The sequence below is a fragment of the Halorubrum shenae genome (genome assembly GCF_051194165.1).
Taxonomy (GTDB): Archaea; Halobacteriota; Halobacteria; order Halobacteriales; family Haloferacaceae; genus Halorubrum.
In genome coordinates, this window is sequence record NZ_JBLZNI010000007.1 from 57672 (window position 1) to 115035 (window position 57364).

50 protein-coding genes, 1 tRNA gene and 1 pseudogene (2 of these 52 only partly in view) are annotated in these 57364 nt (G+C 65.2%); 22 read left to right on the plus strand and 30 right to left on the minus strand.

The window, feature by feature from the left end:
* Both ACNS88_RS10030 and ACNS88_RS10035 read left to right on the plus strand, forming a co-directional pair.
* Positions 1-112, plus strand: partial view of a nitrous oxide reductase accessory protein NosL gene (locus ACNS88_RS10030; protein WP_435096717.1) — the end only. 560 nt of this gene lie to the left of the window's left edge; only the last 112 of its 672 coding nucleotides appear in the window; its start codon lies beyond the left edge, outside the window; it ends in the stop codon at positions 110-112.
* Between the two features lie 569 nt (positions 113-681).
* Positions 682-1194, plus strand: coding sequence for a halocyanin domain-containing protein (locus ACNS88_RS10035; protein ID WP_435096720.1), 513 nt, complete (start codon positions 682-684; stop codon positions 1192-1194).
* A 295-nt stretch (positions 1195-1489) separates the two neighbouring features.
* On the opposite strand, the gene nirK is transcribed toward ACNS88_RS10035, so the two are convergent.
* The 3 genes from nirK to ACNS88_RS10050 all read right to left on the minus strand — a co-directional run bounded on the left by nirK (position 1490) and on the right by ACNS88_RS10050 (position 4125).
* Positions 1490-2584 carry a copper-containing nitrite reductase gene (nirK, locus tag ACNS88_RS10040; protein WP_435096723.1) on the minus strand — a complete coding sequence of 365 codons (1095 nt, stop codon included), beginning with the start codon at positions 2582-2584 and terminating at the stop codon, positions 1490-1492.
* A 387-nt stretch (positions 2585-2971) separates the two neighbouring features.
* A complete protein-coding gene (locus ACNS88_RS10045; RefSeq protein WP_435096726.1) occupies positions 2972-3313 on the minus strand; it encodes a CGCGG family putative rSAM-modified RiPP protein in 342 nt (113 codons plus the stop codon).
* A gap of 140 nt (positions 3314-3453) precedes the next feature.
* Complete coding sequence (locus ACNS88_RS10050) at positions 3454-4125, minus strand: helix-turn-helix domain-containing protein (RefSeq protein ID WP_435096729.1); 672 nt, start codon at positions 4123-4125, stop codon at positions 3454-3456.
* 545 nt (positions 4126-4670) lie between these two features.
* Between ACNS88_RS10050 and ACNS88_RS10055 the strand changes: the two genes are divergently transcribed.
* Positions 4671-5888 carry a hypothetical protein gene (locus ACNS88_RS10055; protein WP_435096732.1) on the plus strand — a complete coding sequence of 406 codons (1218 nt, stop codon included), beginning with the start codon at positions 4671-4673 and terminating at the stop codon, positions 5886-5888.
* 171 nt (positions 5889-6059) lie between these two features.
* On the opposite strand, the gene ACNS88_RS10060 is transcribed toward ACNS88_RS10055, so the two are convergent.
* From ACNS88_RS10060 to ACNS88_RS10095, 8 genes and pseudogenes are all read right to left on the minus strand, one after another.
* Positions 6060-6257, minus strand: coding sequence for a hypothetical protein (locus ACNS88_RS10060; protein WP_435096735.1), 198 nt, complete (start codon positions 6255-6257; stop codon positions 6060-6062).
* A 49-nt stretch (positions 6258-6306) separates the two neighbouring features.
* On the minus strand, positions 6307-6522 hold the full coding sequence (locus tag ACNS88_RS10065; protein WP_435096738.1) for a cupin domain-containing protein: 216 nt from the start codon (positions 6520-6522) through the stop codon (positions 6307-6309).
* A 140-nt stretch (positions 6523-6662) separates the two neighbouring features.
* Positions 6663-7043: a cupin domain-containing protein gene (locus ACNS88_RS10070; protein WP_435096741.1), complete on the minus strand. Its 381-nt coding sequence runs from the start codon at positions 7041-7043 to the stop codon at positions 6663-6665.
* A gap of 186 nt (positions 7044-7229) precedes the next feature.
* On the minus strand, positions 7230-9065 hold the full coding sequence (locus tag ACNS88_RS10075) for a multicopper oxidase family protein (protein ID WP_435096744.1): 1836 nt from the start codon (positions 9063-9065) through the stop codon (positions 7230-7232).
* Positions 9066-9276: 211 nt separating this feature from the next.
* A pseudogene (locus tag ACNS88_RS10080) lies at positions 9277-9750 on the minus strand (cupredoxin domain-containing protein); the annotation flags it as partial.
* A gap of 19 nt (positions 9751-9769) precedes the next feature.
* A complete protein-coding gene (locus ACNS88_RS10085) occupies positions 9770-10123 on the minus strand; it encodes a glutamyl-tRNA reductase (protein WP_435096747.1) in 354 nt (117 codons plus the stop codon).
* 91 nt (positions 10124-10214) lie between these two features.
* Positions 10215-10448 carry a DUF2249 domain-containing protein gene (locus ACNS88_RS10090; RefSeq protein ID WP_435096750.1) on the minus strand — a complete coding sequence of 78 codons (234 nt, stop codon included), beginning with the start codon at positions 10446-10448 and terminating at the stop codon, positions 10215-10217.
* A gap of 70 nt (positions 10449-10518) precedes the next feature.
* The gene (locus ACNS88_RS10095) at positions 10519-11001 is read right to left on the minus strand and encodes a metal-dependent transcriptional regulator (RefSeq protein ID WP_435096753.1); all 483 of its coding nucleotides are present in this window, start codon (positions 10999-11001) and stop codon (positions 10519-10521) included.
* 88 nt (positions 11002-11089) lie between these two features.
* Between ACNS88_RS10095 and ACNS88_RS10100 the strand changes: the two genes are divergently transcribed.
* From ACNS88_RS10100 to ACNS88_RS10115, 4 genes are all read left to right on the plus strand, one after another.
* Positions 11090-12451, plus strand: a complete 1362-nt coding sequence (locus ACNS88_RS10100; RefSeq protein ID WP_435096756.1) for a heme o synthase — start codon at positions 11090-11092, stop codon at positions 12449-12451.
* Between the two features lie 280 nt (positions 12452-12731).
* Positions 12732-13274 (plus strand): cupredoxin domain-containing protein, encoded by a 543-nt coding sequence (locus ACNS88_RS10105; protein WP_435096759.1) that lies wholly within the window; start codon positions 12732-12734, stop codon positions 13272-13274.
* A 1-nt stretch (position 13275) separates the two neighbouring features.
* Positions 13276-15000, plus strand: coding sequence for a cytochrome c oxidase subunit I (locus ACNS88_RS10110; RefSeq protein WP_435096762.1), 1725 nt, complete (start codon positions 13276-13278; stop codon positions 14998-15000).
* Between the two features lie 202 nt (positions 15001-15202).
* Positions 15203-15739: a hypothetical protein gene (locus ACNS88_RS10115; RefSeq protein ID WP_435096765.1), complete on the plus strand. Its 537-nt coding sequence runs from the start codon at positions 15203-15205 to the stop codon at positions 15737-15739.
* Between the two features lie 83 nt (positions 15740-15822).
* On the opposite strand, the gene ACNS88_RS10120 is transcribed toward ACNS88_RS10115, so the two are convergent.
* Complete coding sequence (locus tag ACNS88_RS10120; RefSeq protein ID WP_435096768.1) at positions 15823-18324, minus strand: heavy metal translocating P-type ATPase; 2502 nt, start codon at positions 18322-18324, stop codon at positions 15823-15825.
* A 135-nt stretch (positions 18325-18459) separates the two neighbouring features.
* On the opposite strand from ACNS88_RS10120, the gene ACNS88_RS10125 reads away from it, so the two are divergent.
* Positions 18460-18648 (plus strand): hypothetical protein, encoded by a 189-nt coding sequence (locus ACNS88_RS10125; protein ID WP_435096771.1) that lies wholly within the window; start codon positions 18460-18462, stop codon positions 18646-18648.
* Positions 18649-18925: 277 nt separating this feature from the next.
* Here the strand turns inward: ACNS88_RS10125 and ACNS88_RS10130 are convergent, their stop codons facing one another.
* Positions 18926-20008: a DUF2249 domain-containing protein gene (locus ACNS88_RS10130; RefSeq protein ID WP_435096773.1), complete on the minus strand. Its 1083-nt coding sequence runs from the start codon at positions 20006-20008 to the stop codon at positions 18926-18928.
* A gap of 320 nt (positions 20009-20328) precedes the next feature.
* Positions 20329-20482 (minus strand) — tRNA-Met (locus ACNS88_RS10135).
* Positions 20483-20663: 181 nt separating this feature from the next.
* Here ACNS88_RS10135 and ACNS88_RS10140 point away from each other — a divergent pair.
* Positions 20664-22004, plus strand: a complete 1341-nt coding sequence (locus tag ACNS88_RS10140) for a DUF7115 domain-containing protein (RefSeq protein ID WP_435096776.1) — start codon at positions 20664-20666, stop codon at positions 22002-22004.
* Positions 22005-22127: 123 nt separating this feature from the next.
* The gene (locus tag ACNS88_RS10145; RefSeq protein ID WP_435097077.1) at positions 22128-23339 is read left to right on the plus strand and encodes a mechanosensitive ion channel family protein; all 1212 of its coding nucleotides are present in this window, start codon (positions 22128-22130) and stop codon (positions 23337-23339) included.
* On the opposite strand, the gene ACNS88_RS10150 is transcribed toward ACNS88_RS10145, so the two are convergent.
* The 3 genes from ACNS88_RS10150 to mutS all read right to left on the minus strand — a co-directional run bounded on the left by ACNS88_RS10150 (position 23332) and on the right by mutS (position 29685).
* Complete coding sequence (locus ACNS88_RS10150; RefSeq protein WP_435096779.1) at positions 23332-24930, minus strand: right-handed parallel beta-helix repeat-containing protein; 1599 nt, start codon at positions 24928-24930, stop codon at positions 23332-23334. The genes ACNS88_RS10145 and ACNS88_RS10150 overlap by 8 nt on opposite strands.
* 278 nt (positions 24931-25208) lie before the next feature.
* A complete protein-coding gene (gene mutL / locus ACNS88_RS10155; protein ID WP_435096782.1) occupies positions 25209-26942 on the minus strand; it encodes a DNA mismatch repair endonuclease MutL in 1734 nt (577 codons plus the stop codon).
* Entirely contained in the window at positions 26932-29685 is a 2754-nt protein-coding gene (mutS, locus tag ACNS88_RS10160) for a DNA mismatch repair protein MutS (RefSeq protein ID WP_435096785.1), read from the minus strand. The genes mutL and mutS overlap by 11 nt, the downstream gene beginning before the upstream one ends.
* A gap of 155 nt (positions 29686-29840) precedes the next feature.
* On the opposite strand from mutS, the gene ACNS88_RS10165 reads away from it, so the two are divergent.
* Complete coding sequence (locus ACNS88_RS10165; protein ID WP_435096788.1) at positions 29841-30362, plus strand: J domain-containing protein; 522 nt, start codon at positions 29841-29843, stop codon at positions 30360-30362.
* Positions 30363-30389: 27 nt separating this feature from the next.
* Here the strand turns inward: ACNS88_RS10165 and mobA are convergent, their stop codons facing one another.
* Entirely contained in the window at positions 30390-31079 is a 690-nt protein-coding gene (gene mobA, locus ACNS88_RS10170) for a molybdenum cofactor guanylyltransferase (protein ID WP_435096791.1), read from the minus strand.
* A 144-nt stretch (positions 31080-31223) separates the two neighbouring features.
* Here mobA and pdxS point away from each other — a divergent pair, with 144 nt between their 5' ends.
* The gene (gene pdxS / locus ACNS88_RS10175) at positions 31224-32132 is read left to right on the plus strand and encodes a pyridoxal 5'-phosphate synthase lyase subunit PdxS (protein ID WP_435096794.1); all 909 of its coding nucleotides are present in this window, start codon (positions 31224-31226) and stop codon (positions 32130-32132) included.
* A gap of 973 nt (positions 32133-33105) precedes the next feature.
* Here the strand turns inward: pdxS and ACNS88_RS10180 are convergent.
* The 9 genes from ACNS88_RS10180 to ACNS88_RS10220 all read right to left on the minus strand — a co-directional run bounded on the left by ACNS88_RS10180 (position 33106) and on the right by ACNS88_RS10220 (position 44354).
* Complete coding sequence (locus ACNS88_RS10180) at positions 33106-33882, minus strand: IclR family transcriptional regulator (protein ID WP_435096797.1); 777 nt, start codon at positions 33880-33882, stop codon at positions 33106-33108.
* 71 nt (positions 33883-33953) lie between these two features.
* Positions 33954-35378: an MmgE/PrpD family protein gene (locus ACNS88_RS10185; protein WP_435096800.1), complete on the minus strand. Its 1425-nt coding sequence runs from the start codon at positions 35376-35378 to the stop codon at positions 33954-33956.
* Between the two features lie 101 nt (positions 35379-35479).
* Positions 35480-36808 carry an MmgE/PrpD family protein gene (locus ACNS88_RS10190; protein ID WP_435096803.1) on the minus strand — a complete coding sequence of 443 codons (1329 nt, stop codon included), beginning with the start codon at positions 36806-36808 and terminating at the stop codon, positions 35480-35482.
* Complete coding sequence (locus tag ACNS88_RS10195) at positions 36798-37877, minus strand: branched-chain amino acid ABC transporter permease (protein WP_435096806.1); 1080 nt, start codon at positions 37875-37877, stop codon at positions 36798-36800. The genes ACNS88_RS10190 and ACNS88_RS10195 overlap by 11 nt, the downstream gene beginning before the upstream one ends.
* Positions 37870-38886, minus strand: coding sequence for a branched-chain amino acid ABC transporter permease (locus ACNS88_RS10200; protein WP_435096809.1), 1017 nt, complete (start codon positions 38884-38886; stop codon positions 37870-37872). Before ACNS88_RS10200 ends, ACNS88_RS10195 begins: the two co-directional genes overlap by 8 nt.
* 5 nt (positions 38887-38891) lie before the next feature.
* A complete protein-coding gene (locus tag ACNS88_RS10205) occupies positions 38892-40214 on the minus strand; it encodes a substrate-binding domain-containing protein (protein WP_435096812.1) in 1323 nt (440 codons plus the stop codon).
* Positions 40215-40330: 116 nt separating this feature from the next.
* The gene (locus ACNS88_RS10210; RefSeq protein WP_435096815.1) at positions 40331-41986 is read right to left on the minus strand and encodes an ATP-binding cassette domain-containing protein; all 1656 of its coding nucleotides are present in this window, start codon (positions 41984-41986) and stop codon (positions 40331-40333) included.
* Between the two features lie 144 nt (positions 41987-42130).
* The gene (locus ACNS88_RS10215) at positions 42131-42904 is read right to left on the minus strand and encodes an SDR family NAD(P)-dependent oxidoreductase (RefSeq protein ID WP_435097080.1); all 774 of its coding nucleotides are present in this window, start codon (positions 42902-42904) and stop codon (positions 42131-42133) included.
* A 1-nt stretch (position 42905) separates the two neighbouring features.
* Positions 42906-44354 carry an FAD-dependent oxidoreductase gene (locus ACNS88_RS10220; RefSeq protein ID WP_435096818.1) on the minus strand — a complete coding sequence of 483 codons (1449 nt, stop codon included), beginning with the start codon at positions 44352-44354 and terminating at the stop codon, positions 42906-42908.
* Between the two features lie 179 nt (positions 44355-44533).
* Here ACNS88_RS10220 and ACNS88_RS10225 point away from each other — a divergent pair, with 179 nt between their 5' ends.
* The 10 genes from ACNS88_RS10225 (at position 44534) to ACNS88_RS10270 (ending at position 53963) form a co-directional block, all read left to right on the plus strand.
* Complete coding sequence (locus tag ACNS88_RS10225; protein WP_435096821.1) at positions 44534-44911, plus strand: nuclear transport factor 2 family protein; 378 nt, start codon at positions 44534-44536, stop codon at positions 44909-44911.
* On the plus strand, positions 44908-45927 hold the full coding sequence (locus ACNS88_RS10230) for an LLM class flavin-dependent oxidoreductase (RefSeq protein WP_435096824.1): 1020 nt from the start codon (positions 44908-44910) through the stop codon (positions 45925-45927). The genes ACNS88_RS10225 and ACNS88_RS10230 overlap by 4 nt, the downstream gene beginning before the upstream one ends.
* 109 nt (positions 45928-46036) lie before the next feature.
* A complete protein-coding gene (locus tag ACNS88_RS10235; RefSeq protein WP_435096827.1) occupies positions 46037-46702 on the plus strand; it encodes an isochorismatase family protein in 666 nt (221 codons plus the stop codon).
* On the plus strand, positions 46699-48096 hold the full coding sequence (locus ACNS88_RS10240) for a dihydroorotase (protein WP_435096830.1): 1398 nt from the start codon (positions 46699-46701) through the stop codon (positions 48094-48096). The genes ACNS88_RS10235 and ACNS88_RS10240 overlap by 4 nt, the downstream gene beginning before the upstream one ends.
* Before the next feature lie 159 nt (positions 48097-48255).
* Positions 48256-49497, plus strand: a complete 1242-nt coding sequence (locus ACNS88_RS10245) for a CaiB/BaiF CoA transferase family protein (protein ID WP_435096833.1) — start codon at positions 48256-48258, stop codon at positions 49495-49497.
* On the plus strand, positions 49494-50438 hold the full coding sequence (locus tag ACNS88_RS10250; protein ID WP_435096836.1) for a hydroxymethylglutaryl-CoA lyase: 945 nt from the start codon (positions 49494-49496) through the stop codon (positions 50436-50438). The genes ACNS88_RS10245 and ACNS88_RS10250 overlap by 4 nt, the downstream gene beginning before the upstream one ends.
* Positions 50435-51748 carry a 3-isopropylmalate dehydratase large subunit gene (locus tag ACNS88_RS10255; RefSeq protein ID WP_435096839.1) on the plus strand — a complete coding sequence of 438 codons (1314 nt, stop codon included), beginning with the start codon at positions 50435-50437 and terminating at the stop codon, positions 51746-51748. Before ACNS88_RS10250 ends, ACNS88_RS10255 begins: the two co-directional genes overlap by 4 nt.
* Positions 51745-52272 carry a 3-isopropylmalate dehydratase small subunit gene (locus tag ACNS88_RS10260; RefSeq protein ID WP_435096842.1) on the plus strand — a complete coding sequence of 176 codons (528 nt, stop codon included), beginning with the start codon at positions 51745-51747 and terminating at the stop codon, positions 52270-52272. The genes ACNS88_RS10255 and ACNS88_RS10260 overlap by 4 nt, the downstream gene beginning before the upstream one ends.
* 613 nt (positions 52273-52885) lie before the next feature.
* Positions 52886-53479: a DJ-1/PfpI family protein gene (locus ACNS88_RS10265; RefSeq protein WP_435096845.1), complete on the plus strand. Its 594-nt coding sequence runs from the start codon at positions 52886-52888 to the stop codon at positions 53477-53479.
* A 76-nt stretch (positions 53480-53555) separates the two neighbouring features.
* The gene (locus tag ACNS88_RS10270; protein WP_435096848.1) at positions 53556-53963 is read left to right on the plus strand and encodes a DoxX family protein; all 408 of its coding nucleotides are present in this window, start codon (positions 53556-53558) and stop codon (positions 53961-53963) included.
* 396 nt (positions 53964-54359) lie between these two features.
* Here the strand turns inward: ACNS88_RS10270 and ACNS88_RS10275 are convergent, their stop codons facing one another.
* From ACNS88_RS10275 to ACNS88_RS10285, 3 genes are all read right to left on the minus strand, one after another.
* Complete coding sequence (locus ACNS88_RS10275) at positions 54360-55436, minus strand: CNNM domain-containing protein (protein WP_435096851.1); 1077 nt, start codon at positions 55434-55436, stop codon at positions 54360-54362.
* Positions 55437-55520: 84 nt separating this feature from the next.
* The gene (gene hisS, locus ACNS88_RS10280) at positions 55521-56843 is read right to left on the minus strand and encodes a histidine--tRNA ligase (protein WP_435096854.1); all 1323 of its coding nucleotides are present in this window, start codon (positions 56841-56843) and stop codon (positions 55521-55523) included.
* 123 nt (positions 56844-56966) lie between these two features.
* Positions 56967-57364 carry the 3' portion of a ferritin-like domain-containing protein gene (locus ACNS88_RS10285; RefSeq protein ID WP_435096857.1) on the minus strand. It continues 58 nt past the right edge of the window, so only the last 398 of its 456 coding nucleotides appear in the window; its start codon lies off the right edge, out of view; it ends in the stop codon at positions 56967-56969.

Sequence of the window (57364 nt, forward strand, 5' to 3'; positions counted from 1 at the left end):
GGACGTACTCCCCTTCGCCGACAGTGCGGCCGCTGAATCGTTCGTCGAGACCGAGGGCGGACGTGTCGTTGAGCCGGACGCAGTGACGGTCGACCTCGTCTCATCGCTGTAGCGGGCTCTGCGACCTCAGTCCGCGTTTCTCCATTGCTGGTCCGTCCCTTCCGGGATCCCGTCCATCGACTCAAGATGGTCTGATCGAGCGGCTGCGCACCGCCGTACCGAGTATCAGTCGCTGTCGGGTTATCAGCGACGACTGCACCGCAGATAGCGACGGTCCGAAGTATGCAGCCGCCCCGACTTGGGAAGTCCCCGACCCCTACGACGCGGGGGAGCGCGATCCTCCCGATGTCAACGAGGAACGCCCGCGCGGCGAGGAGTTCTTGAAGCAGGTATCGAACTCGTTCGGGACAGGTAACGGGCGTGAGGGGCGCTGATCCCCGGCAATGGCGCGGAAAGTGTCGATCCTCGGAGAGACGGCAGCACCGACTGACCGACCGAAACGCTCGACGTCGACGATCTCGGTCCGCCGGAGCCGCTTCGGCAGACACTCGAACTGCTCGCGGATCTATTGGAGGAGACCGTCCTCATCGCTTATAACCCCCACCGAATAATTCGGGGTACTCTCCCACCGTTTAAGAATTCCCGCCGAAGATATTCCCTCCAATCCCCTACTTGAAGTGTATGAATCGACGCACACTTGACCGGCGAACGTTCGTTCGAACGACTGCGGCGCTCGGTGCGACCACCGCGCTCGCCGGCTGTAGCGGCGGCGGCGACGGCGGTGACGGGAGCGACGGCGGTGACGGGAGCGACGGCGGTGATGGCGACAGCGGAGGCCAGGAGTTCCTCTCTGAAGAACCGGACTACGGAGGCTTCCTCGACGATGCCAACAACTACGAGCAGACGGTCGACATGACCGGCTCCGACTCGGTGATGGTCGGCGTCGGCGCCGGTGAGGGACTCGCGTTCGGTCCGGCAGCGGTCGCCGTATCGCCCGGGACGACAGTTACCTGGGAGTGGACGGGCGAGGGCGGCCAGCACAATGTGTCCGGATCCGACGGGAACTTCGAGAGCGACACTATCGGCGAAGAGGGTCATACCTTCGAGCATACCTTCGAGGAATCCGGCATCCATACGTACGTTTGTACGCCGCATGAGGCTGTTGGCATGAAGGGTGCAGTTTACGTAGATTAACGCCTCGCTAAGGCGCTCAGAGTGAACAGGGTTTGAGTCGGCTCAGCGGTATCCTTCCTGAGGCATCCTATGTTAATTGGATAACCAGTCGACGTGTCGTGGCAATTAAAATCCAACGGCTCTTTTGAAATACTCTACTGGAGAGACAGTCCAGCGGTTATGCCAAATACAGCGTGAATATCGGCCACGAATTCCGACAAAATTCGTTCAGTGTACTGCTTCGATCAATCGGAGTGGAGGCGAGCGCATAGCGACAATACACGTGTGAACAAAGAGAGTCGCGCAGGGGAGGATGTCAAGCGTCTGATTGATCAGGGTTCGGATCGAAGATTGCGGGGTCTTCGTCGCCCTGTACATCGATCACTGCCATCAGGCCTTTACGTGCCACTCGTGAGAGCGAGTGGTCAACCAGCTTGATTGGTCCGGGAACCGGGGAATGCAAGGTCGCGATGGTTGTACTCCCAGGTTGGACGGGTGTTGTTTGTACGCTCCGATGTGGGTCAGACGCGATAGAGCCTTGCGGCCAGACTTCATCCCACACGGACCCGATGGGATGGAAGCTGCTGGTAAGGTTCGGACCGCCAACAGCGTAGAACACACGCACGGTTTCGTCGGTCCCAATTTGCATGTCGTTGTATCCGTCCGGTCCGATTGCGTACTTTTCACCGTTGATGAGCGTGTACGTCGGCTCTTCGCTTTTCATCGCGTCGAAATCGAAGTCGTGATGCCCTTCTTCGCCGGCATCACCCTTGGTGTACAGCTCGTGCTGTCCGAGATAGAACTCGTGATCGACGCTCGGCAACCCTTCTTTGGGTTCCACTAAGATCCCGCCGAACATACCGGCAGAGATGTGATAGTCCAGCTGTGGGACTGCACAGTGGTAGATGAACAGCCCGGGGTACGTTGCTTTGAAGTTGAACGTGGCTGTTTCACCTGGCGCTACCATCGAGGCTTCAGCGCCCCCTCCAGGCCCCCGAACAGCGTGCAGGTCAATGTTGTGCGGCATCGAGTTCGACTCGTCGTTAGTGATAGTGAATTCGACAGTGTCACCTTGGCGAACTCGAACCATCGGTCCCGGAATCTGCCCGTCAAACGTCATGTACGTGTGCGTCACCCCCGGTTCGACTTCGGCAACGAGTTCCTTCGTCGTCATGTGTTCGCTGACTGTTTTTGGTTGGGATCGGTTGATGGGGTCGGGGATATCGGTTGGGTTTGCGGCGATGCGATCGACGTCCGTTTCTTTTGCGGGGTTCATGGATGGGGGAGTTGGTGTTGTGGCTTGACTCTCTGCGGTGGGGGCGTTACAGCCCGCGAGTGCGGCGGTTCCACCGACGCCTAGTGCTTGAAGTACACGGCGGCGTGTGGTTGTTGGAACAGTGGTGTCTGTCATATTCAGTCACTTCTCTATCTGCACGTTCGACCCCACGTGAGATATACCCACAATCAGGTCCCCACCGACTGAGGATTACGTCGTTTAACGCCGAACATGTTCTCAGAAATTATTTCGGGGACTGTGTTGAATCGCTGTGAAACTTGGACATTCACTGTTTGACTAGGCGGTAGGTGTGGCAGACGGCACATAACAGAATATTCTGGCGGAGCTCACAGATCCACGATCGCGTTCACGCGGAGGAGGATGTCAAGTGCGTGGTCGTACGGTGCGAGGATACGATGGTCATCTGCTGTATTCAGTAAGCGTTTCCTGTCGCTCTCAAAGGATTTCAACACAGCCAACACAACCAACACAACCGAGTTGGATGAGAGAGACTAAACGTCGTTACTGCTGGATGCGGTACACATAGCCGCCACAACCGCACTGATCGACAACGCTGGTCTCCGCGTCCGGGTACTGATCGCGGATCGGCGCTTCGAGGTACTCCTCGGGAGTTCCGTGGTTCGGATGCGTGACAAGGTTGACGTGGTACTCTGCTTCCGTCTGATTGATGGCAGCGAGTGCGTGCTCGATCAAGGTCTCACGGTCGTCAGCGTACCGTTCCTGTTCGAGGTTCGCGGACCACGACGCGTCGTGGTTCTCATTGAGAAACGAAGGTACTGACTCGTTGGTTCCGGAGGTAGCGGTGGTACGTTCGTCGTTAGATTGCTGGTCTCGTGTAGACATGGAGGTATGTATGAGACGTACACGCCTCCGTATCAGTGCGAACATGTTCGTGATGTCTCGCCTCTTGGAGGGTCCGATCAGATGTCACAGGAGCAGTCCCAATCGACCCCAGCTCGCCACAAATTGGTGGTACCGACGGCTTACGTGTCAGTCCCCGCGCTGGGGTCGAACTCGATCGGATTTCGAGGGAGATCGTCGACGAATTCCCGGACGATCGTTCGTTCGACGCGTTGGAGGGTCTCACTGCACGTGGATTTCGCGATCCCGACGTGTTCAGCGACCTCCGTTAGCGTACAGGTACGTGGCACATCGTAGTAGCCGCGTTCGACCGCTTCGAACAACACTTCTCGCTGCCGTTCAGTGAGCGATTCACCCGGGTTCACTCGTTGCTGAACGTACTCGACGTCGAACTCCGCACCGACGGCTTGGAGCATATTCCCGAAGTCGGCAACGCGCTCGTGGGGGCCAGTGACATCGATCCGAGCCACTCCGTTCTCTATCTCAACGGGCATCTCGATCGGGATGCCAGCTTGCCGCGCGGCCGCCATCAACAACGGTGCGCGCGCCTCAACCTGGGCAGTGACGACCCCGTCACTCAATGCCATTACCGAGATCTCCTCGATCGTGTCGTGAGCCTCTATCGCGTCCAGAATTCCATCGATGTCGTCAGCAGTTATCTTTACGAGCGCGAACCCCGCACCGTCTCCGGGGGTCGCACTAAGTACCTGAATCCGCGCCTCCGGGAACGCCCGAGAGACCTCACCAACCCACGGTCCATCCGGGAGATCAACGTTGAGTCGAGCCTGTGCCATACCACCTATTCGCTGTCACAGGGGAAATGGATTCGTCTTCGTGTTCCGATTACAGTATGAACAGATTTGTTAGATTGCAAGCGAGCGAATACGCTCACGCGAATTTCGATTATCGTGCCGCTTCGTATCTACCGGCGTGAGATTCGCCCTACTCTTTTTTACACTTCTACGAAAATATTAGAACACGCACAAGAATGTCGGCAGATATGACAAACAAAAAATCAGAAATAGCGATTACGTTTAATCCACAAGAATGGGTCGACGCACCGTACCACTTAGATGATGGAGCAGACAAACAGCTGATCCCCGCTGAAAGCCGGGATCCAGTGACGTTCGTAGTGGACTGGGAAGACGGAACTGACGGGGAGGGAACTGTGTTCCCGGATAAATCGTACGAAGCGAATCAGTTACGATCTCACCCTGCGGCTCCAGAGTGGGTCCAAAATTGGGAAGGGCCATACTACGTGCGGACAAAATCGGTTGACGATCAGTAACAGCCAACAGGCAGAGCAGATCAAGTATATTGAGAATAGTAGAAGTGAAACATGACCGCTGAGATCTCACGCTGGTCGCGTCGATACGTCCTCATCGGGGTACTTGCACTTTGTTGTTGGCAGGTGGCCACGGTCGCCGGCCTCCCACGACGCACAACGGTGGTGTTGGCCGTGTTCGGGTTCGTGTTCCACGTCGTGTTCGGTAAAGCCTACGCCCTCGTGCCGGCGTATTTCGACGCTGATCTGGTCTTCGAACACGCCCCGATGGTCCAATTTCCGTTCGTTGTTACGGGGGCGACGTGTCTCGCGCTCGACCCGCTTCTCACTCGTCACTTTCGTGTCGACTTCGGCGTTCTCGGCGGTGTACTCTGGACGATCGGCGTCGTCGTGTTCGTCGGATCGATCGTACTGACGATTTCCGGTCCACTCCGACACGGGACGACTGGAACCGGGGATCACAATGCCGACCGGCGACCGGTCGACGAATTTGCGAATCGGTTCGTGCCGATCGTTCTCCTGTATCTCCTCGTCGGGACCTACGAGACTGTCGCCGGGCAGACGAGCGCGCTCCCACCTCTGATCGGCGTGCAGGCCGCCGCAACGCATCTCTTAGCCGCCGGTGCCGCGACGTTGCTCGTGGTCACGCTCGGGTTTCGACTGCTTCCACGGTTTCTCGGCGCACATCCGACTCGATCGTCGGCCGCACTCGTCCTGCCCGCGGCCGCAACTGCCCCCGGGATCATCGCCGGTGGATTCGTTGACGAGCGATTGCTCTCACTCGGTGCCGCATTGATGGTGATCGCGATGGTCGGCTTCGCACTCGTTGTCTTCAGAATGTGGATCCGGTCCGACAAGCGTCGAGTCGGGTTGTACGCTCTCCTCCCAAGCACGACGTTCGGCGTCATCGGCGTCCTTTTCGGCAGTCTCTTTACTGTCGACGGCGCGTCTCCGGCGCTGATCGAGACTCATCTCCGGGTCAATCTACTCGGCTTTCTCGGTTTGATGATCGTCGGCACCTCGTTTCAGTTTTATCCGCCGCGACTGGGCGTGTTTCCCGGGTCGTCGAACAGATCCGCAAGCGTGGTGATTGCCGCGCTTGCTTTCGGACTTGGGATCGAGGTCCTCAGTATCGCTGCGAGCGCTATCTTTGATCCCGTGACAACATCTCTTTCGCCCGGAGTGGTCGCTCTCGGCCGTTGGCTCACGCTCCTCGGTGCGTTCGGCTACGCATACCTCATCGAGAGTGTGTTCAGGGCACGATCAACCTAATCTTCTCGGTGAGCTCGGACCGAATCGAATTATCTCCATCCAAACATGCTGGTTCTATTAAAAAACTCGTAAATTGATGTTTTGATCCGATAGCGGTCAACACAGAACGTATCTTCAGCGATGTGGAGAAGGCTAGTACACCCCAATGAGCGCTGGAGCTGGAAGTAACTCTCAACGTAACTCCTCAGAGGTAGTATCGTTAACGAACAACAGTATCTGTTCGCCTGGCGTCAAATCATCGACGAGCAGGCCGAACTCGTCACGTCCAGCGAACGAGCGCACACGTGGGGCAGGAGCTTCTTCGTCGTCTCGCTCACAGACGAGTTCGATTGTTCCAGTGTCGTCAGCTCGAAGTGTGAACTCCTGCATAGGCCACACTACCACAGTCCCGCGTAAAGATGTACGCACGAATGCGTACTCAACAGAACCAATCTGCCATGTGCAGAGGCCGTACCGTTCGCTGGCCTCCGACTACTCGTCGGACCCAGACGACAAGACGATCAGGGGCGGTACTTTCCTCGACGGCATAGGGAGCGATCTCTTGATCGCCGTCGAAGCGGGCCACGTCACCTGCGAACAGCTCGTGTATCTCGTCGCCAAGTTCTAACTCGATCGCTCCCTCAATGAGATACAATACGATCTCGCGGTCGGGGTGTGAGTGGGGTGCGACTTCGCCACCCGTATCGAGGGTAAGTCTGATCGTCTTTGGTTCTACGTCGGCGAAGACGTTGGCGTGGGGCTATCCGTCCAGTTCGTCGAGGGTGTGTATCGGCATCATTTATTAGTGGGATCGAACTCGCCGGTTCGAAGTCCGCGGCGGACCGGTTCGTGTTCGGCATCAGTTGGGGGCGGTGCGGTAACGAGCAGCGCTTCGAGCCGCGACCCGTCGTCGGCTTTGATGCCCCGATCGGTATCGGCTTCGACGGTCACGACGTCCCCCGATGTGACACGGTGTTCCTCGTCACCGTCGCGGACGAGCCCAGTGCCAGACCGAATATCGATCAGTACGTCGCTGGACGGGGCGTGGACCGGGATAAACTGTCCCGGTTCGAAGTAGCCGCAGACGACCTTCATCCGTTCGCTCCGGAACACCCGGGACGTCGAGAACTTCTCATCGTCGTAGGTCCGTTCCGCGTCGAAATCGATGGCAGTCATATTGCGTCACCCGCTCGCCGGGTGCCACAGCCGATCCGCCGGACAGCGGATCGCGCGACGACAGCTGATAACTCGACTGTTTGATACATTTTAGGTTGGCCTAAAATCATGCACCTCAGTATGCAGCGAGGAAGCACAAGAGGGTTGAGTCGAACATGTTCCCGGCAGATCGGGTCGATCGACGAATCAGTCACTCTCGTCCTCGTCATCGGCCGGCAGGACCTCGAACGGTCGCATCATGTCGTGGTCCTCGTGTTCGATCATGTGACAATGCCACATATAGTCACCCGTCTGATCGGTGAATAGCCCCTTGTACTCCCCGAAGTGTGCGATCACGTGAACCACGTCACCCGGGTCGACGCTGACCATATCGTTCCACCCGAGTTCGTACGACTCTGGGTCGTCGAGCGCGTCCAGGTCGATCCCGTCTTCGGACGGGTCATAGTCGGCGGCCGACTGTCGCCCTAACACCTGGAAATGGACGAGATGGAGATGCATCGGGTGGGACATCCCCGTGAAGTTGGCGAGACTCCAGACCTCGGTGTCCCCGAGCGTCGGGGTCTCGGTGACCGGGTCCGTGAGGTCGAATCCGGTCTTCTCATCGCGAGTCCCGAGCGCGTACAGCGGGCGATCGTACTCGTCCGTCTGCCGGGCGAGCGTGAGGTAGCGTTCGGTGTCAACCGACTCGACAGGAATGTCGGGTACTCGCGTCAATTTGTCTGGGAGTTGTGTGGGCTGCGCCTCGCTCTCTGCTGGTGCTACGTCGACAAGCATGACCTCCGAAAGGGGCTCGGTGTCGTCCGCCTCGATCCCGCTCGTACCGTGATACTCCGCCGGAGCGTCGTTATGCAGGAGCAGGGTCTCGCCTGCGTACTCGCCAAAGTCGACGACGACGTCCGCCCGTTGACTCGAGCCGAGTTCGAGGCGGCCGGCGGTCTCGACGGGCTCTGAGAGAAGCCCGCCGTCGTTCCCGATCTGGACGAACGGCGGACCCGCATCGCCCGTGTTGCCCGATTCTTCGTCGTACTCGAGCAGTTTGAGATTGTAGTATCGGCTGTTGGCCCCGTTGAGCATGCGGAACCGGTACTGTTCGGGCTCGACGGACAATCGAGGCCACGCCTTCCCGTTGACCGTCGACGTGTCACCGTAAAACTGCGGGACGATACTCGGATCGGGACGTGAGTCGCTTCCGCCTTCCTGTGTACCCGGGACGTCCGTTGGGTAATACAACGATCCGTCCTCGTTGAAACTCCGATCCTGCAACACGAGCGGGATCTCGTTGTCACCAGTCGGGAGGTCAAGTTCTCGCTCGTGATCACTCCGGAGTAGATAGAATCCCGCAAGGCCGGCGTAGACATTTAGCCGCGTGATACCAAGCGAGTGGTCGTGATACCAGAGGGTTGCAGGCGGTTGATCGTTCGCGTAGTAGTAGTCCTTCTTGTCGAAGTCGGGGCCGGTCTGTTCGAAGTTGCGAGTGAACCACGCTTGCGGTTTCCCGTCGCTCTCGTGTTCGACGTTGCCACCGTGGAGGTGGGGGACGACGCGGGCACCCGGCTCGTCGTACGGGATGATGTCGCCGTGGATCGTCGGATCCTCAGGGAACAAATGTTCGTCCGGCAGGTGGTTCTGCCATCGAACGTAGATTGGTTCGCCCTGCTCAGCTTCGATCGTCGGCCCGGGGAACTGGCTGCCGTAGCCCCACAGGGTCGTCGGTGGGAGGTCACGGTGGAGCTTTTGTTCGATCTCGGCCATCTCCACCTCGTAGTGGGGCTGGCCGTCCTTCGTGCCGCTCGGTTCGATGACGCCCGGTCGAGGTACCTCGTCGACCCACCGCTCGAGTTCAGGAGACGTATGGGTCGATTCGGAGACACCGTCGGTTTTCCCCGTCTCGTCGGCAGCTACCGGGGCGCCGATACTCTTCTCGGAACAGCCCGCAAGCGTCGCGGTAGCGGTGATACCCACGGCCGCGAGAAACTGCCGCCGTGCGACGTCGCCTCGCAATTGTCCAACCGTATCATCCATTACATACACGCTAGCGGAGTTGTCCGGATAGGGAGCCGGACAAACCCCACCTAGTGAGGATTACTTCGAACATGTTCGCCGACAAAAGGAGTTCTCGAAATAAATGCTCTCTCGACATCTTCGGCCGACGGATAGCCTCAGTCTGCGGTCCGTACCGGTCTGAGACGTCAGAAATGTACTCCGGAGTCCGAATGCGGTGAGAGATCGGTCCTCACTCGCCGCTGTCCGGGTCATAGACATCCAGACTTATTTCTCTCTTGACATCCACGACCGCGAGCGCACCGCGACGCCCCGCACGCGAGAGCGCACGATCGACGATTTTGATCGGTCTCGGCACCATCAACTCCATCTCTCCAACGGTCGCCGTCCCTGGGGTAACGGCCGTTGTCTCGACGTATCGACCGAGCGGCGAGATGAGGTCGCCGTCGCGGTACAGCCGCGACCAGACGTTGCCGATCGGGTGCCGCGGGCTAGACAGGTTCGGCCCGCCGTTGACGAAGAACACGCGGACAGTCTCGCTGACCTCGGCGCCGATTGGGCCGAGTCGGTCCGTCGTGAAACCATGGTCAGCCCCGTTGAACACGACGTACGTTGGGTCCCCGTCGAGCATCGCGCCGTGATCGAATGCGTGGTGACCCGTTTCTCCGAGGTCCCCTTTCGTGTAGAGTTCGTGTTGACCGAAGTATGACACGAAGATGAACGCATCACGACTGCTTACAATCGCTGTCAGATTGATTCTCTAGAGAGATATTGAACAGTCGTGCGACGGTACGGGCAGTTGCTCGGTCACCCGGAGAACTCTGTTTTAGCGCCATTTCGGGAGCTATCGTTAGCCGCCAAGTGAGAATACGTCCGAGCAGCCGGACGGTGCGCCGCTGCTCGTCGGTCAGGTCACCACAGGCCTCGAGTTTTGAGAGAGCCTCCTTAACCTCACGCTGTTCGATTCGTGCCGACTGACTTTGAAGTCGTCGCCGGATGCAGTCGGCGTCAACCTCAGTGTCGGTAGCGTCGGCACGACAGGTCGACTGCCGTTCCGTGTTGGACTGTTCGGGAGTCATAATGGAACTCAGATTCGGGTGTCATCGTCTCGGTTTGGGTACCGGTTCGGAAACCGGCACGGTGAGGATCCACAGGTCTCGAAGAGTTACATCACTCGTGTCGGATCTCGATATACCACACGTCGGACCCGTCAGACGTCGTCTCGTACTGGAATCCGCGCTCTTCGAGGACCTGATACAACGGCTCCGGCTCGAAGCTATTGATCAACAGTAGCGTCTCGTCGTCGGGGAGCGCTTCGAGCTCGGCCATGATGTCTCCAAACGGTTCGCCATCGATATCTCGGACGTCTAGGCGTCGATCGGTTTCGTTTTGCTCAGTGGCCATATTTGCTTAAGTGTCGGTGGTAGGGTGCGTATTCCCCCGAACGTATTCGGGGATATCACTGTCGGCGAGGTCAACACTCCGTCCCTGCGAACGGGCACTGATCGAGTTCAGTTGGTACCGTCGCAGAACACCTGTTCGATATCCCATCTACAAGCACTCGCAGGCGTTCGATCGCCTCGTCAGGAAGAACGTATCCAATTCGATAGCCCACTTCGAGGGGCATGTCGAACCCGATTTGACGATCAAAAAACGTTCGGACCGCACACTGGCGCGCTTCCAGTTCCAACGCGATTGCTCTCCCCCGGTCAGTGAGGACAACTCCGGCTCGTTTCTCGTATCGGAGGAGTCCAGTCGCGGCAAGTCGATCGAACATCTCCGTTACGCTCGACGACGCGACGTCAAGGCGATCGCTCACCTGCCCCGTCCGAACCCGATCGTCGCAGTCGGTACCGATCCGCCTGATAGTGACGAGATACAGACCCCCGCTCCGACCGACGCAGGCGGTGGGCCGCACGCAGCCGCAGACGTCTGTCTGTGAGTGGTTGATAGCCATTATCGTACGTCCGACGCGCACCGGGTATGAGGGTGCCTCCGAATATGTTCGGGGGAAAGGACGCAGGGTCCGAACGCGGACCGGATGTATGGATCGACCACGCCTCACAACGCTGCTGACCTGGTCAGTCGTGGGGACGTACCTGCTCGTCGCACTCGGGGCGACCGCCGCCGCGGACGCCGGCTCAGTGGTCGCCGCGGTTCACCAGGCGTCCGCGATGGTCGTCGGCGTCCTGCTTGTTGCCACGGCGCTTCTCGCCCATCGAACGGTGGCCTCACGTGGTGTTCGTGTCGGAACAATCGCGGGGTTAATCATCTATTTGGCACAGGCCGGTATCGGACTCGCAGGCCGAATCGACGTAGTGCCGTTCGACGGCGGGCTCCACCTGTTGGGCGGGATCGCAGTGTTCTCCATCCTGCTCGTGACGCTCGTGATCAGAGTAGAAACGACCGCGGAGGAACCGGTTGAGGACGGATTTCCAAACGGAACAGGCGACCGCGTGTCGCCGATCGTGTCGGAAGAGGGCACTCCTTCTTCGGTGTCCGAAACCGAGTCGATTCGACTCCGCGACCGCGTTCGGGCGTACCTCGAGTTGACGAAGCCCCGATTGATGTGGCTGTTGTGCCTGCTCGCGCTGGCGGGAATGGGACTAGCGGTCGCAGCCGGCGCCGAACTCGACGGCGTGACGGTCGCTGCGACCCTCGGGGGCGGCGTCCTCGCGATCGGGGCGTCGGGCACGTTCAATCACGTGTACGAGCGTGACCGCGACCGCAAGATGCGACGGACCGCTGACCGACCGATCGCGACCGATCGGGCCGGCGTTCGACGCGCGACCGGCTTCGGCGTCGCGCTTGTCATCGCCTCGATGGCAGTGATGGTAGTATTTGTTAACGCGCTTACCGCAGCGCTCACGGCGGCAGCGATCGTCTATTACGCGTACGTCTACACGGTTCTGTTGAAGCCGACGACCAAGTGGAACACCGTGATCGGTGGCGGCTCCGGGGCGCTGCCCGCGCTGATCGGGTACGCCGCGGTGACTGGGACCGTTAGTCTCTCCGCAATTCTCCTCGCACTCGTCGTCTGCTGTTGGACCCCGGCACACTTCTACAATCTCGCCATCGCCCACCGCGAGGACTACGCTCGGGCCGAGTATCCCATGTTACCGGTCGTCGCCGGTGTACGGACCGCACGCCAGCGAATTCTCGCCTGGCTCGGGGTCACCCTGATCGCCGCGGTGTTGTTAGGGGCCGTCACCGATTTCGGTATCCTCTATGCGCTCACCACCACGGTGCTCGGAGCGGTGTTCGTTCGAAGCGTGATCAGACAGTATAACGTCGATCAGCGAGAATCCGAAGATGAACGGGCTGCAGCCTACCGAAGTTTCCACGCCTCGAACGCATATCTCGGAGCTATTCTTGTAGCAATCCTCGTTGAAACGCTCGCATTATGACCCCGAGCGCTGGGGCCTCGGTTGCCGCCGGTTCCGTCCCATCGTGAAACCGGAGACGAACATGTGCGTGTCAACGCTCATCAGGGTTATTTGTGTATCACCTGGTGTGAGTGGCCGATGAGCAATAAATCAACACACGAAAGTGGCGATATTCCGGCGATGCAACGCCTCTACAACCGTATTTGGCTGCTAGCTGCGGCCGCAATGGTGTTCTTTCTCATTGTCTACGTCGGCTGGGGGCTACTCGACCTCCTCTCGTTACCCGTGAGGTGATTCTCATATGAGTAATCCGCTTGAAGACCCCGACGACGATTGGTGGAACTCCCCGGTGAATCGCCGTGAAAGTATCTGGCTGGGACTTGCAGGCGCCTGGTCGCTCGGTATCTTCACGTGGATGGCAGGGTTCACGCAGTTCGGCGATCAGAACCCGATCGGGACGACTTACGACGTCGATCCCGATCAGTATCAGGACCGCGTCGGCGAGTACAAGGAGGCCGCCGAGGAGACCGACAACGGACTGATTCCGCCCGACAGCGACGTGTACGTCGGCGCGATGCGATTCAACTGGGACGGTCTGCCGGTCGTCCTCGAAGCGGGACGTGAGTACGACATCCACCTCGGCGCCTACGATGTCCAGCACGGCTTCTCAGTCAGACCCGAGGAGAACCTGAACAAACAGATCAACCTCCAAGTGTTCCCGGGCTCGGAGTGGGTGATCCCGATGACCTTCGACGAACCGGGCACGTACCACGTCGTCTGCAACGAGTTCTGCGGACAGGGTCACCGGACGATGCACGGTCGCTTTACGGTGGTGGAGGGGTAGTATGTCGGCAATCGCCTCCCTGTTCCAGAACGACTACGACACGGACGGCTTCCGAACGTGTTCGGTGACCGGACTCGACATTCATCGATCCGTTGAAAATTACGTGAAGCTGTTCGGGCTGACCGCGGTGATCGCGCTCGCCGTCGGCGGAAGCTTCGCTTTCTCTGTCGCGATGACCCGCTGGGAGTTCATCGGCCTGCTCGACGCGAGCAGCTACTACACGCACCTGAGCATCCACGCGTGGAACCTACTCATCTTCTGGATGGTGTTCATGGAGATCGCCGTCCTCTACGTCGGGGGCCCGATGGTCCTCGGCCGGAAGCTCCCGCTCCGCCGGCTCGCGGCCGTCGGGTGGATTACGATGGTGGCTGGCGCGATCGGCGTGAACGCGTCGATCTGGCTAACCGAGGCGCCCAACGAGGCGCCGCTTTTAACGGCGTACGTCCCGCTTCCCGTCACGCCGTGGTTCTACGGCACGGCGATCCTCTTCCTGCTCGGGGCCACGATCGCGGCGCTGCCGTTCTTCGCGACGATCTGGACGGAGACGCGCGACAGGAGCAGGACGCTCCCGCTCGTCGCCTTCGGCGCGTTTATCACCGGGATCATCGCCGTAGAGGCGATCCTCGGCGGGATCGCCGCGTTCGCGTACGCGCTCGCGTGGCGTGTCGATCTCATCGCCTCCGTGGACCCGGGGATCTACCGACAGCTCTACTGGATCGTCGGTCACGGCACCCAGCAAATCAACCTGCTCGCGATGATCACGGTGTGGTACTTCTTGACGCACGTCGTGGGGGGTGCCGTCGTGATCTCCGAGAAAATATCCAGGACCGCGTTCATTCTCTACCTCTTCTTCATCAACCTCGGGGCGGCCCACCACATACTCGTCGACCCCGGCCTCTCCGCGGGCTGGCGCATCTGGAATACCTCCTACGCCTTCTACGGCGCGGCCTTCGCGAGCATGATCCACGCGTTCGCGATTCCGGCCGGGATCGAGGCCGGCCGCCGCCGTCGGGGTCAAGGCGGCGGGCTCTTCGGCTGGCTCACCTCCGCGCCGTGGCGGAACCCGGTCTTCGCCTCGACGATCTTCAGCATCATCCTCTTCGGCTTCCTCGGCGGGATCACCGGCGTCGTGATGGGCCAGATTCAAGTGAACATGACCTGGCACAACACCCTCGCGACGGTCGGTCACTTCCACGCCACCGTGGCGCTCGGGACGACGCTCGCGTTCTTCGGTCTCGTCCTCTTCGTGATCAAAACGATGTTCCGTCGGGACTTTATCTCGGACACGCTGGCGAGTGCGATCCCGTACGCCTACGGCGCCGCGATGAGCGTCGCCACGCTGATGTTAATGTACGCGGGGATCCTCTACGGCGTGCCGCGCCGGACCGCCGAAATCGTCCGGAACATCCCCGGCTCGGAGTTCAACTTCTCGGCCGCGATTCCGATATTCATGATCTTCGGAATCTTCGCGCTGTTGGCGATCCTCTCCGGGGTCCTGTTCGTCGGCGTCTCGGTCGGCTCGCTGCTGTTCGGCGATCGACTCACTGACGGGGACGACGGTGGCATGCTCCCCGAGGGCGGGCTCCACGCCGACGGTGGCGAACCGATCCACGCGGTGGAGCTCCGCGGGACGTTCACGCTCTGTCTGATCTTCCTCGGTGTCTTCGTCGCCGTCTACGTGTTGAACTGGTACCTGCTGACCCAGCTGTGGGCGATCGGCGCGTAGCCGCCGACCGTCCGAATTACCCACCGAACGACCGTGCGACACCCAACGAATGACTGACACCTCCCGAACGAATCCTCGAACGCGACTCGGCGGTATCGTACGCCAAGCCTGGCGCGATCTCCTGAGCGTATACTATGCGAACACGCCCGTCTGGCGCTGGTTAAAGAGCGGGGCGCTCGTCTTCCTCGGACTTTTCCTGTGGATGGGCGGAAACGTCTTGACGGCCTACTGGACCGACGCGACCGCACTCCGGTACGCGATCGCCTACGGCTTTGTCCTCATTGCCTGGGGACCGCTCACCCACCTGCTCGTCGTGCCGGCCGTGATCCGGCTGCGGCGCACAGCCGAAAATCCCACCGTGCGGCGGATCGTCCGGCACGGGTCGAAGATCAACTTCACGACGTTCCTCGTGATCGTCGCGGTCGTGGGGACGGTCGGGCCCGGCGTGATGCTGCTCGACTTCTCGTCCGGATTCGGAACCGACGGCGGCGACGTGACCGCGGACCTCGTCTGTGAGACCGACGGCGACCCCGTTACCTGCGAGCTCGAGACCGCCGAGGGCGTGGATCACGTCGTCCTCCTCGCCGGAGGCGAGGAGATCGATCGGAGCGACGAGCCGCCGTACGCGGTGTCAGCGCCCCGTGAGTCGCTCTCCGACGGACCGTCGGGGGCGCAGTTCGTGATCGAACTGCGAGACGCGGACGGAGAGACCCTCCGTCGGTTCATCCGGACCGTCTGACAAGCCCGTCAAAGTGGTTCGTCGCTCTGGACGGGAAGCCACGTTTTATCAGCAGTTTCTCCGCGTTCACGCAGAGGAGGATATCAATCTCGCAGCACCGATCGCGTCGAGTTCGTCACGACGATTCCACTGCTGGCGGCCATCGCCAGTGCGGCGAAGAAGGGGTTAAGCGCCCCCGCGACCGCGAGCGGGATCGCCACCGCGTTGTAACACAGCGCCCACGCCACGTTCTCACGGATGCGTCGCCGTGTGCCCGTCGCGAGGTCGAACACGGTCGCGACCGCCCGGAGGTCCTCGTCGGCGATCACGACGTCCGCGGCCTCGATAGCGCGAGCCGTCCCGTCGCCCATCGCGATCCCGAGGTCGGCCGCCGCGAGTGCCGGGGCGTCGTTGGTACCGTCGCCGACCATCACGGTGGGTCCGGCGGCCGCAAACCCGCGGACCGCTTCGAGCTTTCCGTCCGGCGGCACACCGGCGAAGACCTCATCCACCGCGGGATGATCTCGGAACCGGTCGGCTCGAGGCCCTTCGTCACCGGTGAGAATCACGACCTCTCGATCGGCGAACGCCGCAATCGCCTCGTCCCAGCCTTCCCGTTCGCGATCCTCGACGGCGATCACCCCGCGGGCCGCGCCGTTCCATCCCACCACGACCGGCAGCGCACCCCGTTCCGTGACGGCTTCGATGTGTTCCCGCAGTTCCTCGGGGACCGGACCGCACTCTCGTTCGACGAGGTCGGCGGTCCCGACGACGATGCATGCCATGTCTGTTCGAGAACCCGACACGTCGAGGTCGTTATCGACGAGCGTTCCCGAGACCCCCGACCCGGGGTGGTGGGTGAACGATTCGACCGTCGTCGCCTCAACGGTGTCACCGGCCGCCGACTGGTCGCTGGCCGACGCCTCCCGAATCGCATCTGCGACCGGGTGATCGGCGCGGCGCTCGATTGCGGCGGCACGCCGGAGCGTTCGGTCGTCGCCGTACGTCGCGCTAACATACATTTTTCCGGCAGTCAGGGTACCGGTTTTATCAAACACGACCGTCTCCGCTTCTTGGGCGACCTCGAACACCGAGGCGTCCGTGACGACCACGCCGCGATCGAGCGCGTCACGCAGCCCGCCCGAGACGGCGAGCGGGGTCGCGAGTCCCATCGCGCACGGACACGAGACGACGAGCACGGTCAACCCTGAGAGCATCGCTGCGGCGACCGGTTCCCCCGTCGCGAGCCGCCAGCCGGCGACGAGCACTCCGAGCGTCAACACGACCGGCACGAATATCGTCGCGAGCACGTCGACGAATCGCTGGATCCCCGGCGTGGCGGTTTGGACCTCCCAGAGGGCGGCGGCGAGGCGGTCCGCAGTGCTTTCGGCGTCCGAACCGACCCGGATCACGACCGCGCCGGCCGAATTTCGCTCGTCGATCTCTCTCCCCTCGGCTTCCCCGACATCGCCGAGGAGAGTCGCGCCGCCGATCACGGCCTCCCCAGGTTGCTTTCTCACCGGGAGCGACTCCCCGGTGATCACGGATTCGTCGACGTCGGCAGTCCCCTCGATCACGGTGCCGTCGATCGGCACGCGTTCGCCGGGTGTGACTCGGACTCGGTCGCCCGGTTCGAGTTCCGCGATCGGGACCGTTTCCGATCCGGTTTCGGTGAGCCGAGTGGCCGACTCGACGCGGGCGGCCGTGACAGTCTCGAGGAGGTCGGTCGCTTGGGATCGGACTCGTCGCTCGTAGTACCGGCCGAGTGAGACGACCATCACGACTGCGACCGTGACGTCATAGTACAAGTGCGTGCCGCCGGTCGCGAGCGCCAGCGTACTGTACGCGTACGCGGACAACGCGGCGACCGCGACGAGGAGGTCCATGTTCGGCCGGCGCGCTCGAACGCTCACGTACGCGCCTTTGAGGAGCGGTGCGCCCGTGTACCCCAACAGGACGGTAGTCAGGAGCGCGATGAACGCCAGCGGAAGGTACCACCCCACGGACGTGGTCGTATCGACCGCGAGGACGTTCGTCTCGATGCCGAGATAACTCGGGTACAGTGAGAGAACGTACCACGGCATGATCAGCATCGTGAGGAAGCCGCCGACGGCGAGTCGCTCAACTGTATTATCTTTCCGGAGGGCCGTACGTGTATTATCGGCAGCCGAATCGTCGTCTATCGACGTCTCATCTCGAAACCGGAGCGTATAGCCGTACCCGGAGAGTGCCCCCGGAAGCGCTTCCCGTTCGATCTCCTCCGGGTCGTAAACGACGCGGGCGGTCTCGGTGCCGTAGTTCGCTTCCACGGTCTGGATACCCGTCCGGTCGTCGCCCCGTAACCCGAGGAACGCCTCGCAAGTCGTACAGTGCATCCCGTCGACGGCCAGATAGGCTTCGGCCGCGTCAGACGGTAGCGCCGTCTCGATCGTCGCTCCGTCACTGTCGATCGGTGCGTCCCCGATTTCGTCCATCTCCAGGTTGCCCACGTCGTCGAGGCGACGAGCCACCTCCAAGCAGCCGCGACAGCAGAACTCGCCCTCGACGTCGGCCGTCCTGACGGGTGGATTCGGAGTCGGGAGATCACAGAGCCGACAGTCGGTCATCAGTCGTAATCGTTCGGCGTCCCGGGAGTCACTATCCGCGAACGTGTTCGGGGCCAGGGATAGTATGCTGTCAGATCGAGCCCGCCGTTGTACTCACGTAGGTCGACGTGGTACTCACCCCTCTCCGAGTGAAGAATGGTCCACAACCGGCGGAAGGGGAACATCGAGGCGGACCAACAGGCCCCGATGACGGTCCCAGTACGACACTTCGTCGTCGGCCTCCTCTTTCTCGTCGCGGGAATCGGACTTGGGATCGGCTTATACCTGGACGCCGTTCCGGGACTGGGGCGGCTCGCTCACGTCCACCTCCTGTTAGCCGGATAGGTCTGTCTCACCACCAGAGCGAGGCGATCAACAAACGGCTCGTCGACTCGAGGAGACGTATCTCGAAACGGGAGACGTGACCGCAGACCCGAAGGGTGGTACCGAAATCGGGTCGAACCCGATGGAACGGTCGATGGAGAACGAGGGACCGAGTCGTGGATCGACGGACGCTCCGTTCTGAAAGGTCCTAGTCCACTGGGGGGCACGGCCACGGTGTGGTCGGTACTGCGATTCGGAGTCCCACTCTCCGGATCCGTCTGTCTCCGAAACTCCCTCGTCAGAACGGTGCGTTCGGATCCGCTGAGACAGTTGGGTCACCGCCGTGCGCTTCGGCCTTTCCGATCAGCACCCTGAACTCGCCGGGGTCACGCTTGCGGTACTCCCAGTGAAACTCCGGTCCGGCCTCGGCGTCGAACTGGTGGTACAGCGGCTTTGGATCGTGGTCGTTCACCAGAGTAAATCCCTCTCCGTCGTCGAGGTCCGCGTACGCCTCGAAGATTTTCTCGTGGCGCTGAGCGGGTGGAAGGTCACGGACGTCGAGCTCCGCCGTGCTCTCTGGTATCTCGTCGGACGCTTCCGCGGACACCCCGTCATCGTCAGCCGTCGCGGACGCGGGATCCTCACCGTCAGATGTGGATTCGCTTCGTTCAGCCTTTGTGATCTGTACCCGACAGCGACCGGGCTCTTTTTCGACTACCTCCCAGTCGAACGCGTCACCGTATTGCTCCCGAAACTCACGACGGAGCGGCCGCGGTTCGTGCGGAGCGATGAGCTCCATCGTCTCCCCGTCGGGTATCATGCCGTACCGGTGGTGGATCGTCTCGTGGCGATCCGGCTTTGGGATCTCCCGGACGTCGTATCGCGTGATTACCCCCTCGTTGTCGGCTATCGAGGCGTCGGTTTTCACGATCTTGACGCGCCACTCACCTGACTCGCGACTCGCGTACTCCCACTCGATGACGTCCCCATGCATCGATCGAAGTTCGTAGTAGAGCGGCTTCGGGTCGTGGTCGTTGACTAGCACGAACCCCTCGCCGGGTCCGAGGCGATTGAACGTATCGAGCAACACCTCGTGTCGCCGCTGCGGTATCAGGTCACGCACGTCGAACGTCCCTAACTCATCGTCACCGAGCAGTTCCTGTTTGGACACCCGAACCTCGCGGGGTTCCGCGTCAGGATCCTCGTGGTCCCAGTCGAGGGCACAGTCCCGTTCGATCTGATACTGGATCAGATAAGCGTCGATATCTCGACCGGCGATAACGAGAACTTCGTCATCTGTCTCGGTCTCGTCGAGCGCGTCGTAAATCCGCTCTTGAAACTCGCGAGGCGAGGAATCTCGAAGATCAATTTCAGTAACCATCTCTCGGATCGATTACGGTCGTGAGGAGGGATGGTCTCTCAGGCGAACACGTTCGTGAAACCCCGAATCACCCGTCAAAATTCCATTCTAACTGCAGAGGATCAGTATATCGCGGCGAACACGAGACCAGCCCCGCATCGTGGAGTTGGCGAAGCGCCCGGTAGATAGATGCCTCCGGACGAGCCATGCGATGGGTCAGTTGGTGACGCGTTTGTGGCCCGTCTGTATTTCGCATCCTCGACAGAATACGCCTCGTGTCAACGTCGGCCAGTACACCCGCTAGTGGGGTTTATAACTGACCATGTCAACAATACGGTGTATGGCCGGGGTGGGCTCCGAACCCACGATCTCCGCATGTCCCAGGTCCGAGGCTCGGCGGAGCCACGGGAAGGACGCGGACGCTTCCAAGGCGTCACCGCACCGAATCTCCGAACCCTATGAGTGCGGCGCTATGTCCAGCTAAGCCACCCGGCCTCATTGTTTCGTACCGCGATGAAACCCTTTAACCTTCCCATCCGTCGGAAGGGTGCGAACCCGTGACAGAGCCGACGGGGCGATCGGTTCCGCCCCCGTCGACGCAGTTGCCGGCGCGGGCCCCGCGGGTCATCGACGCGGACCCCGCGGATTTATCCCTGACGGGGCGGATATCCGCGATATGAGCCTTCCCGAACTGCTCGCGGGGACCGTCGGCGATGAGGCGGTCGTCGCCGAGGTTTCCCTCGGGGGAGACGATCGGCTCGTGGTCACGCCGACGCGGACGCTCGTCTATCGCGGCGACGGGCTCCTGTCGGACGAGTCGGTCGCGGAGTACTCCCACGACGTCGAGCGCATCGCGGTTTCGACGGGTCGCCGCAAGGCGAAACTCACTCTCGGCTACGGTCTCGACGGCGATGAGACGATCTCGGTCCCGGCCAAGCGCGTCGACGACGTGCTCCACCCGGTCCTCGCGGGCGTCCTCTCCGCGACGGGCGTCACCGACCCCGGCGAGTCCGTCATCCAAACCTTCCGCTTCTCCGAACTCACGCTCGTGGTCACCAGCAACCGCCTGGTGAAACACGTCGGCTCCGCGGTCTGGGACGACGAGTTGGAGGAGTTCGCCTACGCCGACCTCACCGACCTCGACTTCGAGGAGGGAACCGTCGCGACCGCGGTCGTGTTGACCCACGGCGGGCGCTCCGAGCGGTTTAAAGCCCCCAACGAGTCCGCCCGGGCTGTCCGAGAGGCGCTCGTGGACGCCGTCTGCGCGTACCACGACGTCGACAGCCTCGAGGAGTTCCGCGTCACCGCCGCCGACGAGGGCGACGAGGCGGGAGACAACGCGGGAGACGAGGCGAGGAGCACGACCGACTTCGGCGAAGGCCCCGACCCCCTCTCGGCCTCGCCGGTCGCAGACGCGGAGGCGGAGGCGGAGGCGCGAGCCGAGTCGATGCCGGACGGGGAGCCGGTATCGAGGAGCGAGACGCCCGCCACCGAAGCGGCGGCTGAGGGCGAGCCGACGCGCGGCGAGGAGTCGACGTCGCCCGTCGCGCGGGATGCCGCGGACGCTCCGGACGGGGAGCCACCGACCGACTCGCTCGCGGACGGTTCGGCGGACACGGACCCGCTCGCTGACGATCCGCTGGCCGACGACCTGATCACCGACTCGGAGACCGAACCGATCGCGAACTCGGAGACCGACACGACCGTCGACGCGGATCGGACAACGGGGTCCGAGAGCGACTTTGCGAGCGAGGCTGCGGGGGAGGCGACAGCAGAAGAGGTTGCGGCGAGCGCGACGACTGAGCCGGTCGACGCGGGTGACACGACGGGCGCGCCCGATCCGGCCGAAACGGACGCGTTCGACGGCTCGCCGTTCGAGAGCGCCGGAATCGAGGGTGAGGACCTCGCGACGGAGGTCGCCGAGCTGCGTCACACCGTCGAACAGCAGTCCGAGCGGCTCGACAGGCAGTCCGCACTCATCGAACAGCTGATCGAGGAGCTCCGACGCGGTCGCTGACCGACGTTCGATGGCACCGGGCGTTGCGCCCCCGTTCTCACGAACGATAGCCACAGGAGACCATTTTTAACCAATAGGGGAAATCGTTGGGCAGTGACTGCGCAACTGGGAACGCGACTCGATATGTTGTTGGGGAGCGTCGCGACCACGGAGGGTCGCGTCGCCGTGACCGCCGGGATTTTGCTTGTGACGCTCGCCATCGGCTGGCTGCTCCTCCCTCGGGCCGTCCGGACCACGGAGGGCGTCGCGACACGCTGGCTGGAACGGTTCCTCGACGGGCGCGGCGAGAGCTCGATCGAGACGATGCGAGAGGCCGTCCCGGTCTCGTTCGGCCTCCGATTGTTCGTCGGACTCCTGCAGCTTGCACTGTTCGCGCTCGCCGCCGTCGCGGTCTTAGCGCTGTGGGGGCAGTTCGCGATCGTTATCGCTGTGCTTCCCGTCGCGGAGAACGCGCTCACGATCGGTGGGCGGGCGTTCCTCTCCGTGCTGCTCCTCGGCACGGCTTACGTCGCGAGCGACGTGTTAGAGGAGTATGTCGAAGATCTGTCGGCGGACAGCGACCGTATCACCGCTCATCAGGAACAGCTGCTCAGCCGGATCATGCAGGTCGGCTTGCTGGTGATCGCGGGGATAACCGTCCTCGGGATCTGGGGCGTGAACCTCGGTGGCCTCCTCGTCGGAGCGGGCTTTTTAGGGATCGTGCTCGGGATGGCGGCCCGCCAGACCCTCGGGTCGCTGATCGCTGGGTTCGTGTTGATGTTCGCGCGACCGTTCGAGATCGGCGACTGGGTGGAGCTCGGCGACCAGGAGGGGTTCGTCACCGAGATCACGATCATGAACACCCACATGCGGAACTTCGACGGGGAGTACGTCGTGGTGCCGAACGACCTGGTCACCAATCAGGCGATCACGAACCGGAGCCGCGAGGGGCGGCTCCGGATCCACATGGAGGTCGGAATCGGCTACGACGACGATCCCGACGACGCCAGCGAGATCGCCGAGGAGGTGTTAACCGAGATCGACACCATCGCCAACAACCCGAAGCCGTACGCGATCCCGTCCGGCTTCGGCGACTCCGCGATCCTGCTTGACCTTCGGTTCTGGATCGACCCGCCCACCCCGCAGGCGCGGTGGCGCTCAAAGGCAACCGCCGTCGAGCTGATACAGGACCGCTTCGCCGACGCCGGGATCTCCATCCCGTACCCGCAGCGGACCCTGTCGTACCCCCCGGAGACCGCCACTAGCGACGAGACGGTCGAACGCGTCGAGCGCTTCGACAGCGACGACCGGCGCTCGAACAACGGCGACGGGGTGACGAGCGACCGCCCTACCTGAGCAGTTGTGAGCCGTCGGCCGACCCGTCCGAGTCAACCGGTTCGAACGTTACCCGGATCACGCCGTCGAGAGTCCTCGCGAACCCGCCCGTGTCGACGTTCTCTTGATACGGCAACGGGTCGTGAACGTCGGCGATTCGATACGCGCGATCGACGGAGAGGCGTCGGTTCAGTTCGACGAACAGCACGGACTCGCAGTCGCCGCGCTCGCCGCCCCACGTCGGGAGCGTGACGGGGACCTCGTCCGCCTCGGCGCGAATAATGTACCCGTCGGCCAGCCGCTCGTCTTCTCCGACGCGGATCGTGCCGGGGCCGTCGAATCCGTTGCGGTCGACGTCCGATGAATCAGTGATGTAGAACGTTCCGTCCCAACAGTTCGCGTCGTACGGCTCGCTGCCCGTGATCTGCCGGTGCGACTTCTTCGCGAGGTAGCCAACGGCGCTCTCGTCGTCGTCTAAACCGCCGATACAGGGGCCGTCTGTACCCTCGCGGTCCGCGGACACGTTGGCCCGGTCGGTGCTCCACGGGAGGAACTGGACCCGGTCGGTGACCGACTGCCCGCTCGGGTCCTCGAGCGGATTGTCCCGGTGGCGGGGTCCCGTCTCATCTCCCCACCAGTTACACGTCGCGCTGATCGGTTTCGGGAACGACGTCGGGTCCACAATCGCACCGCCTTCCTCGTTGTCCTCGATGACGTTGTTTCGGAGCACCGCCTCGAACTCGTCTCTCGTCTGCACTCTGTACCCTGCTTTGTTTCCGGTAAGGGTACACCGACGCACCTCGAGGAAGCCGTTGGTATGTTCGACGCCCGGGCCGGCGTTGTCCCGAACGTTGCAGTGCCGCACGAGCGCGGGCTCATCGAGGGACTGACCGTCGACGGGGGCCCTCTCGGTCTCTGGGCCGCCGTTCGCCTTAATCGGGGAACGGTCGACGAGCGACGTCCAGAGCCTCTGTTCGGCGGTCGCTTCGAACAGCGAACGGTTGACGGCGGCCGTCTCGATTCCGGGGCCCCCGTTCGCCTCGATCAGCGTCCGCTCGACTCTCGAGCCGGCAGTCGCCGGGATCGAGACGGCGCCACCGTTTTCCGCGACGACCGAATCCTCGATGACCGCCGTCGCGCGAGCGCCCGATCGAAGCGCACGCTTGGTGTTTTCTCGAATCACACAGTCGCGTATCGAGACGCGGCCGTCGTGGATGTCGATCCCGCTACCACCGTTTCGACGGACCGTCGAGCCCTTACACGCGACCTCCGCCTTGCTGTCGCTCCGCACGCCGTCGGCGGCGTTCCCTTCGACTGTCACGGAAGAAAGGGCCAGAGAGCTGCCCCGGCGAACGTCGACGCCCCGACGGAAGTTCCGCACGGTGAGATTCCAGACGGAGACGTCACGGTTCCCGTCTCGGACGTGGATCCCCGCTCGCTGTCCGTCGCCAACGAGCTGGTGTCCTCGCCCGTCGATCGTCACGTCGCTCGCGGTGATTTCGATTCCGTCGCCCACCGTGGAGCGGTCGTCATCGAAGATGTACGTCCCGGGCTCGTCGATGATCGACCCCGTGAACGTCCGCGGGTCGCCGTGGTCGCTGTCGCTTATCATCGAAACGGCTTCGCTATCGGACGTCGTCGAAAGGGCTCTGAGCCCGGCCAACGCGAACCCGCCGCCGACGCTTCTCTGGAGGACCGACCGTCGCGAGTGTCCGTCTCTCGAGCTGTCGTCCGGCAGGTTCGCTTCGTTCGACATGGTTACCTGAGAGTACGTCCTGAGCGGCATTGTTATGCGCCGGCGACTCTCGCATTAGAAAGCAGCTACTATTGTCTCGACGACACGAGAACTGGCAAGAAAAGACGGGAGCCGAGCCGTCCGAGAGGTGACGCTCACCGCTCCCGGCCGAATCCCGCCGCGAACGTCGCCTCGTCGACCGAGAGGACGGTCGGTCGCCCGTGCGGACACGCGTACGGGCGGTCGCACTCGCCGAGCCGGTCGAGCAGCGTTCGCAGTTCCCCCGCGTCCAGCGTCCCGACATCGCCGCGCTTCAGCGACGGGTGACACGCTAGATCCGCGAGCAGCGTTTCGCGGGCGTCCCGCGACGACTCGCCGCCGGACAGCGTCGCGAGCGCGTCACGAAAGGCGTCCGCATCGGCCGTCCGCCCGAACGGTGCCGGGACGGTCCGGAGCCTGACGGTCCCCCCGCCGAACGGCACCGTCTCGAAGCCGAGCGTGGCGAGGGCGTCGACGTGTGCCTCGGCGGCGGCCGCCTCGTCGGCCGCCAGCGACACGGTCGCTGGCGGGTCGAGCGGGGCGGTCGGCACCGCCTCCCCGTCGAACGCCCGGGTGAGCCGCTCGTAGTTCACGCGTTCGTGAGCGGCGTGGCCGTCGATCACGAGCAGCTCGTCGCCGGCCTCGACGAGGAGGTAGAGGTCGCGGAACGTCCCGATCGGCTCCGCGTCCGCGAACGGCGCCGGACGCTCGCCCGCATCGCCACCGACCGGCTCTAGCTCCCCTTCGATCCCCGTGTCGACCTCGGCCTTCCGCCGGAGGTCAGCGCCCGTGAGCGCGTCGGCGACGACCGACTCGACCGCGTCGGCGACGGCGTCGGCGTCGCGGAGCCCGACCTCCCGCTTTGCCGGGTGGACGTTCGGGTCCACGCGGGCGGGCGGTAGCGACACATCGACGGCCGCCACCGGCTCGCGCCCGTCCGGGAGCAGCCGGCCGTATCCCGTTCGGACCGCAGCCGCGATCCGGTTGTTCCGAACCGGGCGCCCGTTCACCGAGACTCGGACGTGGTCACGCGAGGAACGCGTGACCGAGGGGTACGCGAGGGCGCCGGACACGTCGACGGGAACAGATGCTCCCCCGGTCGTCGCGATCTCGACGCTCGCCGCGATCGCCGTCGACCGGCTCGCAGTCTCGTGGTCGTACGCGCCGAGCAGCGCCTCCGTGATCCCGGCTCCCGGCGTCGACAGCGTCCGCGACCCGTCGTGATCGAGCGTGAACGCGACGTGGGGGTTCGCGAGCGCGTAGTCGGTGACTAACGAGGATATCCGCGCGAACTCGGCCGCCGACCCGGCGAGCGATTCTCGGCGCGCGGGCCGGGTCGCGAACAGGTCCTCGACGACGACGGTGGTACCGCGGGCGCGCCCGGCGTCGGTGACTGTAGGATCGTCCGAGTCGATGTCGCTCGCCGTCGCGTCGACGACCACCCGCGTCCCGATTGCGTCGCCGTCGCTGGTGACGAGTTCGACCCGCGCGGCCTCGGCGATCGCGGCCAGCGCCTCGCCGCGGAAGCCGAGCGAGTCGACGCCGACCGGGTCGCCGTCGGGCGCGAGTTTGCTCGTCGCGTGGCGCTCGACCGCGATCCGGGCGTCCTCGCGGCTCATTCCGCGACCGTCGTCGGCCACCCGTATCCGGTCGGTGCCGTCGCCGTCGACCGCGACGTCGACCCGCGAGGCGCCGGCGTCCAGCGCGTTGTCGATCAGCTCGCCGACGACCCGGGCGGGGCGGGTCACCACCTCGCCGGCGGCGATCCGGTCGACGGTGGCGGGATCGAGCCGGCGGACGCGGTCCCGACCGCTCGCTCCCCCGCCGCTACCGCGCTCCTCACTCGTCATCGTCAACGTGGGATTGGAGGTCGTGGAGGGCGTTCAGCGCCTCGATCGGCGTCATTCGGGCGAGGTCGAGACCGCGGAGGTCGGCGGTCAGATCGGTCGCTGAACCCTCCGATTGGTCGGTCTGGGCATCGCCGTCGGTCGCGGCGTCGCTATCGCTCGCGGCGCTTGCACCCGCGGTGTTCGCCGTCTCCGGTTCTCGCTCCGTTCTCTCCGCTTCCGCCTCCGTACCGCCCGTCTCCGCGGCCACGAGGTCGCGGGAGCGCTCGACGACGGGCGTCGGAACCCCGGCGAGTTCGGCGACCTCGACGCCGTACGACGACGAGGAGGACCCGGGAACGACCCGGTGAAGGAACGTCACGTCGCCGTCCTCGCGGGTCGCCGTGAAGTGGAGATTGAAGACGCGTTCGCGCTCTTCGGCGAGGTCGGTCAGGTCGTGGTAGTGCGTGGCGAAGAGGGCGGTCGCGCCGAGCTCGTCGTGGACGAACTCGGCGGCCGCGCGGGCGATGGCGCGCCCGTCGGTCGTGGCGGTGCCGCGACCGACCTCGTCGAGGAGGACGAGCGAGTCCGGGCCGGCGTCGTGGAGGATCTCGGTCAGCTCGCTCATTTCGCGCATGAACGTCGACTGGCCGCCCGCGATGTCGTCGGAGGCGCCGACGCGGGTGAACAGCCGGTCGAAGACGGGGAGCGAGGCCGCCTGCGCGGGGACGAACGAACCGGTCTGTGCAAGCACGACCGCGAGCGCGACCGACCGCATGTACGTCGACTTCCCGCTCATGTTCGGCCCCGTGATGACCGCGATCGACCCGCGTGGGAGGTCGGCGTCGTTCGGGACGAACGACTCCTCGGCGCGCTCGACGACCGGGTGGCGGCCGCCTTCGATCTCGATACCGGGGGTGGGGTCGGTAGCAGAATCGGTGACGATCTCCGGGCGGACGTAGTCGTACTCGACGGCCACGGTCGCCAGCGAGCAGAGCGCATCTAGTTCGGCGATCGCGTCCGCCAGTTCCTGAATTCGCTCCGTCTCGCTCGCGACCCGATCGCGGACGTCGACGAACAGCTCGTATTCGAGGGCGTCCGCGCGCTCCGTGGCGCCGACGATCTCCTCTTCGCGCTCCTTCAGCGCCGGCGTGTAGTAGCGCTCGCTGTTTTTCAACGTCTGTCGGCGACGGTAGTCGTCGGGGACGCGGTCGAGGTTGGCGTCGGTCACTTCGATGTAGTAGCCGTGGACCTGGTTGTGCCCGACCGACAGCGAGTCGATTCCGGTGCGCTCGCGCTCGCTCGCCTCCAGGTCCGCGACCCACTCCCGCCCCTCGCGCTCGGTGGCGCGGAGGGCGTCGAGGTCGTCGTCGAATCCCTCGCGGAGCACGCCGCCGTCGGTGATCTCCGGCGGGGGGTTCGCGGCGATCGCGTCGTCGATCAGCTCGCGGACCTCGGTCAGTTCGTCGAGCCCGTCGCGGAGGTCGCGGAGGTGGTCGGTGCGGGGGAGGTCGGCGTCGGTAGTATCGACCCCCTCACCGCCCGCCCCCGCCACCGTCGCCTTCAGCTCCGGCACGACCGCGAGCGTCGCGTGCAGGGAGCGCAGGTCGCGGGCGTCGGCTCGCCCGCGGGAGATCCGTCCGACGAGGCGTTCGAGGTCGTAGGCGGCCGCGAGGGACTCGGCGATCCCCTCGCGGACGAGGGTTCGATCGGCCAGCTCGCCGACCGCGTCGTGGCGGTCCCGGATCGCGTCGGCGTCGACGAGGGGGCGCCCAAGCCAGCGCTCCAAACACCGGCGACCGAGCGCGCAGCTCGTTTCGTCGAGCGCGCCGAACAGGGTGTCGCTCGCGCCCAACCCGCGGTTCTCGAACAGTTCCAGGCTGCGTTGGGCGGCCGCATCGAGCCGGAGCCGGTCGCGCGGGTCGTACCGCCGGATCCGGGTGACGTACGAGAGCGGGCCGTCGTCGCCCTGCGTGTACTCGGCGTATGCGAGCACCGCCCCGGCGGCCCGGAGTTCGCCGTCGCCGTCGAACCGGCGATCGGGAGCCGGGAGATACGGCTCCAGCCGCTCGACAGCGGCTCGCCGCTCGAAAACGCCGGAGTCGTACGCGTGGGTCGTCCAGCCGCGCTCGGCGTCCGAGGGCTCGAAATCCGGAACGTCCGGTCCCGCGATCAGCTCGGCAGGCGCGATCCGGTCGAGCTCCTCCGCGACCGCATCGCGGTCGCCCGACGTGACGAGACACTCGCCGGTCGAGACGTCGACGGCGGCGAGGCCGACGGTCACCGGCTCGGAGGCGGTCCCACCCTCTTCGCTCCCGGCCGCCACCGCGGCCACGTAGTTCGTCGTCCCCGCCTCCAGCAGCTCGTCCTCGACGACGGTTCCGGGGGTGATCACCTCGGTGACGGCGCGGTCGACGAGCCCGGACGCCTGCTCGGCGTCCTCGACCTGGTCGCCGAGCGCGACGCGGTAGCCCGCGTCGAGCAGCGATTCGAGGTAGGGCGCGGCGTTGTCGATGGGGATTCCGGCCATCGGGTAGTCGCCGGTCGAGTCCGAGCGCTCCGTCAGCGTCACCTCACAGATTCGAGCGACTGCCGCCGCCGCCTCGCAGAACGCCTCGTAAAAGTCGCCGACCTGGAACAACACGAGCGCGTCCTCGTGGGCGGCACACAGGTCGGCGTACTGCGAGAGCATCGGCGTCAGCTCCTCGCGGGCAGCGGCGATCTCCGGCGGGAGCCCGGTCACCGTCTCGCGGTCCGCAGTCGGCATACCACGAAGCCGGTCTCCCGCGGGCATAAACGGTGCGGAGACGGGCGGTGAAATCGCCCGAGTCCGGCCAACGGGCCGACCCTGTCCGCCCGATATCGACGCGAGCGCTCGGCTCCCGACCGAGCGCTTACAACGCTGGAGCCCCGAATATACGTGTGACGAACCGCCCGATCATCGTCGGCATGGCAGCGACGTTCATCGGACTGACGGCGCTGTTGTTAGTCGCCGGAGTCGTCGTCTCCCCCGTCCTGTTAGCGGTCGCCGTCCCCTTCGGGATCCTCGCGTACTTTCTCTGGTACCACGCCAGCGGTCGGCTCCACGATCGCGTCCAACGCGAGGCCGCACGAGCGGGCCCCGGCGAACGCGCGCGAGCCCGGCAGCGAGCGAGAGCCGCCGAGCATCGCCGGTCGGCGTACCGGTCGGCCGGCGCGACTGACGGCGGATTCGGCCGCGGAGCGGCGACGGGCGCCGGCGATCCCCGCGATCGCGCCCCGCCGGCGAGCGGGATGACCCAGCGCGAGGCCTACGAGACGCTCGGGCTCGACCCGACCGCCGACAGCGAGGCGATCCGGGCCACCTACCGGAAGCAAGCGAAGCGGCTCCACCCGGACGGAGAGGACGGCGACGAGGACGCGTTCAAGAAGCTGAACAAGGCGTACGAGCTGTTGTCTGACTGACCGCGGTCTCCTTTTGAACTCTTCCGATCACCGAACGCCGGCGTCGTCGAGGGCTTCGCCGATCGCTGACTCCGCCTCCGCAAGCTCCGCCTGCGTGTTGACGTTGATGAACGTTCGTTCCGTGGTGCGCTCGCGGATCTCCGCGTCGCCGACGACGATGTGGTCGAGGTCGTCGATGGGTGCCAGCACCTTCCGGTCGCCGCGAGCGAGGGCGCGCTCGCAGGCCGCTGCCATCGCCTCCGCGTGGTAGACCGCCTGCGTCGTTTGGAGCCAGCGGTCGTCGAGCCGGGGGATCGCCGCTTCGTGGCCCGTGGCGTCAGCGGCGAGCCCGGCGAGAAAGCCCGGGTCGACGAACGGCATGTCGCAGGCGACGACGGCGACGTACTCGGCGGATGCGGCCCGGCAGCTGTTCCGGATCCCCGCGACGGGTCCCTGATCGGGCTCGTCGTCGACCGCCCAGCGGAGGGGAAGCGGGAGGCCGTCGAGCGCGCTATCGATCGCCGCCCGCTGGTCGGGGCGGCAGTTGATCACGATCTCGTCGACGACGGGGTCGCCGCCGGCGGCGCGGGCCGCGCCCGGCGGAATCGGGTCGTCGTCACCCGCGAGGCGGTCCGCGACGCGGCGGACCATCGGCACGCTCGCGAGGGGGGCGACGGCCTTGTCACGGTCGTCGAAGCGCGTCGAGCGCCCTCCGGCGAGGATGGCTCCGGTGATCACGTGCGGCCTATCGACGCCGGGGGACTTCGCGGTTGCGGTCGACCGACTCTCGGCGGGGGTCAGCGGGTCAGAAACGGACCACCGCCGGCCCGCTAATCCCCGGTAAAGCGACCCGTTAAGTGGCCGGCGACCCACCGTTCTACTATGGCAGAGGCCACGGATTTAGAGGAGCTGAAGCGGGGGACCGACCTAGTCAAGCGCGGCTTCGCACAGATGCAGAAAGGCGGGGTCATCATGGACGTCGTCAACAGTGAACAGGCTCGCATCGCGGAGGACGCCGGCGCGGTCGCCGTGATGGTGCTTGAGCACGTTCCGGCGGATATCCGGAAGCGCGGCGGCGTCGCCCGGATGCCCGACCCGGAGCGGGTCCCCGAAGTCATCGACGAGGTCTCGATCCCCGTCATGGGCAAATCGCGCATCGGCCACCGCAAGGAAGCGGAGATCCTAGAGGCGCTCGGCGTCGACATGATCGACGAGTCGGAGGTGCTCACGCCCGCCGACGACGAGTACCACACGGATAAGCGCGACTTCGCGTCGCCGTTCGTCTGTGGCGCCCGAGACCTCCCGGAAGCGCTCCGTCGCATCCGCGAGGGCGCGGCGATGATCCGCACGAAGGGCGAGGCCGGCACCGGCGACGTCAACCAGGCGGTCAAACACCAGCGCACCATCAAAAACCAGATCCGTACGCTCACCGGACTCAACCACGAGGAGCGCGAGAAGTGGGCCCGCGAACACGGCGCCCCCCGCGATCTGGTCCACGAGACCGCGGAGGCCGAGCGGCTCCCGGTCGTCAACTTCGCCGCCGGCGGGATCGCGACGCCCGCGGACGCGGCGCTGATGATGTACCACGGCTGTGACGGCATCTTCGTCGGCTCCGGGATCTTCGGCGCGGAGGACCCCGAGTCGATGGGGATCGCCATCGTTGAGGCCGTCAACAACTGGGACGACCCCGACGAACTCGCCCGGATCGCGAGCGGCACCGGCAAGGGAATGAAGGGCCAGTCTAACGAGGACATGCCCGAAGAAGAGAAACTGCAGAGCCGCGGCGTGTGAACGCGGATTCACACGCGAATCCCTTCTGACCGCGCCGGGCCCGCGATCGCCGACCAGGTGTCGTCCCCGGACATTTCTAGCTAGATGCAGGCGACGCTTGTCGTTCTCGCGGTGACGATTCCACTCTCTTACTGTGTGGCGTATCGACGGTGATGACCGCGACGCGGATCTGTCGTCTCGATCGCGAGCGTGTCCGACCTCGGATTCCGGATCGATTGGAGTGGAGCTTCGGCCCAGACATATTTAAAATAATATGGTTCGACCGAATTAATATCTATCATATATATCTATGAACCGATATTTGAAGAGACAGATAAATTTTACTATATATCTCGTCTCGATCGTCATCGATCTCGATGGCCTTCGGAGTCTCCGCGTAACATCAAAAGAATCAGGGCAGAGAGCTGTCTCTAACGGAATTAAACGGTTATATTTCCGTCGGAAACGGAGCTTTCATCGAGAGGAAGCCGATTGAAGGCGCCCTTGCGATGTTCTGCTCCTCGCTCGATCCGGTGGGAGTTCTCACACCGTCGACGTCGCGATAGACGTGAGTTCTTGACGGCGGTTTATCAGCGTTCACAACCGATAATACGCCGATACTCGTCGATGGGGCGAGTCGCCGTGTCGGTGATCGCAACGCGATTCAGACGACCGACGCCCGTCGAGTCCCGATCGAGCTTCTGTCCGTAGCCACACAGCGCAGATCGAGCACTTCTACCTAAGTATAAAAATACAAGTATATATTTAAAAGTGATACTATATCAGAATTATCCCAGATATCGTCGTGGTTGATCGGCAAGACAACCCATTCATCGACGTTGACTGTCGGTCTGCTCACGCCCTATCATTACATCCATACATCTGTAATTTTATTCCCTGGGGTTCAGCGGGACTTTGACACAATAGGATGCGTTCGATCGCGCTCGTAGGATCGAACTCGAAAACAGAACGATCGTTCTGTACAACCGAACGACTACGAGTACGTCGCGCGGATACCGATTATCCGGGCGGACTGCGCGACCATCTCGGGGACCTCCTCGTGATACCACGTCCCGTTCATCCGGGTGGTGGGCCCCGAGACGCTGATCGCTCCGAGGACGTGCCCGTCGTCCGCCGACAAGATCGGCGCGCCGACCGCGCGCATCCCGGCGGTCCGCTCCTCGTCGTTGAACGCGTACCCGCGTTCGGCGATCTCGTCGAGTTCGGTCCGCAGCGCCTGAACGTCCGTGAGCGTGTCCGGCGTCTGCCCGTCGAACGTCACCCCGTCGAGCACGGCGTCGAGCCGGTCGTCGGAGAGATGCGCGAGGTACGCTTTCCCCACCGAGGTCGCGTGGAGGTCGACGACCGTCCCGATGTGCGAGTCCGTCCGCACCGCTTGGTCCGCCAGAGACTGATACACGTAGATCCCGAGGCCATCTTCCTCCACCATCACCTGTGCGCGCTCGCCGACCGCCTCGACCAGACTGTCCGTCTCGGGCTTGGCGACGTGGTACAGGTCGTGGTGCTGGCGTGCGCGGTCACCGAGCCCGAGGAACTGGAGCCCGAGCCGGTACTCGTCCCCGTCCTGGACGACGTACCCCAGATTCCGGAGTGTCTGGAGGTGGTTGTGGACCGTGCTCTTCGAGGTCGACAGCGACTCCGCCAGCTCCGAGACGCCGCATCCCTTCCGCTCGCCGAGCTGTTCGAGGATACAGAACGATCGTTCTGTCGCTCCGACCGACGCCGCGCTTGATGTGTCGTCACGTGTCATACTCGTTGAAACAGAGGGGTAAGATAAGAATCTGTCGTGTGTGTTCGGCTTGACAAAACTGTCGTTCTACACTACGGTCGAAGGGCGGCGACCGTCTCCCGGACCGGGCGTTCCGCGGCCGCGTCAAGCGCGTCGAGGGCCTCCTCGATGCGGGCGTCGGCGACGTTCTTCCCCTCGGCACGGTCGTCGTCCGAGCCACCGGAGAGCCCGTGCACGAGCAGTGCCCGGTTCCGCTCGCGGTACTCGGCGTCGGGCATGGGATCGCGGTAGTCGCCGCGGGGGTAGTCGCGTGCGCCGGTCAGGGTCGTCCCGTCGCGCAGTTCCACGGTGACGCTCGCTCCCCATGACTCGGGAAACGCCGCCTCGTACCCGTCGTCCTCGCGGAGTTCGACCCGGGCGGCCACCGACCGGACGGTTTCGTCAGCCAGCGCCTCGTCCGTGAAGCCGTCGAGGTCGACGCTTCCGCGACAGAGGTACGTCGCCAGCACGTACGGGGCGGAGAACTTCCCGGCGGTCATCGTCTCGGGTTCGGCGTTGGACATGTCGGTCGCGTTGGCGAACGTCCGGACGACGATCGACTCGATATCGCCCGGATCGGCGGCCCCCCCCTCCGCACTCCGCCCGTCGACCGCCTCGCGGAGCGCGTCGAGCGGCGGATGCGTGTACCGGCAAGAGGGGTACGGCTTGACGTAGTGTTCCGCGATCGCCCACTCTGCTCCCAACGTCTCGAACTGGCCGGCGAACCCGTCCGGCAGCAGGTCCTCGAAGGGGTCGTACACCGCTTCGATCGCCGCATGAGACCCCTCCAATCCCGCGAGGGCGGTCAGCGCTGCGGTCACCCCGGCCTGCGCCGAGAAGCCAGCGGTGAAATTGCGCGCGGGAGCGCCCTCCGCGTACGGGTCGTGCATCGAGACCACCGCGAGGTTCGCGGCGATCCGGAACGTCTCCGCGAGCTCCTCGGCAGTCGCGTCCAGACAGAGAGCGCTCGTCACCGCCGGGCCCACGGTCGTCCACGTCGAGTGGGGGTTTCGAACGAGCCACGGGATCGCGTCGTTCATCCGGGCTTTCATCGCGAAGATCGCTCTTTCCAGCCGAACGCAGACCTCGTAGGCTCGGGTGCAGGCGTCGACAAACGTCTCGCCGTCGACGTCGTTCGCCTCCGCGACGGCGAGCCCGCCGGCGACGATCCCGGCGCCGACGTGGCCGCCAGTGTTGTGCCCCTCCTCGATCTCTTGTGCGATGGCGGCCGCCGCGTTGGTCATGGCGGCCTGCGGCGGCGCGACCTGCCGGTCGGTTCCGAGGATCGTCGCCTCGCCGTCGGCGAACGCGCCCGCCCTCGCGACGCCGGCGACCCCCGGTGCCGCCGACCCGGCGACGGCGGCTGCCAGCACGTCCGCGACCACCGCCCGCCCGTGCTCGCGGGCCTCGTCGTCGACGGGCGACGCGAGGAATTCAGCGACCGCTCGCTCCCACTCTCGTGTGTGTCGTGTTGCCATACTTGAAGGACGCACGACGCGGGCAAAAGCGTATGGGCCGCGGTCAGCGACGCAAGAGAGAGTGTTGGACGGTCAGCGACACGAGAGAAAGTGTTGGACGGTCAACGCCGCGCGAGCGTACAGAGGACGCGCGGCGGCTCCGGCGCCCTGGCGCTCTCCCAGAGCGTGGCCGCCCGGTCCGCACCGATGACGGGCGCGACCAGCTCCCGGAACTTCGATTCGAGCCGCGCCTCGTCGAACGGGTCGTGCTCGCCGCCTCGCGGCGCGACAACCTCCCGAGAGACGCGCTCGTCCGCGGTCTCGACGGTCACCCGCGCGCCGCGCTGCTCGGGCGCCCGGGCGGCGATCTTGTCGTCCACGGCGACCGTGGCGCGCTCGGCGAGCGCGATCGCCTCCGGGGTTATCGCCTCGTCCGCGAACGCCGTCGGTCCGGTCTCGTCGCGCAGGAGCGTCGTCGCGACTGCGAAGGGGATCGAGAACTTCGCCTGCAGCTGGTTCCGCGGTCGCGTTTCCGTCAGGCGCGCGGCCGCGGGGTACGTCTCGACGCGCACCGACTCCACCGCCGTCGGGTCCAGCCCGTCCGGGAGCGCCGCGATAGCGTCAAGCGTCGGGTGCGTGTACCGGCACGCGGCGTGGATCTTGAAGTAGCCGTGTGCCAACTCCCAGCGCTCGCCGACCCCGGCCGAGAGGGCCGCCTCGTCGACCCCGTCGGCGGCGGCGTGTTCAAGGTGCCGTGCGACCCCTCTTTCCAAGCCGCCGAATCCGGCCTCGGCCTGATCGACGGCGACCAGCGCCGCGAGGTTGCTCATGCCGGCGTAAGCGTTCCTGACGGTCGCGCCCTCGGTCGCCGCCTCGAACCGGGTGTGTTGCGCGTAGTTCGCCGCGATGGCCATGGCCGAGCGCGTCGTCTCCGGGTCGAGTCCGCGCGAGCGCGCCACCGCGGCCGCGCCGCCGACCGGGCCCCACACGCCGTGGGGGTGATACCCGGAGCGGAGCGTCCCGAGCGCGCGAGCGGTCCGGACGGCCACCTCGTAGCCCGCGACGAACGAGCGCACGAACGCGTCGCTGTCGCCGTAGCCGATCTCGGCGTCGGCCAACAGCGCGGGCAGCACGTGGATCGCCGGGTGGCCGGCGGCGAACCGATGCCCCTCGTCGAGTTCGAGGACGGTTCCCGCCGCGCCGTTACACAGCGCCGCCAGCGGCGGAGCCGTCTCGCCGCCGTCGGCGCCGATCACCGTCGCCCCGCCAGAGACGCCGTCGGTCCACCGGCGCGCGAGGGCGCTGACCGCGTCGTCGGTCGACCCCGCGATGATCGCGCCGAGCGTGTCGGCGATCGTGAGCCCCGCCCGGTTACGGACCCGGTCGGGGATCGCTTCCGTCTCCAGTTCCGCGGCGAACGTCGCCAGCTCGTGTTCGGGCTCAGGCGCCATCGTCGTCCAAGAGGTCGGTGCGCGCACGGAGCAGTTCGACGAAGCGAGACGGCCACGAGACGACGCCCTTCGGGCTGTACAACACGATCATGATGAGAATAACGCCGTACACGGCGTTGTTGAGTCCGGGAACGGAGAAGGACTGACGGACGAACTCGCTGACCGGAATGACGATGAACGATCCAACGATCGGACCAAGAACGGTGCCGACTCCGCCGACGATCGCCGGGAGGAGAATCTCCACGTTGACGAGCAGTTCGAACACCGTCGACGGGCGGATCGTGTTGAAGTACATCGCCCAGAACGCCCCGGGCCACGCCGTGAAGAAGGCGCTCACGGCGACGGCCAACAGCTTGTACCGGTAGGTCGGGACGCCGATCGCGGCCGCGGCCTGCTCCCGCTCTCGGATCGCGAACAGGTAGTAGCCGAGCTGCGACCGGTTGATCGCGAGCGAGACGACGGTGACGACCGTTAGGAATCCGAGAATGAGGTAGTAGTACGGCAGATCGCCGGTGAACTGGAACGCGGCCAACCCCGGCCCGTCAGCGTACTCGCGCGCGAGCGGTCTGAAGAACCCGCTCGCGCCGCCGAGCTGCGGGACGTTCGTGAACACGTACCGCAACAGCTCCGCGAACGCCAGCGTGGCCAGCGCGAAGTAGTGCCCCTCCAGATCGTAGCGGAAGGTCAACGCGCCGATCAGCAGGCCGTATATCCCGGCGAGGACGCTGCCGAGCAACATCCCGATCCACGGAGAGATTCCGAGGGTATCGGTCAGGATGATCGTCGTGTACGCGCCGAGTCCGAAGAACGCGGCGTGGCCGAACGAGAACTGCCCGGTGTACCCCGACATGATGTTCCACGCCTGGGCGGTCGTGGCCCAGACGAGGGTGATGATGAGCATGTTCAGGCTGAGCCAGCCGAGCGGTGCGAATCCGAACAGCGCGAGCCGTCTGAGGAACGGTGCCGCAGCGAGCACGACGAGGATCGTCGCAACGAGCATCGGGAGCGCGTACCACTCGTCGCGGAACGCGCCGTATCGCTCGACGGCTCGGGAGAGCGGGTTACTCATCGGCACTCCCTCCGAGCAGTCCCTCCGGTTTCACGAGCAACACGAGGATGAAGGCTAAGAAGATCACGATCTGGTAAGTGGAGCCGCCCAGGTACGCCGAGCCGAACACCTGGATGAAGCCGATGATGAGTCCGCCGACGAACGCGCCGGGAAAGGAGCCGAGCCCGCCCAGCACGACCACGACGAACGCGTTTATCAGGTACTGGTCGCCGAGCGCCGGCGTGAACGACTGGAACAGCGGGATGACGCCGCCCGCGAGCCCCGCCAGCGCGGCGCCGATCCCGAACGTGAGCGCGTCGATCCGCGGGACGTCGATCCCGACGTACTGCGCGCCGTCGCGGTTGTCCGCGGTTCCGCGGATCGCTCGCCCGAGCATCGTCCGTTGGAGGAACAGCCACGTCGCGGTCAGCGCGACGAGCGCGATAACGAGCGCGTACAGCTGTCCCTGCGGCACGAATACGCCGGAGAGTTCGAGCGAGCCGAGATCAAGGCCGAGCTGTCGAGGGTCAGAGCCGAAGGCCATCTCGACGCCGCTGACGAGGATCAACAGGACCCCGAAGGTGACGATGAGCTGGTTCTCCTGTGAGGCGTCGATGATCGGCGCGATCGTCGACTGGTAGATGAGGACGCCGAGGACGAACAGCAACAGCACGGCAAACGGGATGGCGAAGAACGGCGAAAGGCCCGTGGCGTCGGAAAACACGAGCACCGTGTACATCGCGACCACCATCAGCGCGCCGTGCGCGAAGTTGATCACGTCCATCACGCCGAAGATCATCGTTAGTCCGAGCGCGACGAGGCCGTATATGCCTCCGAGCAACACGGCGAACACCAAGTACTGAGCGAAGATCGTCGGAGACGGAAGCGAGAGGCCGAGAACGGCCGGCACCACGGTCGCGTCGAACGCGCCGGCGAGCGCGTCCGCTCTCCCGAACGAACCGGGCAGCCCACCGAGCGCGACGGCGGCCGCTTCTCGACCGCAGGCATCAGGGAAAAGCCAAGAAAGCATGTGGGTCAGAACTGCACGTCGGCCTCAGCGAACTCCTCGGGTGCGACGACGCGGTCTCTGAGATCCTGAATCTGGAACAGTGGGGCGAGCGAGTTCTCGTTTTCGCCGTTGTCGGCGAAGGTGATCGGTGGCATCGCCGCGATGTGATCCTCGACGGTGATCTCCCCTAACGCGTCGTTGATGTCGTCGGGGTCGGCCGACCCCGCCTCCTCGATCGCCGCGATGATGACCTGGGTCGCCGCGTACGTCATCGCGACGTTCGCGTCGAACCCGGAGTCGAACTCGGACTCGAAGCGCGACCGGACCTCGGCGGCGCCGTCCGAGGTCGGGTCGAGCGCGAAGTTGGTCGCGAACCCGCCCTCGACGGTGTCGCCCATCTCCTCGAGCGCACTGACGTCGTTCATCGCCGCGTTCGAGCAGCCGGTCACGTATTTCGGCTGGTAGTTCTGGTTGTTCATCGCGTTGACCAGCTCGATCGTCCCCGAGCGGTAGGTCGTCGCGATCACCGCGTCGGGGTCGGCGTCCCGCAGCGACGTGACCTGCGTGTCGGCGGTGTCGCCGAATTCGTAGGCGGTCTCGGCGACGATCTCGATGTCGTTGGCCGGGAGTTCCTCCCGGAGCGCGTCGCGAACCGACTGGCCGAAGCTGATGTCGATGTAGAACAGTCCCGCGGTCTCGATCTCCTCGCCGGCGTTCCGGACCGCGTCAGCGAGCAGGCGCGCGTGGTCGACCGCCATCTGGTTCGCCGGCGGCTGCGGTCGGTACGCGTAGTTCAGTTGCGTCTCCTGGAGGATCGAGTTGGCCACGGACACCGAGATGACGAAGGGCACGCCCGCGTTCTCCGCGGTCCGGGTCGCCGCGCTCGTCACCGGTGAGGAGTAGCAGCCGGTCAGCACGCTGGCGCCCTCGTCGATGAGCTCCTGTGCGACCTCGCCCCCGAGCTCCTGTGCGCCCTCGTTGTCCCCGCTGACGACGCTGAGCTCCGCGCCGTCGAGTGACTCGATGCCGCCGGCCTCGTTTTTTAGCATTGCGGCCAGGCGAACCGCCTGATCCATGCGCTCGCCGGTGTTACTGAGCGATCCGCTCAGCGGGTGGTTCGAGCCGATAATCACTTCGTCCGGGGCGTCGCTGCCACCGCTGCCGCCGTCAGACCCGTCTGAGCCGTCGGAGCCGTCAGAGCCGTCACTGCCATCGCCGCCGTCACTGCCGTCACTGCCGTCACCTCCACCGTTACTGCTACACCCGGCCAGCGCGCCGGTGACGCCGGCTGCGCCGCTGTACTTGACAAACGACCGTCTACTGACTCTGTCCGCGGGATTGTCTCCCATATACATCTTGTGTGTGACCGGTACACATATAGTTTGTTACGGAAGTTCGTGATGTCCTGTAGAAGTCATGACAGACAACCGAGAGTGGCGAGGAGAAAACGCGACCGAGGCGGGCGTTAGTCCAGTCCGAGGTACAGCTCGACGAGGTCGTCCTCGTCGGACAGGTCGTCCGGCGTGCCCTCGAACTGGAGTTGGCCCTGTGCCAAGATGTAGACGTAGTCGGCGATCCGCAGCGCTTCGCGGACGTTCTGCTCGATGAGAATCACCTGCGCGCCGCTGTCGACGAGCCGCCTTGTCATCTCGAACACCTGATCGATGAGGGACGGAGCCAGCCCGCTCGACGGCTCGTCGAGGAGGTACACCTCCGCGCCGGTCATCATCGCGCGACCGTAGCTGAGCATCATCTGCTGACCGCCGGACAGCGACCGGCCCCGCTCGTCGAGCTTGCCTTCGAGCTCGGGGAACGAGGACAGGACTTCGTCGAACCGTTCTTCGCGGGTCGACCCGTCAGCGACGGTGTACCCGCCGAGGAGTAGGTTCTCGCGGACGGTGAGGCCGCCGAAGATCCCGCCGTTCTGCGGGAGCATCGTGATGCCGCGGTGGACGTTCTCGGCCGGCCTGTTGTGAGTCACGTCGACGCCGCGGTGGGTGACCTCTCCCTCCCACGCTGGGACGACGCCGGCGAGCGTTTTTAAAAGGGTCGACTTCCCCGACCCGTTCGGCCCGAAGATGCAGGTCACGCCGTCGCGGCTCTCCATCGACACCCCGTCGACGACCCGGTGATTCCCGTAGCCGCTGACGAGGTCCTCTCCCACGAGCCACGGCTCGCCGTCGGGTTCCGCGCCGATCCCGGAGAGCGCGGACGTGGTGTTCGCCGCGGTCCCGGCTGTCGCGCCTGCGCCGTCGGCCGGAACCGCCCCCCCGCCGGCGGTCGGCGTCGGCTCCGTCATGTCGTCGCCCGGCGTTGCGCCCCCTTCGGAGACGGTGTCGTCCGTCTCCTCTCCGCCCCCGATAAGCGTCTCCAGCGACGCGTCGTGTTCGGCCGCGCCGCCGAGGTACGCGTCGCGGACGCGCTCGTCGCTCGTCACCGACTCGAAGTCGCCCTCGACGAGGACTTGGCCCTGATTGAACACGGTTACGCGGTCGCACACGTCCGCGATGACCCGCATATCGTGTTCGATGATCACGAACGTCGTCCCGCGGTCGTTGAGCGTCTCCAAGTGGTCGAGCAGCCGGTTCCGGAGCGAGGGGTTGACCCCCGCGGTGGGCTCGTCGAGCATCACGCAGGCCGGTTCGAGCATGAGGATTCGACCGAGTTCGAGCAGCTTCTCTTGCCCGCCCGAGACCCCGCCGGCCTCCTGGTCGGCGACGTGGTCGATCTCGAGCAGTTCGAGCAGCTCGTCGGCGCGGGCGCGTTTCTCCTCCGAGATCCGTATCCCGGAGCGGAGTCCCCCGGTGAACACGGCGAGCATGTTCTCCTTAACTGTGAGGTCCTCGAACGGCGACGGTATCTGGAAGGTCCGCGCGAGCCCGCGCCGAGCGATCTCGTCCGGCTTCCAACCAGTCACGTCCTCCCCGTCGAACCGGACGGTGCCCCCGTCAGGGCGGTAGAAGCCGGTGACGGCGTTGAAAAACGTCGACTTCCCGGAGCCGTTCGGCCCCATGATCCCGTGGATCGTGTCCTCCTCGACAGTCACGGAGAGCCTGTCGTTTGCGACGAGGGAGCCGAACCGTTTGGTCAGCCCCTCGGTCTCTAAGATCGGGCGAGTCATACCCGATGGTGACTGCACGTGCGAATAAACGTTTTCCTGCTTGTGAGTGACACACGCGTGTTCTGTTTCGAGACACACGGTGGTCGCCCGTGCAAGCTACTCAAAAAATCGTGTTTAAAAACGGAGGGTCGCCCGCCGACCGACTCACTCGACTGTGGCCCGACCACCGTCGACGAGGACCGTCTCGCCCGTAACGAACGAAGCGTCGTCGCTCGCGAGGAAGGTGACCACGCTCGCGACCTCCATCGGGTCTCCCAGCCGTTCGAGAGCGGCGAGGTCTCGGAACCGCTCGCGCGCCGCGTCGTCCTCAGCGTACGGTTCGGTCATCGGCGTCTCGATGAACCCGGGTGCGACGGCGTTGGCTCGGACTCCGTCCTCGCCCAGCTCGGCGGCGAGCGCGCGCGTCAATCCCTCCAACCCGGCCTTCGTCGACGCGTAGCCGGCGCGCTCGGTCGCCCCGATCTGCCCGTATATCGACGAAATGTTGACGACCGCGCCGGCGGCCTTCCGGAGGTGCGGCGCGGCCTCGCGGGCGATCCGGAACGGCGCGGTGAGGTTGACCGCCACCGAGCGCTCCCACGGCTCGCCGTCGTGGGTCGCGAGTGGCTCGCGCGCGACGATTCCGGCCACGTTGACGACCGCGTCGACGCGTCCGGTGTCGGCCGCGCGTTCGACCAGCGCTTCGATCGCCGCGGGGTCGGTCACGTCGGCCGTGACCGGCTCGAACGCACCCGACAGATCCGCGCAGGCCGCGACGGTCTCCGACTGATCGAGCCGGTCGCCGCCGATAACCGTCGCGCCGCGCTCGGCGAAACGAACCGCGCAGGCGCGGCCGATCCCTCGGGCGGTCCCGGTGATCAGCGCGGTCTCGCCGGCGAACGTCGGGTCTGGGGTCGCCCCCTCCTCGCCGGCCGCCATCTCACTCACCGAGCGACTGCGCGGCGTGCAGGCCCGCGAGCCGGCCGAACCCCATCGCGGTCGTCAGGCCGTTCCCCGAGAGGTAGCCGTCGGCCCCGTGGCCGCTGATACCCGTCGCGGTGCCGCCGCCCGCGTAGAGGTTGTCGACGGTCGACCCGTCCTCGCGGAGCACTCGCGCGTGCTCGTCGACGACGAGCCCGCCCTGCGTGTGGAACAGCGAGCCGGTTACCTCGGTCCCGTAGAACGGCGGTGCGAGGACGTTGCGCCCGTCGACCCGCTCCACTTCGTCCGCCTCGTCCGCCTCGATGGCGGTGTTGTACGACTCGACCGCGTCTCGGGTCGCCTCCGGGTCGCAGCCGAGCTCCGCGGCGAGCTCCTCGACGGTGTCCGCGCTGGTGTACGAGCCGAGGTCGACCGCGCGGTCGAAGTCGTCGAACTCGCCTTGGAGTCGCTCGAAGATGCGCTCGTCGAAGACCTCGTAGGCGACGCCGTCCGGCTGGCGGACCACGTCGATCGCGAACTCCGAGTACCCCTTCGACTCGTTGCCGAAGCGGTCGCCGTCGGCGTTGACGAGGATCCCGCCGTTCATCACGACTGCGTACGTCGACAGCGCGCCGGTTCCGCTGACGACGGTCGCGTGCCCCTGAAAGGCGTCCATCGACGCGAGCGCGCCGCCGAGCTCCGCGCCCCAGCGGATCCCGTCCCCGGTGTTGCCGTCAGAGCCGTAATAAAGCGCGTCGGCGATGTCGGCTTCGCAGTACGTGCGGACCATCTTCCGGTTCCCCGCGAAGCCGTCGGTCGCGAGGATCACCTTCTTCGCGCGGATCGCCTCCTCCCGGACCGACCCGGCGACGACGCCTTCGACCGCCCCGTCCTCGGCGACCAGCTTCGTCACCGGCGTGTTCGTCAGCAGCTCCGCGTTCTCCCGCGCCTCGATCCGGTCGCGCATCTCGGCGACGAGGTGCTCGCCGTTTCGTCCCGGCGGCGCGTGCATCCGGTATTCCGAGTGTTTGGGGTACTTGAAGTCGTCCACGAGGTGGAGGGAGAGGTCCCAGTCGTCGACGAGCCAGTGGACCAGATCGACGCTGCTCTCACAGAGGTGCCGGACCAGTTCCTCGTCGGCCTCGTGACCGTTCTTCTCCAAGATGTCCTGCGCCATGTCCGCGGGCCCCTCCTCGATCCCCGCCTCGCGCTGGAAGCGGGTACCGGCCGCGGGGATCATCCCCGTCGACAGCGCGGCGTTGCCGCCGACTTCGGCGCTCTTCTCCAGAAGGGTGACGGTCAGGTCCTCGTCCTCGCAGGCCGCGAGCGTCGCCGTGAGCCCGCATCCGCCGGCCCCCGCGATCAGCACGTCGGTCTCCACGTCGAACTCGACCTCGTCGGCGGAGACGACCTCCGCACTCGCGTCGTCTAACGTCCGCCGCTGTGGCTCCGTATCGAGCGAACTCATACCAAGGTGGTAGGAATCACATCGCGTAAAGCTACCGGTCGGCGGGGGGTCGCCGTTCGTGTGCCAACACCGATCTCCCCGAGTCCGCGCCGCTTGCGACTCCTTTCGTTTGCGACCGCCGATCGGTACATATAATCTCGGCAGTCCGATTTATATCTCTTCGGGTGCGTACAGGTATCATGGCCCGAACGCCACGCGAGACTGTCGAGGAGTTCTTCGAGCGGATGGGTGACCCCGACGAACGGGAGACCGTCGGCGAGCTGTTCGCCGACGACGCCGTGATCACGGTCCCGGGAGCGCGGTTCGAGGGGTCCGACGCCGCCGGGTCGTTCCTCGCGTTCCTCGATCCGCGCTACGAGCGCGCGGGCAAGACGTTCGGCCGGTGGACAGTCGACGGCGACCGGGTCGTCAGTCAGGGGACCCTCCACGGCGTCGACAACGACGGCGAGCGATTCGAGGGCGTGCGGTACGTCGACGTCTACGAGGTCCGCGAGGGCGCGATCCGGCGACTGGACGTGTACAACGACCTCGCGGTCGAGGGGGTGGTCGAAACGTGAGCGACGCGACCGAGGGAGACGGTGGCGAGGCCAGCGGCGACCGCGTCGGCGTCCTCTTCGCGCTGCGCGACGAGCCGGGCCTCGTCGCCCGCGCGGAGCAGCTGGGGTACGAGAGCGCGTGGGCCGCGGAGGGACAGGGGAAGTCGGCGTTCGGCAAGCTGGAGCGGTGGGCGGTCCACACCGAGCGGATCGGGCTCGCGACCGGGATCGTCAACGTGTTCTCGCGGACGCCGGCAGCCATCGCGCAGGCGGCCGCGACGCTCGACGCGCACTCCGGCGGGCGGGCGATCCTCGGACTCGGCGTCGCCCACCCGGGCGTCGTCGAGGGATTCCACGGCGCGGAGTTTGAGCGACCGCTGCCGCGGATGGCCGAGTACATCCGACTGGTCCGACGATACCTCCGGGGCGATCCGGAGGGGTTCGACGGGGAGTTCTACTCCCCGGCGCGGACTTCGTTCTGGGAGGCGTTCGAGCCCGAGCGAGCCTCGATCCCGATTTATAACGGCGCGCTGGGGCCGGGCAACGTCCGTTTGACCGGGCAGTTCGCGGACGGCTGGGTGCCGAACCTCTACCCGGACTCGCAGTTCGAGGAGGCGCAGGGGTGGCTCGCCGACGGTGCGGCCCGCGGCGACAGGGACCCGGCGGAGATCGACATAGCGATGTACGTGCTGACCGCGGTCGACGAGGACCCCGAGCGCGCTCGTCAGGCCGCGGCCACACACGTGGCGTACTACCTGCGCGACATCCCGGGGTACTACGACCGCGCCGCCGTGGAGGCGGGCTTTGAGGACGTCGTCGACGCGGTCCGAGAGGCCCCGTCGACCGACGCCGGCGCGGAACACGTCGCCGACGGGCTCCTCGACCACCTCGCGGTCGTTGGGACTCCCGAGGAGGCACGGGTGCAACTGGATCACCTCCGGGAGCTCGGCGTCGACCTCCCGATCGTCCGCGCCCCCGCCGGAAGCGACAGGGAGTGGGTGGAGCGGACGCTGGAAGCGTTCGCGCCGTCGCAGTGAGTCAGGGTCTCGCCGATCCGGCGAGACGCTGCGCCGCCGCGAAGTCGAGGGTCCCGCGCGCCTCACCCACAGAATTATGCGACTGCTCGTCGTACTGCCACCCGTTAACATGACAAAGCGTATCTGGGAGGACCTGCTCACCGAGCGTGACAAGCAGGTCATCTCGGCGGCCGGTTACGACAAGGAGGGAGCGTCCTCGTGGGAGTCCCGCGGGATGGGGACGAACCCGATGGTCCTGGTCATCGACATGCAGCGACTCGTGGTCGGCGCGGACGAGCCGATTCTCGACGCGGTCGAGGAGTACCGCACCGCGATGGGCGAGATCGCGTGGGAGGCGATCGACCACATCGGACCCTTCCTTGATTTTGCCCGAGACCACGAGGTCCCGGTCACATACACCCGGGTTGTCCCGTCGAGCTACGACGACCCGGACCACGAGGACCTCGACATCGTCGACGCCGTCGCCCCGGAGGAGGGCGAGACGGTGATCGACAAGTCGTACGCCTCCGCCTTCTACGGGACCGACCTGCTCTCGCGGCTGGTCCGGGGCGGTCACGACTCCGTGATCATCGTCGGAAACTCCACCAGCGGGTGCGTTCGGGCGACCGCGATCGATGCCCAGCAGAACGGGTTTAACGTCGTCTTGCCGCAGGAATGCCTGTTCGACCGGATCGAGGCGAGCCACAAGATCGCCTTGATGGACCTGTGGATGAAGTACGCCGAGGTCCTCGAACGCGACGAGGTTGAGTCGTGGGTGGAGGGGATCGGCGAATGACGGGCGACCACGACCTCGTCGTCGCGAACGGCACCGTCGTCACGCCCGAACTCGGCGCCTTCGAGGCCGACGTGGCCGCCGACGGCGACGAGATCGCCGCCATCGCGAGCCCCGGGACCCTCTCCGGCGATCGGATGATCGACGCCGAGGGGAAGTACGTCCTCCCCGGCGCGATCGACCCGCACACCCACCACGGTATCTATCGCGGGCTCGAGGCCGACGCCGAGACGGAGTCGCGGTCCGACCTCGTCGGCGGCGTCACGACCATCGGGAACTACTTCCGGCGAGGCGGTTCCTACGAGGAGATCATGGAGGGCTACTTCGCCGAAGCGGAGCCGAACTACTACCACGACTACTTCTTCTCGTTGGGGCTGCTATCGTTCGAGCACATCGAGGAGATTCCCTACATCGTCGAGGAGCTGGGGATTACGTCGTTCAAGTGGTATAAGAACTACAAAGATGTCGCGCCCGAGAAGTTCGGTACCGACTCCGAGATGCACGACGACTGGGCGGACGCGTTCATTCAGGCGCTCGCCGCGCAGGACGCGCCCACGACGCTCGGCCATCACTCCGAGAACATGGAGATCACGAGCGCGCTCGGCGACAACCCCTACCTCAACTCCGTGGTCGACGAGGACCAAGAGTACCGCGATTACGACGTGTTGGTCGACCAGTTCCCGGACTACGCAGAGACCCAGAGCATGACCGCGAGCGGCTCGTTAGCCCGGCAGCACGACTACGACGACAGCTTCTACGCGGTCCACGTCTCGGCGGGTCGGACCGCGGACGAACTGGCGATGCTCCACGACGCCGGGTGGGAGATCACCGGGGAGACGTGTACCCACTACCTGACGCTGACCGCCGAGGAGTGCGACGAGCGCCACAACGTCAACCCGCCGGTACGGTCGAAAGAAGACCAAGAGACGCTGTGGAAGCGCGTCGCCGACGGCACGATTTCCTGTATCGGCACGGACCACTGCGCGAACCTGCGCGACGACAAGGTCGGCGAGGACGTGCCCGACAGCCTCCCCGGGTTCCCCTCGTCCGCGACGATGCTCCCGCTGATCCTCTCGGAGGGGGTCCACGAGGGACGCATCTCACTCGAACGTGCGGTCGAGGTGACCTCGACGAACACCGCGAAAGCGTTCGATATATACCCGAAGAAGGGGTCCGTTCAGATCGGAACCGACGCGGACCTCACGGTCGTCGACCTCGACGAGACCAAAACGGTGACCCCGGAGTTACTCCGCAGCGGTGCGGACTACTCCCCCTACGAAGGGCGCGAGGTGACCGGCTGGCCGACGCACACGGTTGTCCGCGGCCAAGTCGCCTACGAGGACGGCGAGATCGTCGGCGAGCGCGGGCATGGGACCCACATCGATCGCCCGATCTAACCGCGGCGACCGCACGCGGGGCCGCACGCAGGACCGCATGCCGACACGCGGAGACGACCACAACGCAGATCCGAACATGACAGGACACAGCATCAGAACGGCGACGGAACGAACAGCACGCACCGCCCACGGCGGTGCCGAGACACCGGAGAGACGGTTATGAGTCGCGACGAACCGACTGACGACGCGCCGGCCGACGACGACTCCCCCGCCGGTCCGCTCGACGGCGTGACCGTAATCGAGGCCGGGTCGATGATCTCGATCGGGACGGTCGGACGCCTGCTGGCGGACTTCGGCGCGGACGTGATCAAGGTCGAACACCCGGAGACCGGCGATCACCTGCGCCACTTCGGCCCACAGAAAGAGGGCGTCGGGCTCTGGTGGAAGTACCTCGGCCGCAACAAGCAGTCGGTGACGCTCGACATCTCCACCGAGGAGGGGAAAGTCGTCTTCGAGGACCTGGTCGCCGAGGCCGACGCGCTCATCGAGAACTTCCGGCCCGGAACCTTAGAGCGGTGGGGGCTCGGATACGACCACCTCTCCGATCTCAATCCCGGGCTCGTGATGCTCCGGCTGAGCGGGTTCGGACAGACGGGCCCGTACAGCGACCGACCCGGATTCGGCACGCTCGCCGAAGCGATGTCGGGGTTCGCGTACCTCAACGGCTACCCCGATCGGGAGCCGCTGTTGCCGCCGACCGGACTGGCGGACGGGATCGCGGCGATGTTCTCCACGATGGCGGTCGCGTTCGCGCTGTACAGCCGCGACGCGAACGGCGGGACCGGCCAGTACATCGACACGAGCCTCATCGAACCGATCTTCTCGCTCATCGGTCCACAGCCGCTCCGCTACCAGCAGCTGGACGAGATCGAAGAGCGGTCGGGGAACCGCTCGACATCGTCTGCGCCGCGCAACGTGTACCAGACGGGCGACGGGCGGGCGGTCGCCATCTCGGCGAGCGCACAGCCGATCGCGATGCGGGTGTTCGACGCGATCGAGCGTCCGGATTTAAAAGACGACCCGCGCTTCGCGGACAACGAGAAGCGGCTGGAGAACGTCGAGGCGCTCGACGCGGCCATCCAAGACTGGATGGACGATCATACCCGCGAGGAGGTCATCGACCGCTTCGAGGAGTGCGAGGCGACGATCGCGCCGATCTACAACGTCGCCGACATTCTCGCTGACGAACACTACCAGGCCCGCGACGCGGTCGTAGAGATCTCCGACGACCAGCTCGGCGCCGGCGCGGTCCAGAACACCGTGCCGCGCTTCTCGGAGACGCCGGGGAAGATATCGCACCTCGGCCCGCAGCTCGGCGCGCACAACGAGGCGGTGTACGGCGAGCGCCTGTCGTACGACGACGAGACGCTCGCGGAGCTCGACTCGGAGGGTGTGATATGATTGCGTACCCCGCGGACGTGACCCTCGTCGAGATGCTCCCGCGGGACGGCTTCCAGCGGCTCGACGAGTTCGTCCCGACCGACGAGAAGGTCGATATTATCAATGCGCTCTCCGAGACGGGGGTCGACGAGATCGAGATCACCTCTTTCACCCACCCGAAGGCCGTCCCGACGCTGCGAGACGCCGACGAGGTCGCCGAGCGCATCGAGCGACACGACGACGTGACGTACCGCGCGCTGGTGCCGAACGCGGTCGGGATGGAGCGCGCGATCGACGCCGGCGTCGACAAGGTCAACGCCTTGGTGACCGTGAGCGAGACGTACAGCGAACACAATCAGAACATGACGGTCGAGGAGATCCTCGCGGGAGTCGAAGAGATCGTCGAGATGGCCGACGGAACGGACATCGAGGTCGAGGCCGGGATGGGGACGAGCTTCTACTGCCCGTACGAGGGGAAGATCCCCATGGAGGACACGCTGTCGGTCGTCGATCGCGTCGTCGACGCCGGCGTCGACGAGGTGACGCTGGCGACGACGATGGGGCTCGCCGACCCGGTCGAGATCGAGGAGATGTACACGACCGTCTTCGACAGACACCCGGAGTTGGACGCGGGGCTGCACCTCCACGACACGAACGGGATGAGCCTCGCGAACACCCTCGTCGCGATGCAGTGCGGCGTCCACCGGTTCGACGCCTCCCACTGCGGGCTCGGCGGCGGCGTCGTCCTGCCGGACGGGCTCGCCGGCGTCGGGAACACCCCCACGGAGGACCTCGTCCAGCTGCTGAGTAGAATGGGAGTCGAAACGAACGCGGACTTCGAGCGCATCGAGTCGGTCGCTCACGAGGTCGCCGACCGACTCGGTCTGGGGGCGACGAGCCACGTCTTGATGGGCGGGACCGTCGACCGCGTGTTAGCGACCGTCGCGGAGGACAACGCATGACTGGAAAAACCATATCGGAAAAGCTGCTGTCGGAGAAATCGGGGCGCGACGTCCGGGCCGGCGACTACGTGGAAGCAGCGGTCGACGTGATGATGACCCACGACGTGACGGGACCGCTGACCTTCGAGGTCTTCGAGGACGTGACCGGCGACGATCCGGAGCTGGTCGACCCGGACAACACCGTCATCACGATCGACCACCACGCGCCGGCAGACGGCGTCGAGGCCGCGAACAACCACAACATCGTCCGGGAGTTCGCCGATACGTACGGCGCCCAGCAGTACGACGTGGGCGACGGCATCTGTCATCAGGTGCTCGTCGAGGAGGGGTTCGTCTCCCCGGGCGATCTGGTGATCGGCGCCGACTCCCACTCGACGACCTTCGGCGGTGTCGGCGGTTTCGGTACCGGCGTCGGCTCCACCGACCTCGGGACGACGCTCGCGACCGGCGAGCTGTGGTTCCGGGTGCCGGAGACGCTCCGGTTCGAGGTCGAGGGCGACCTCCCCGACGGGGTGTACGCGAAGGACCTCATCCTGAAGTTCATCGGCGACGTAGGGTTCGACGGCTGCACGTACAAGACGGCCGAATACGGCGGCTCGGCGGTCGAGGCGCTGCCTATTCACGAGCGGCTCGTCCTCTCGAACATGGCGATCGAGATGGGCGGGAAGGCCGGTATCGTCTCGCCCGACGAGCGGACCCTCGACTTCCTCGAAGCACAGACCGGAGAACGACCCGAAATCCCGGCGTACACGCAGCCCGACGACGACGCCGACTACGAGGCGGTCCACACCTACCGGGCCGAGTCGCTCTCGCCGCAGGTGTCGACGCCGTCGAACCCGGAGAATGCGGTCCCCGTCGACGAGGTCGTCGGCACGGAGATCGACCAGCTGTTCGTCGGGACGTGTACGAACGGGCGGTACGAGGACATCCGGATCGTCGCGGACATCATCGAGGGCGAGCGGCTCGCCCCGGACACGCGGATGGTCGTCGTCCCGGCCTCACGGTCGGTGTACAAACAGATGATGGACACCGGCGTCATGGAAACGTTCGTCGACGCGGGCGCGATCGTCCAGAGCGCCGGCTGCGGCTCCTGCTTCGGGACCCACCAAGGCGTACTCGGCGACGGCGACGTCTGCCTCGCCACGGCGAACCGTAACTTTCCGGGGCGGGAAGGCTCGATGGAGAGCGAGGTGTACCTCGCCAGTCCCGCCACCGTGGGGGCGTCGGCGCTGTACGGCGAGATCACCGATCCGCGGGAGGTCGAACTGAATCGCTACGACGACTACGTCCTCGAGGGGGTGGGCGCGTGACCGACGCCGACGCGGGCCGCGACATCGACACGACCGAGCCCGGTCGGGCGTGGACGTTCGGCGACGACATCGACACCGACCAGATCATCCCGTCGCGGTTCCTCGTCTCCAGCGACCCGGCGGAGCTCGGCGAACACGCGTTCAACGACCTCCGCCCTGAGTTCGCGCCGAACGTCGCCGACGGCGACTTCGTCGTGGGCGGGCACAACTTCGGGAGCGGCTCCTCCCGCGAGCACGCCCCCATCTCGCTGCTGGGCGCGGGGATCGACGGAATCGTCGCGCAGTCGTTCGCCCGGATCTTCTTCCGGAACGGGATCAACCTCGGGCTCCCCGTGTTGATCTGTCCGGACGCCGACCGGATCGACGACGGCGACGCGATCAGTCTCCGGCTCGACGAGGGGGCCGTCGTCAACCACACCGCCGACGAGCGATACGACGCGGACCCGCTGCCCGAATTCCTCCAGACGCTCGTCGACCGCGGCGGGCTCGAACCGTACACGCGAGCGAAGCTCGGCACCGAGTGAGCGGATGGAGGGCGTGGTTCGGGAGAGACGCGAACGCCGCCGCACCACGACCGAGTTTCACGACGGGGACGGTTCTGTCACCACAGGTCGTCGCTAGTATATAAGATATAATAGAGTATCTAGATATTATTTGATATATTATAAGTAAAATCGCACCTCGGATTATTGAGCCAAAAAATTCAATTGCTAACAATTTATCGGTGATGATTACATTTAATTGTATATATAAGTACTAAAACGCAAAATTTTGCATTTAACGGATGAAATAGTACAGATATATCTCAGAACGGCCCGCATAATAAGCCAGTCTTCGAAAAATTGGCTAACTGCGATCACAGTACGACAGCCTAGCTTAGGCAGCGTATTAGAGCGTAGATGCGCTCGACGATCGCTTGTCGATCGCGGCCTCCAAGCCGTCGATCGTGGCTTATATAAAAAATAATTGTATTATCAGTTTCCGATAATTTGGCCCACAACGTATCGGGGAGACGCGGACTCGGCTCGCCGGTCGACTCTGCGTCGTTCCGCATCCCTTGTATCTCCCCGTGGCACGTTACACCGTGTCAGTACCATTATCAGTCCACGGCGCGTATCCTACGGTGGTGTTGTATACATGACAGGACAACGAATTCTGATGATCGTCGGCGATTTCGGTGAAGACTACGAGATCATGGTGCCGTTCCAGGCGCTCCAGGCGGTCGGCCACGAGGTTCACGCGGTCTGCCCGGAGAAGGAGGACGGGGAGACGATCAAAACCGCGATCCACGACTTCCGGGGCGACCAGACGTACCTAGAGACACGCGGTCACGACTTCGCGCTCACCCACGGATTCGACGATGTCGACCCGGCCGACTACGACGCGTTAGTCGTCCCCGGCGGACGCGCACCAGAGTACCTCCGGGGGTACGACGAGGTGCTCGACGCGGTCCGGCACTTCTTCGAGGCCGACAAGCCTGTCGCGTCGATCTGTCACGGCCCGCAGATCCTCGCCGCCGCGGGCGTGCTCGACGGCTACGAGATGACGGCGTACCCCGCGGTCAGGCCCGAGGTCGAGGCCGCCGGCTGCTCGTGGGTCGACGGCGTGACCACCGACGGAAACCTCGTCACCGGGCAGGCGTGGCCCGACCACCCCGAGTGGATCGCGGCGTTCCTCGATCTGCTCGGCACCGAAATCGACCACGGCGCGCCCGCCGCGACGGCGGACTGACTCGCTCTCCGGCGGGACGTCGCCGTCACCGCCGGTTGCACGGCTCTTTATGTGGATTGCTACCGTCGATCGATACATGACTGACGACGAAACCGAAGAGACGGATAGGAGCGACCGCGGAGCCCCGTCGCGGCTCGGCCGCGTTCTTCTCGGGATCGGCCTCGCCGCACAGGCCTCGGAGGACTTCCGCGATATGGACGACACGATCGAGTACGCGGAGTCAGCGGGAGTACCCGCGCCCGACCTCGCCGCCCCGTTCGCGTCCGGGATGATGGTCGTCGCGGGCGTCGGTATCGCGCTCTGGCGGCTCCCGCGGGTCGCGACCGGCGCGGCCGTCGCCTTCTTGACGGTGGTGACGGCGACGATGCACGACTTCTGGAACGCCGACGAGGACGACAAGAGCGGTGAGCGGCTCGCCTTCTTCGGCAACCTCGCGATGTTGGGCGGGGCGCTGGTGTTTCTGCGGGAGGCGTACAAGAAGTGATCGGAGAGGAGGGGAGACCGGTTCGGAGCTACAGTCGCTCATTTATAAGCGGTTGGTAACGGATCGGCGACGAACGCCGCCAAAGCCCCAGCCGCTCGCTTATAAGCAGTTGCTGGCAGACCTGCGGCGAACAACTCCAAAGCCCCAGTCGCGAGGAGGGCGCACGCTCGCTGCGCTCCTCATTCGGTCGCTCACGCTGTTCGCTCCCTCATTGCGGTGCTTGCGTCGCCTGCGCCCTCCTCGCGACTGCCCCTTTGAGTCCCACCCCGACCGCTCAGCACCGCACCTCACGCCTCCCCAGCCTCGTCGCTGGCGGCGGTAGCCGCCAGCGACTCCCTCGCGCGTGCGGTTCGTGGCCTACCGGCCACTCACCGGCACGCGCCGCCGCGCTATCATTTATAAATCGCCGGCGTCCAGCGGGTCTTCGAGCTGTCCCATCACCGCTTCCATCGCGTCGGTCGCGGTGATCAGCCCGACGACCTCGCCGTCCTCGATGACGAGCGCGAGCTCCTGTGACTCCGCCTGGAACTGGTCGAACGCGTCGCTAACGCTGGTCGTCGCCGAAATCGCCATCGGCGGAGCGGCGAGTTCCGCGAAGGCCGTCTCCCCCTGCCGGAGGGCCTCGAAGTTGGAGATGATCGAGGGAGCGTAGACGATCCCCTCGAAGTCGGTCACCGCATCTCCCACGAGCGGGAAGCGGCTGTGCGGGGTGTCGCGGATCCGGTCGAGGTTTTCCTCGACCGACGCCGCCGTCGACAGTGAGACGATCTCGTCGGGTGGCGTCAGCACCTCCCGCACGGCGAGTTCGTCGACGTCGAGCGCGTTGAGGACTTCCTCGCGGCGCTCCTCGGGGAGATCGACTTCCTCCATCATCGACCCGAGTCGGGTGCGGAGCTGCGCGCGGGTCTCTAACACCTCGCCTTCGGTCTCGGTCCACGAACCGGTCATCTCGACGCCGAACAGCCGGAGCGTCGCCTTCGCGACCCAGTCGCCGAACTTGATCAGCGGCGAGATGAGCCACGCGAACCAGTACAGCGGCCGCGCGCCGCGCTCGGCCACCTGCTTCGAGCGCTCGACGCCGAGGTACGTCGGCGTCTGTTCGCCGTGCGTGAGGTGGACCATGTTGATGAGCAGGAACGCGAGGAGCGATCCGGCGCCGACGGACGCCAGCCTCGTGTTCTCGAAGAACGGCGCGAACAGCGCGGCGAGGCCGGGCTCCGCGACGATCCCGAGCGCGATGCTCGTGCCGGAGATCCAGATCTGGCAGGTCGTGAGGTAGAACTCCAGGTCGTCCGTCATCTCCCACGCGCGCCGCAGCCCCGGGGTGTCGATGTCGGACTCTGGATACTGCCTGAGTCGCGTCAGAGAGAACTCGACGGCGACGAAGTACGCGTTGATCAGGATGAGGGCGACGCCGGCGGCCACACGGAGGGCGACCTCGCCGGGAGGCATCGGCGTCGCGAGCGGGATCATCGTCTCGACGGTCTCAACCCGTGCTTAAAAAGGATTGAGGCCGATCCGTCGGCGGTCGGGGAAGCGGGCTGGCGCGCCGGAGCGCTATTCGTAGTCCTCGTACGTCGGCAGCCCCTTCTCGGGCGGGAACTCCTCGACCGGGACGGTCGTCTCGTCGCCGCTCGCCATGTCTTTCACCGTGTACTCGCCGTTCTCCAGGTCGCGCTCGCCGACGACCACGACCGTCTCGGCGTTGATCGAGTCGGCGTAGCCGAGCTGCGCGCCGAACGACCGGTCGGAGACGTCCTGCTCGACGACCACGTCGTCGCCGAGCGCGCGGAGGTCGCGAGCGAGCGCGGCGGCCTCACCCCGCGTGTCGCCCACGCTCAGCACGTAGTAGTCGGTCGTCAGCGCCTCGTCGGGCCAGACGCCGGCGCGCTGACAGAGGAGCTTGAGGGTCGCGTGGCCGGGGGCGACGCCGACCGCGGGGGTCGGCTGGCCGCCGACGCTCTCGATGAGGTCGTCGTAGCGCCCGCCGCCGAAGACGGAGCGGGACACCTCGCCGGTGGAGTCGAAGCACTCGAAAACGACGCCGGTGTAGTAGTCGAGCCCGCGAGCGGTCGTCAGCGACACGTCACAGAACTCCCCGGCACCATAGTCGTCGGCGGCAGCGAGCACGTTCCGGAGGTTCTCGACGGCGTCCTCAACCGCCTCGCCGCCAGCCTCCGCGACCGCGTCGAGGTCGCCGACGGTCTCGACGCCCGTGATCAGGTCGTCGAACTGGCGGGCGGTCGCGCGGTCGAGCCCGGCGTCCGAGAGGAGCCCGAGATACTCCCCGTCGTCGATCTTCGCGCGCTTATCGACCGCGCGGATCGCGGCCTCGGTGTCGACCGCGTCGGGATCGGCTGCGAGCGCCCGGACCAGCCCGCCGAGGATGTCGCGGTGCGAGACGCGGAACTCGAAGTCGTCGGCGGTGAGCCCGAGATCCGTGAGCGCGTCGGCGGCGACCGCCAACACCTCGGCGTCGGCCTCGGGCGCCGAGGAGCCGAACACGTCGATATTCGTCTGGTAGAACTCGCGGAACCGACCCTGCTGGACCTGCTCGTAGCGCCAGAACGGCCGGGTGGACATCCACTTGATCGGCTTCGACAGCTCCTGGCCCTTCGCGACGACCATCCGGGCGACGGTTGGTGTGAGTTCAGGCGTGAGCGAGACGCCACGACCGCCCTTGTCGTCGAAGGCGTACAGCTCCTCGACGATCTCCTCGCCCGACTTGTCGACGTACATCTCCGTCCGTTCGAGGGCGGGCGTGGCGATCTCGCGGAAGCCGTGCCGGCTCGCGGCGTCCTCGATCGCGTCCGTCACCTCGCGGCGGGCCGACTGCTCGCCGGGGTAGAAATCGCGGAATCCCTTGAGTCCGTCGTACATGGACCCGAGTTCGGCGAGCGCCCGCTTGAAAGCATCCTTTCGGGGCGGGGCTCGCGGTCGACGAGGCGGAATTCGCGGTCGGCGGGCCGGAAGTCGCGGTCCCCGGCGCGCTCCCAGTCCCGCCTAGTCGCGCTGGTACTCCTTCTGGAACCCGCGGAACTCGGTCCGGTGGGCCTCCTCGTCGGAGAGGAGCGTCACGGCGAGGTCTTCGCTGACCGGATCGTCCGCGTCCTCGGCGGCGTCGATCAAGTCGCGATACGTCGCGATCGCTCCCTCTTCGGCGTCGAGTACGCCCTCGATGACCGTCAGTACGTCCGTCGAGTCCTCGGGCGGCTGGAGCGAGTCCTGCTCCGCCGTGAACTCGGCCGATCCCGGCGGGCGCGCGTCGAGCTGTTTGAGCCGCTGTCCCAGCTGTTCGGCGTGTCCGAGCTCCTCTTGGACGTCCTGTTTGAGGCTCTCTTTGATCTCCTCGGCGCGGACGCCGTCGAGGACGATGGCGTTCGTCTGGTAGTTCATCACGG

Bases quoted from the DNA above. Each gene is read 5' to 3' on its own strand.
- ACNS88_RS10035 (WP_435096720.1), top strand. From the start codon at position 682: ATGAATCGACGCACACTTGACCGGCGAACGTTCGTTCGAACGACTGCG.
- nirK (WP_435096723.1), bottom strand. From the start codon at position 2,584: ATGACAGACACCACTGTTCCAACAACCACACGCCGCCGTGTACTTCAA.
- ACNS88_RS10045 (WP_435096726.1), bottom strand. From the start codon at position 3,313: ATGTCTACACGAGACCAGCAATCTAACGACGAACGTACCACCGCTACC.
- ACNS88_RS10050 (WP_435096729.1), bottom strand. From the start codon at position 4,125: ATGGCACAGGCTCGACTCAACGTTGATCTCCCGGATGGACCGTGGGTT.
- ACNS88_RS10055 (WP_435096732.1), top strand. From the start codon at position 4,671: ATGACCGCTGAGATCTCACGCTGGTCGCGTCGATACGTCCTCATCGGG.
- ACNS88_RS10060 (WP_435096735.1), bottom strand. From the start codon at position 6,257: ATGCAGGAGTTCACACTTCGAGCTGACGACACTGGAACAATCGAACTC.
- ACNS88_RS10070 (WP_435096741.1), bottom strand. From the start codon at position 7,043: ATGACTGCCATCGATTTCGACGCGGAACGGACCTACGACGATGAGAAG.
- ACNS88_RS10075 (WP_435096744.1), bottom strand. From the start codon at position 9,065: ATGGATGATACGGTTGGACAATTGCGAGGCGACGTCGCACGGCGGCAG.
- ACNS88_RS10085 (WP_435096747.1), bottom strand. From the start codon at position 10,123: ATGACTCCCGAACAGTCCAACACGGAACGGCAGTCGACCTGTCGTGCC.
- ACNS88_RS10090 (WP_435096750.1), bottom strand. From the start codon at position 10,448: ATGGCCACTGAGCAAAACGAAACCGATCGACGCCTAGACGTCCGAGAT.
- ACNS88_RS10095 (WP_435096753.1), bottom strand. From the start codon at position 11,001: ATGGCTATCAACCACTCACAGACAGACGTCTGCGGCTGCGTGCGGCCC.
- ACNS88_RS10100 (WP_435096756.1), top strand. From the start codon at position 11,090: ATGGATCGACCACGCCTCACAACGCTGCTGACCTGGTCAGTCGTGGGG.
- ACNS88_RS10105 (WP_435096759.1), top strand. From the start codon at position 12,732: ATGAGTAATCCGCTTGAAGACCCCGACGACGATTGGTGGAACTCCCCG.
- ACNS88_RS10110 (WP_435096762.1), top strand. From the start codon at position 13,276: ATGTCGGCAATCGCCTCCCTGTTCCAGAACGACTACGACACGGACGGC.
- ACNS88_RS10115 (WP_435096765.1), top strand. From the start codon at position 15,203: ATGGGCGGAAACGTCTTGACGGCCTACTGGACCGACGCGACCGCACTC.
- ACNS88_RS10120 (WP_435096768.1), bottom strand. From the start codon at position 18,324: ATGACCGACTGTCGGCTCTGTGATCTCCCGACTCCGAATCCACCCGTC.
- ACNS88_RS10125 (WP_435096771.1), top strand. From the start codon at position 18,460: ATGGTCCACAACCGGCGGAAGGGGAACATCGAGGCGGACCAACAGGCC.
- ACNS88_RS10130 (WP_435096773.1), bottom strand. From the start codon at position 20,008: ATGGTTACTGAAATTGATCTTCGAGATTCCTCGCCTCGCGAGTTTCAA.
- ACNS88_RS10140 (WP_435096776.1), top strand. From the start codon at position 20,664: ATGAGCCTTCCCGAACTGCTCGCGGGGACCGTCGGCGATGAGGCGGTC.
- ACNS88_RS10145 (WP_435097077.1), top strand. From the start codon at position 22,128: ATGTTGTTGGGGAGCGTCGCGACCACGGAGGGTCGCGTCGCCGTGACC.
- ACNS88_RS10150 (WP_435096779.1), bottom strand. From the start codon at position 24,930: ATGATAAGCGACAGCGACCACGGCGACCCGCGGACGTTCACGGGGTCG.
- mutL (WP_435096782.1), bottom strand. From the start codon at position 26,942: ATGACGAGTGAGGAGCGCGGTAGCGGCGGGGGAGCGAGCGGTCGGGAC.
- mutS (WP_435096785.1), bottom strand. From the start codon at position 29,685: ATGCCGACTGCGGACCGCGAGACGGTGACCGGGCTCCCGCCGGAGATC.
- pdxS (WP_435096794.1), top strand. From the start codon at position 31,224: ATGGCAGAGGCCACGGATTTAGAGGAGCTGAAGCGGGGGACCGACCTA.
- ACNS88_RS10180 (WP_435096797.1), bottom strand. From the start codon at position 33,882: ATGACACGTGACGACACATCAAGCGCGGCGTCGGTCGGAGCGACAGAA.
- ACNS88_RS10185 (WP_435096800.1), bottom strand. From the start codon at position 35,378: ATGGCAACACGACACACACGAGAGTGGGAGCGAGCGGTCGCTGAATTC.
- ACNS88_RS10190 (WP_435096803.1), bottom strand. From the start codon at position 36,808: ATGGCGCCTGAGCCCGAACACGAGCTGGCGACGTTCGCCGCGGAACTG.
- ACNS88_RS10195 (WP_435096806.1), bottom strand. From the start codon at position 37,877: ATGAGTAACCCGCTCTCCCGAGCCGTCGAGCGATACGGCGCGTTCCGC.
- ACNS88_RS10200 (WP_435096809.1), bottom strand. From the start codon at position 38,886: ATGCTTTCTTGGCTTTTCCCTGATGCCTGCGGTCGAGAAGCGGCCGCC.
- ACNS88_RS10205 (WP_435096812.1), bottom strand. From the start codon at position 40,214: ATGGGAGACAATCCCGCGGACAGAGTCAGTAGACGGTCGTTTGTCAAG.
- ACNS88_RS10210 (WP_435096815.1), bottom strand. From the start codon at position 41,986: ATGACTCGCCCGATCTTAGAGACCGAGGGGCTGACCAAACGGTTCGGC.
- ACNS88_RS10215 (WP_435097080.1), bottom strand. From the start codon at position 42,904: ATGGCGGCCGGCGAGGAGGGGGCGACCCCAGACCCGACGTTCGCCGGC.
- ACNS88_RS10220 (WP_435096818.1), bottom strand. From the start codon at position 44,354: ATGAGTTCGCTCGATACGGAGCCACAGCGGCGGACGTTAGACGACGCG.
- ACNS88_RS10225 (WP_435096821.1), top strand. From the start codon at position 44,534: ATGGCCCGAACGCCACGCGAGACTGTCGAGGAGTTCTTCGAGCGGATG.
- ACNS88_RS10235 (WP_435096827.1), top strand. From the start codon at position 46,037: ATGACAAAGCGTATCTGGGAGGACCTGCTCACCGAGCGTGACAAGCAG.
- ACNS88_RS10240 (WP_435096830.1), top strand. From the start codon at position 46,699: ATGACGGGCGACCACGACCTCGTCGTCGCGAACGGCACCGTCGTCACG.
- ACNS88_RS10245 (WP_435096833.1), top strand. From the start codon at position 48,256: ATGAGTCGCGACGAACCGACTGACGACGCGCCGGCCGACGACGACTCC.
- ACNS88_RS10250 (WP_435096836.1), top strand. From the start codon at position 49,494: ATGATTGCGTACCCCGCGGACGTGACCCTCGTCGAGATGCTCCCGCGG.
- ACNS88_RS10255 (WP_435096839.1), top strand. From the start codon at position 50,435: ATGACTGGAAAAACCATATCGGAAAAGCTGCTGTCGGAGAAATCGGGG.
- ACNS88_RS10265 (WP_435096845.1), top strand. From the start codon at position 52,886: ATGACAGGACAACGAATTCTGATGATCGTCGGCGATTTCGGTGAAGAC.
- ACNS88_RS10270 (WP_435096848.1), top strand. From the start codon at position 53,556: ATGACTGACGACGAAACCGAAGAGACGGATAGGAGCGACCGCGGAGCC.
- ACNS88_RS10275 (WP_435096851.1), bottom strand. From the start codon at position 55,436: ATGATCCCGCTCGCGACGCCGATGCCTCCCGGCGAGGTCGCCCTCCGT.
- hisS (WP_435096854.1), bottom strand. From the start codon at position 56,843: ATGTACGACGGACTCAAGGGATTCCGCGATTTCTACCCCGGCGAGCAG.